The following is a 57,671-nucleotide window of genomic DNA, read 5'->3' on the forward strand; positions in this document are numbered from 1 at the left end:
ATTGTTGTTTATCATATCGGCAATCTCAAAAAGATTTAAACCTTTCATTACGTAATGATCTTTTTTGTTTTCAATTTCTTGAAGCAACCCTTTTCTAAAATTTAACTTCTCTTCCTCTTTATCAGTTAATCCTTTTATATCATTTTGCTCTTTTTCTAGTCTTTCAAGAGTACTTCTTATTTGTGCTGCTTGTGCATTAAGCACATCAAGCTCATCGCTTAGTCTTTGCGAATCTGCCTCTAAAATACTGCCAGCTATATAATTATAAAGTGGATAGGACATGCTTAGGCAAAAAGCAGCAGCACATGTCAGTATAAATTTACCGCTTTTTCTTCTTGTAAACGGATCAGGCCTAAGCAAATTTGAGAAGTTAAAATCGGCATTAAAGGCCTCTTTTTTGTAAAAATTTGCATACAAAGCCATCATATTATGGCGTTCGCTGATAGCTAAATTTTTAGAATTTATTACAGTGCTTGTATTTAATTTCGTAGCATTTGTGCCAAGCTTTGTATTTATAAATTTCTCTAAATGCTCTATTTCATAGTCGCAGTCAATATAGATATTTTTTATATTTATGCTATAGATTCTATTGACAACATTTATCGTGTCATTTACGTAAAATATATAGTCCTCAAAAACAGTATTTAGATCGTAGCTAAAGCCTTCTTCATTACTATCTAAAAGTCCTCTTGTCTTTAGGATATCTAAAAAGCTTTCTAGGCTTACTCTTTCGCCGCTTTGCTCTATAAATTTATCTTTTAGATAATTTAGTGTGTATCTTAAACCTCTTGATGTAAGGTATTCTCCATTTACATAAATGCTTATAAATGCTTCATCGGCCCTAAATGTCAAAAAACAATCACTCTGAGTGCTAGGAAGTAAGCCTTTTTTATATATAGCACTATATAAAAGCGGTTCTACAACGACATAATCTATAAAAGGTACTCTTTTAGAAATATTTTTAAAAATTTTATTTATCGTTTCATTTGTAGCAATAAAAACATTAAAAATTCTATCTTCTTTTTCAACATTGCTTTCAAAATAAACTATTTTATAGTCAATCGCAGGATCAAGAGAGAGCTCTTCGTAAATTTTGATCGAGATATTATTTTCAATATCCTCATCATCTATTGTTCTTGAGATGTTTATGGTAGCTGTTATTATATCTTTGTACTCGATATAAGATATAAAAAAGTCTCGCTTTAGAATATTCTTTGAAAGACTTAGTGTATCAACATTGCTATTAGAAAATCTAAAACCTTCATATTCATAAGGATCTAGAGTAACGATTGGATTATCGTTAATCTTTCTAAGCTTTAACATAAAAATTTACCTCATAATGCTCTAATTGGGCCGTATTTTAATATTTTTGAAATAAAAAATCAACATCCAATTATTTTATTAAGGCTCTTTTCTTCTTTACTCCAGCCTTTTTTAACGATTACATCGAGTTTCAAAAAGACCTTTGATCCGGTTAAATTTTGTATTAACTTTCTTGCAAAAATTCCTATTCGTTTTATCGTTTCACCATTCTTACCGATGATCATACTTTTGTGAATTTCACGCTCAGTGATGATACTTGCATAAATTTCAGTAATACCTGGTTTTTCTTTGACGCTTTTTATGATCGCATCGCTAAGATATGGGATCTCATCGCTTAAATTTTCATATATCGCTTCTAGTATAAATTCTCTATAAATTTCCTTCTCATTTGTCGGCGTGAGAAATTCTGGATCGTAAAAATACTCATGCTCTGGCAAAAGCTTGCAAATTTCATCAAGAAGCGGCTTTTTATAGGTAGGCTGCTTGGTGCTAAAAGTAAGCAGAGCTGCAAATTTATCTTGAAATTTTTGGTACTGAGTGATCTTTTCTAAAACTTTTGCGTTTGAGCTTTCATCAACTTTAGTCAGAACTAAAATATGTGGTTTTTCAGGATTTAGTGCTAGAAATTTCTCATAGTCCTCTGTGTCATCATGAATGGGCGCTAAAAATACGATGAGATCGCAGTCTCCCATCGATTTTATAGCTTGGTTTATTAACAGTTGATTTATCGCCTTGTTACTCTCGTGAAGCCCTGGCGTGTCGGTGAAGATGATCTGATCTTCACCGTTCATCACGATGCCATTTATCTTCCTGCGAGTTGCGTTTTGCTTGTGCGAAACAATGGCGATCTTTTCGTTTAACAAGGCATTTAAAAACGAGCTTTTGCCAGCATTTGTGCGTCCTATGATGCTAACAAAGCCTGATTTCAAAGTATGTACCTCGCTAGATCTTGATCTTCGATCACGTCTTTTAGACGCTCTTTTACGAGCTCTTTTGTCACATTTATCTTCTCGCCACTCTTTTCGCTAGCTTCAAAGCTAATATCTTCTATAACGCGCTCGATCACCGTATGAAGGCGTCTAGCACCGATATCTTCCATCTTTTCATTTGCGGCGTGGGCGATCCTGGCTATCTCTTTTATTGCTTCATCGTCAAATTCTAGTTCAACATTTTCGGTTGAGAGTAGGGCAATGTATTGTTTTAAAAGCGAATTTTTTGGCTGAGTTAAAATTTGATAAAGCGCGTCCTCATCAAGGCTATCAAGCTCGACTCTTAGTGGAAAACGGCCTTGAAGCTCAGGGATGAGATCGCTTGGTTTGCTTATATGAAAGGCGCCAGCAGCGATAAATAAAATATGATCTGTCTTTAAATTTCCAAATTTGGTATTTACATTTGAACCCTCAACTATCGGCAACAAGTCTCTTTGCACGCCTTCTTTGCTAGGATCTTGCCTGTTTGAGCTACCCGAACCAACAGCCACTTTATCTATCTCATCTATAAAGATGATGCCTTGGTTTTCAGCTCTTTTTATTGCCTCTGTTTTTATGCTCTCAATGTCTAAAATTTTATCATTTGCTTCGCTTTGAAGGGCTTTTTTAGCGTCTTTTACCTTCATCTCTTTTTTGATGTTTTTACCGCCGATGCCAATTATCTTTATAAAGCTCTCTTGCATCTGCGCCATATCAGGTGGCACATTTGAGCCCGCCTCAAGTGGGTTTTGCTGTACTTCTATCTCGATGCTTAGCTCGTCAAGCTCGCCGTTTCTTAGCCTATTTAGCATTTTTTCATAGCTCTTTGCATACTCTGCTTGCTTCTCTTCACTAGCACCCTTTGGAAGCGGTGGCAATAGCTTTGAGACGATCTTTTCTTCGATATAGGCATTTATCTTATCTTGATTTTTCTCGCTTTGCTCGTTTTTTACGAGGTTGTATGATGCCATAGCAAGGTCTCTAACCATGCTCTCAACATCACGACCGACAAAACCAACTTCAGTGTATTTGCTAGCTTCTACCTTGATAAAAGGCAGTCCCATCATCTTTGAAAGACGCCTTGCGATCTCGGTTTTACCAACGCCAGTTGAGCCAATCATCAAGATATTTTTTGGCATGATGTCATCTTGCAGGCTCTTTTCAAGCTTCATACGGCGATATCTGTTGCGAAGTGCGATTGCTATGATCTTTTTGGCGTCCTTTTGACCGATCACATAGTCATCTAAAAATTTAACAATTTCTCTTGGTGTTAAGTTCATTTTTTCTCTTATTCTAAAACATAAGTTTTGATGTTTGTATTTGTATAGATGCAAATTTCGCCAGCGATCTTAAGGCTCTCTTTGACTAGCTCTTCTTCGTCGATATCGGCAAATTTATCTAAGGCACGTGCCGCTGAGAGAGCGTAGTTGCCACCGCTTCCGATAGCTGCTATCTTGCCATCTTCTGGTTCTACAACATCCCCAGTGCCACTAAGTAAGAAAATTTTATCCCTATCAAGTACAAGCATCATCGCTTCAAGCTTTCTTAGATACTTGTCTTTGCGCCATTCTTTGCTAAATTCTATAACCGCCTTTAGCAAATCGCCCTTTGTATGCTCCAAATTTTTCTCAAACATATCAAAGAGATTAAACGCATCAGCAGTGCTGCCAGCAAAGCCAGCTAGGACTTTGCCGTTGTGAATTTTGCGAATTTTCACGGCGTTGCCTTTTAAAACGGTATTGCCAAAGCTTACCTGTCCGTCGCCGCCGATGACTGATTTGTTTTTGCCTTTGTAGGCTAAGATGGTTGTCGCATGAAACATCTACTCTCCTTGCACATCAACCTTCAAGCTCGCATTTATCGAGTGTCCAAGCTTTACATGAACGTCATAAAGGCCGACTGCTTTTAGATGCGTATCCATATCGATCGCTTTTTTCTCGACAACTAAATGATGTGTTTTTTCAAGCTCTGCTGCGATCTCCTCTTTCGAGACTGAACCAAAGAGTGAGCCATTTGCACCAAGAGTTTTTTTGATGACGACTGTCACTTTTTCAAGCTCTTCTTTGAGTTTTTCTAAATTTGCGATCTCGTATTTTAGCTCTTCAGCCTTTCTTTTTTGAGCTGCTTCATATTGGCGAAGAACGTCTGGAGTAGCTGCTTTTGCAAAGCCTTTGCCGATTAAGAAATTATTGCCATAGCCATCTTTTACCTCTTTTATCTCGCCAGCTTTACCAAGTGCTTTTACATCTTTTATTAATAATACTTTCATTTTTGTCCTTTTTAAATTTTATTTTTAGTCAAATTTTCGCCCGTTTTTGCGTGCGATTATAAAGCGAAGTGCATTTAGTTTAATAAATCCTTCTGCGTCTTTTTGGTCATAAACGCTGTCTTCTTCAAACGTGCAGTATGCTTCGCTAAATAGATTATCATCTTTGCTGTTTCTGCCAAGGATGATCACATTACCTTTATAAAGCTCAACTTTTACAGAGCCATTTACGTGTTCTTGGCTTTTGTCGATGAGAGCTTGGAGCATATTTCGCTCAGGTGACCACCAGTAGCCGTTGTAAACTAGCTCGGCGTATTTTGGCATGATCTCATCTTTTAAGTGGGCAGCACAGCGGTCAAGCGTGATACTTTCGATCGCTCTGTGAGCTTTTAGCATTATTGTGCCACCTGGAGTTTCGTAGCAGCCGCGGCTCTTCATACCAACTGAGCGGTTTTCTACAATGTCAAGTCTGCCGATGCCGTGTTTTGCCCCAAGGCGGTTTAGTTCGGTTAAAATTTCAGCTGGGCTCATTTTTTTGCCATTTATACTAACCGGATCGCCTTTTTCATAGCCGATCTCGATGATTTCGCTCTTATCTGGGGCATTTTTAGGGTCAACGCTCCATCTCCACATATCATCTTCTGGTGCGTGGCTCGGGTCTTCAAGTACTAGGCCTTCATAGCTTATGTGAAGTAAATTTGCGTCCATTGAGTATGGGCTCTTGCCTGGTTTTTTGGTGATATCTATGCCGTTTTTCTCAGCGTATGCCAAAAGTTTTTCACGGCTATTTAGATCCCACTCGCGCCATGGGGCGATGATAGTTAGGTTGTCGCCGAGTGCGTAGTATCCAAGCTCAAAGCGAACTTGGTCGTTGCCTTTGCCTGTTGCTCCATGGCTCACACCATCAGCGCCAACAAGTCTTGCGATCTCGCTTTGGCGTTTTGCTATTAGTGGGCGCGCTATCGAAGTGCCAAGTAGATACTCGCCCTCGTAGACTGCGTTTGCTCTAAACATAGGAAATACATAATCGCGTACAAATTCTTCTCTTAAATCTTCTATAAAAATATTTTCAGGCTTTACACCAAGTGCTAAGGCTTTTTTGCGTGCAGGCTCTAGCTCTTCGCCTTGGCCAATGTCAGCTGTAAATGTGACTACTTCGCAGTTATATTCATCTTGAAGCCATTTTAAAATGATACTTGTATCAAGTCCGCCAGAGTATGCTAAAACCACTTTTTTTACGTCTTTTTTCATAGCTCTTCCTTTTGTTAAAATGGTCGTATTTTAGCCTAAATTGATTAATTTTTAATAAACTAATTTAATAAATAATGCAAGTTTTTTTCTTAGAAATTTTTATAAAAAAGATTAGTATTTAGAATTATGATAATTAATATTGTTTTAAAAGATACTTTGTTAAATTTCAAACTTTTTCAAATTAAATTTTTAAAAGGATAGTCGTGAGAAAAACAAAATTTATTGCCATTTGCCTTAGCGCTTGCGTGGCAAATTCGCTCTTTGGAGCAGAGCATAAAGACAATAACGAAACAAGGCTTGATGGCGTTGTAGTAAGTGCTAGTGGCTTTTCGCAGCAGATTAAAGAAGCTCCCGCAAGCATAAGCGTGATAGGTGGTGATGAGCTAACAAAAGATAGCTTTACATCACTTCACTCAATCGCTCAAAAGGTGCCAGGCGTAAATGTCGTTGGCGGAGAGGACGGAGCAGCTAGTGGTATCTCGATACGTGGCATGGAGAAGTCTCAAACGCTAGTTTTAATTGATGGTAAAAGAGTAAATTCAAGCAGCGCAAATCCAAAGGGCGGAGCAGGGGATATGAACTCAAATTTCATCCCACCAGCTGAAGCAATCGAGCGTATAGAGGTTATCCGTGGTCCTATGAGCTCGCTTTATGGTAGTGATGCGGTTGGTGGCGTGATAAATATCATCACTAAAAAGGATTTTTCAAAATTTAGTGGCAACGTCAGCATCTCAACCACGATAAACACTCACAAAGGCATTGGCGATGGCAGGCAAGGCGACTTTTATCTAAATTTACCTCTTTATAAAGATCTTTTTGCACTTCAGCTTTGGGGATATAAAAAGCTAAGAGATGAAGATGGCTACATCGGTGGCTATCAAAAGAGCGATAAGAGAAATTTAAGTGCAAAGCTTTGGATCACGCCAGATGAACATAATAAATTTTTTATCCTTGGCTCAAACGAAAGGCATGATTATTCAAAAACGGTTGGCAAATCAGCCGATCCAGACCCAAGAAAAAGACCATTAGATAATTATGACTACGAGAAAAAGAGCTATGGCGTGGGCTATCTTGGTGAATTTGATAGCCTAAATGCCGATATCAGCTACATTTATGATCAGACGCAAAGAACGAGCCTTTTTGATAAATTCATACCTGCAAAAGCTAAAAATTACAACTTTAATTCAAAATTTACAACCTTTCTTGGTGCTCACGCACTAACTTTTGGCTATGACTTTAGCAAACAAAATGTCGGCACGACCTTCATCGTCTCAAACGCCTCAAAAAATGGCTTAAAAGATCCAAGGACCTACTCGATGAGCGAGCATGCGGGATTTATCGAAGATGAGTGGCAAATTTTAGATGAGAAGCTCTTTTTAACGCTTGGCTCAAGGCTCACGCACAACGAATTTTTTGGCAACCACCTCTCGCCAAGAGCTTACCTAGTCTATAATGCCACAGATACGCTAAGCTTAAAAGGTGGCGTAGCAACTGGCTATAAAACGCCAAATGTCAATCAAATCTCCCCAGAAGTAGGCACTATTCAAAATGCTTGGAGAATAGTTGATTTTGGAAACAAAGATCTAAAGCCAGAAAAAAGTATAACTTACGAAGTTGGTGCATATTATGACAATCAGGCTGATTTTAGAGGCTCGGTAACGCTTTTTAGAAATGAGTTTAAAGATAAGATCCTAGACACTGATGGCAGTAATGTCAATAAAATTCCTGCCTTTGGCACTTGCGCAGGTGCACCACACATTAATTGTCCTGGCTGGGGAACTTACTTTAACATAGAAGGTGCAACTGTTTGGGGCGTGGAGTTAAGCGGAGACTATGACGTTCTTTCAAATCTAAATCTAAGCTCAAACTACACCTATAATAAGTCAAAGATAAAAACTGGCAACCCAACGATAAATACGCCAAGAGGCCCTATGAAATTTAGTGAGACAAATCTTGGTAGACTTGATGCAAAAAGCCTTACCGCAACGCCAGAGCACGCACTTCACGCCACGTTTACTTATAAGCCTGTAAAAAGCGTTAAAACATTTTTTGGCGCAAACTATGAGAGCAAGCTAACAAGCGTGAAATTTGGCCCTGGTAACAAAGTGAGTGAAAATGACAACAATTTACTCACATTTGATACAGGTGTAAGCTGGGATGCAAATAAACACCTAACACTTAGCCTAAATGCCTACAATATCTTTGATAAAGTAAGATACGATGAGGCGCTAGCAGACGACGGCAACTACTACTGGTATCCGCAAGAGGGTAGGAGATTTTGGTTTAAGGTCGCTGCAAAATGGTAAGAGCGTTTAAATTTTTGCTTTTTACACTTGGAGTGACACAGACTTTGCACGCAGGACCCAGCCAAACACCTGAGCCACTTAGCCAAAAAGCTGCTAGTAAATTTGAAATTTCAACCTTTAAAATGAGCGCAAATGATGAAATTTATAAAATTTTCACAGCCAAGCTAAAGGGGCAAAATGAGTTTAAAAACGTGCTTTTCTTGCTTGATGCAAACGCCCAGTTCAACATGATATTAAATGAATTTGATGGTAAGGCTGCACCGCTAATAATAGGCATAGGATATGACACAGACAAAAGCTACGAGGTAGAAAAACGCACAAGAGATCTCACGCCAAAAGCAAAGGGCGAGGAATTTGACAAAGGTGGCGGCGCAGATGCGTTTTACTATTTTTTGACAAGAAATTTAGTACCGCTAATCGATGAGAAATTTAACGTACAAGGTAGCCAAAAAAGCCTTTATGGTCACTCTTTTGGTGGCCTTTTTACGCTTTATGCCATGCTTAAAAATGAGGGCATCTTTTCAAATTTCTTTATCGCTTCGCCATCTCTTTGGTGGGGTGAATCTGAAATTTTAAAGCAAAATGTGAGCGAGGGTAAATTTAAAGAGAAACTAAAGGCTAAATTTGTCTTTCTCAGCGTTGGCGAGCTTGAAAAGAGAAAGGGCAAAACCGACAAACCTGGCATTTTAAAAACAAGCGATCTAGCCCAAATTTTAAAACAAAGTGGCGTAAATTCTCACTTTGAGTTTTACAAAGGGCAAACCCATGGCAGCGTCATACCTCTAAATTTAAAAGAGCTTTTAAAATATCTAAAGGATTAAAAATTTAAGGCTATTTTTGTTAAAATCCGCCGCATGAGAGTAGATAAATTTTTAAACGTAGTAAATATCACCAAAAGGCGTGCCGTTAGCGAAGATATGTGCAAAAGCGGTGTTGTGAGCATCAACGGCGTGCAGGCAAAAGCGGCAAAAGATGTTAAGGTTGGCGATGTGGTTAGCATCAAATTTCTAACGCGCGAGGCGAGATACGAGGTGCTAGCGATCCCAACTACAAAAAGCATACCAAAAAGCGCTCAAAACGAATATGTAAAAGAGCTTTGATGGTTTTTGAGCTTTTAGAAAATGAGCTTGATGAGCTTGTGCGAGTGCTTCCAAGAAGTGGCGTGGTGCTACTAAGTGGCGATCTAGCAAGTGGCAAAACGACGCTTGTAAAGGCGATCATCAAGGCTCATGGCATAGATGAGAGCGTGACGTCGCCGACATTTTCTTTGATGCAAATTTATGGTAAAGATATCTACCACTACGACATTTATCAGATCGGTTTTGACGGGATGGCAAAAAATGGCCTTTTTGAAAATTTATTTGAAGAGGGGCTTCATCTAGTAGAGTGGGGCGATGAAAATTTAGAAAAAGCTCTAAAGAAAAACGGCGAGAGCTATACGATGATAAAAATTTCTCCTAGCAAAAATGGCAGAAAATACGAGGTTATAAGTGCATAAACTAGAAGTAAAAGATCTAAAAAAGACGATTAAAAAAACTGAGATCATAAAAGGGATATCTTTAGAGGTAAATAGTGGCGAAGTAGTAGGGCTTCTTGGGCCAAATGGTGCTGGAAAGACGACTACTTTTTATATGATTTGCGGACTCATCTCTCCAACTAGCGGGGATGTCTTTTTGGATGATCAAAATATCACAAGTGTCCCACTTCACAAAAGGGCGCACCTTGGCATCGGTTATTTGCCGCAAGAATCAAGCATATTTAAAGAGCTAAGCGTAGAAGAAAATTTACTTCTTGGAGCTGAAATTTTAGACCAAAATACGGAAGAGATCTCTAAAAAAGTAAATGAGATGCTAAATATGTTAAACATTGAGCCTATTCGCCTAAGAAAGGGCGTTAGTCTAAGTGGTGGCGAGCGCAGACGCTGTGAGATCGCTAGAAGTCTCATCATAAAGCCAAAATTTTTACTGCTTGATGAGCCATTTGCAGGCGTCGATCCTATCGCAGTTAGCGATATCCAAAGCATCGTTAGAGACCTTAAAAAGCTAGGCATCGGCGTTTTGATAACTGACCACAACGTCCGTGAGACACTAGCCATTTGCGACAGAGCCTACGTCATCAAAGATGGCTCGCTACTAGCAAGCGGCAGTGCGAGCGAAGTAGCAAACAACAAGCTCGTTAGAACGCACTATCTTGGCGAAGAATTTAAGCTACTTGAGTAGATGATGCTAAGGCAAAAGCAAACTTTAGCTCCAAAGATCAAACTAAACCAAACGCTGCGAAGCTGGCTTCCCATCCTTCAAAGCGGGCTTGATGAGCTAAAAGAGACGCTTGAGCCTTTTATAAAAGACAACCCATTTGCTACGATCGAACATAAAAATTTAGAAAAAAGCGAAAAAAAGCGAAATTTTTTTGAGCAAGTCAGTAAAAATTCAGTAAGTGAGAGCATCGAGGCTTTAAGCATTTATAAAGAAAGCCTCTATGAAAAGCTTATTAGTCAGATAAATCCACCACTTTTTCCCACGCAAAAGTCTCAAGATATCGCATATAAGATTATTGAGTGTTTAGATGACGAGGGTTATTTTTCCTATGATGATGAAAATTTTGCTGATTTTTGCGAGAGCGAAGTGGAGCGGGTTAGGGCGAGATTTGCCTACCTTGAGCCATGTGGAGTGGGCGCAAAGGATGTGAAAGAGAGCTTTTTGTTTCAGCTAAACGAAGCAGAGGCAAGTGATGAGATCATAGAGTGCGCGGAAAAGATCATCTTAAATTTTGAAAATATAGAAAAGCTTAGAAAGCTTAAATTTTACGACGATGCGCTAAAGATCATAAAAAAATTTAAAAATCCACCAGCTATTGAGTATCTAGAAGAGGCTAGTCAAAAAGTACCTGACATCTTCGTGCTAAGCACTAGTAGTGGTATAAGCGTGCAGATAAATGACGACTATTATCCAGAAATTTCGATTGACACCGAAGGATTAGACGAGAAAGAGGTCTTTGTAAGCTCACGCATAAAAGAGGCAAGCGAGCTCATAGATGCCCTTGAAATGAGAAAATCAACGCTTTATAAAATAGGGCTCATGATAGTTGAGTATCAGTACGACTACTTCTTGGGCGGCGATATAAAGCCTATGAAGCTAAAAGACCTAGCAGACGAGCTTGGGCGCAACCCATCAACCATATCAAGAGCGATCGCGAATAAATATCTAAGCTGCGCAAGAGGTACGGTCGCACTTAAAAATTTCTTTTCAACTGGCTTTGACGAGGAGACTTCAAACGCTGCAATAAAAGAATTTTTACTAGAGCTCATTAAAGGTGAAGACCATAAAAAGCCACTTTCTGATCTAAAAATTCAAGAACTAATCCAAGCTAAATTTAACATCCAAATCGTTCGCCGAACCATTACAAAATACCGCAAAATTCTAAACATCGGCAGCTCTAGCCAGCGAAAAAGAGTCTATCAGATAAACGGCTAACTACCACTCATTTACAGCAAAAAGTATGGCCTTACGCATCTGCGTAAAAAGCTCGTTACTAAGCTCTTCGTACTCTTTGCCATGTTTTTTATATTGTGCCATGCCCGCTGCATCGTCGTTCCAAGAGCCCATACCACCAAAGACATCAGCCAAGCTTGCCGCAGCAAAAAGAGCTAAATTTTTCTTTGGCATAAGCGGTGCATTAAATATCTTTTGATCATCATTGCTTGAAGATCTAAGTGATTTTAATGCCCTGCGAAAACACTCACCAAAATTCTCACACTCTATCTCATCTGCAAAGGTCGCTATCTTAGTAAGTATGGCCATAAAAGCCTCTGTGTTGTCGCTAAAATTTTCTAAATTTACATCTTTTTCAAGGCCAAATTCTTTATATATTATGTCCCAGCCTCTTTGATTTTTGTTGTATTTCCAGTAGGGTACGAAGCAGCTCATGTGCTCTTTAAAAATGCAGATGATCGATTTTTTGGTAGAGTTTGAAAAGCTAAGCAATAAACGTTCATCTGATGAGCCAGTTAAATTTGCAGTGAGTCTTACATCGCTTAATCCAAGTTTTAATGCGTGCTCAAACCACTCATTTACGCCATTTGCCCTATGGCCTGAGAGAAAGTGAAAATTTATACTATTTTCGTAGTTAGTGCCATTATATAGGATAGGAGAATTTGACTTTATGGCCTGCTTTATGGCAACAATAATGGCGCATATATTAAACATTTCACCATTCATCTTTGCTCCCTTTAATAGCCCTTGTGGCAAGCCGTGCTCTAGCCAACCATCACAAAATTTTCTTGATTTTTAAAGTATGGTTTTAGGCTCTCATAAGCAGATTGAATATTTTTAAATTTCTTTGCGTATTCTTCTTGTATGAGAGGATTTTTGTTGGCATGCCTATCTGGGTGATAGATATTTACGAGCGAAAGGTAACTTTGTCTGATGGTTTCAAAGTCATCATTTTTTTTGCAACCCAAAATCCCAAAATTTTCCTCAAGCAAATTTGCAAGCACAGAAAATCTACTTACAAATTTAGATGAGCTTTTTATTTTTATGCCTTGTTTAAAGGCTTTGTAGTCTTTTTCATCATAGATAAAATTTACGCTAAATTTTGGGTAGCTTCTTTTGTAGAGTAGTTTGTTTAATGTGTTTATGTCGTTGTCATTTGAGATGGTGATGTTTAAAAAATCATCATTTTTGCTAAAAGCAACATTGCTTTTTACTAAACTCTCGCTGATGTAGCTAGCAAAATCTCTGCAAAGTGTATCTTTTAGTTCAAATTTGGCTTCATTTTTTACAAAATTTACATTTAGGCTAATGACTGGAGTTAGGGTATTTTTTTGAACAAAGCCAAGCTTTATGGTTTTATAGTTTGCAAAACGAATATCGAGCTTATCATCACTTTGCTTTTCATAAAGTTTTTTTATAAATTTTAAAAAGCACTTGCGTTGTGGGATCTCGCTCTCTTCGTAAAACGAAATAACCTTATTTTTATTAGATAAAATTTTTGTAAAATTTCTGCTTATCATATCTCTAAGCTCACGAAACAAAGCGTCATTATCAGTTAAAATGCTTAGAGATTCTAATGTTTGCGTAACTTTCATTGCCTACTCCACATAAAATATTACATGTTTTAGCAATAAGCATTCCAAATTTATATTTTTCTTATATCTTGGCCTTTAATGTACTCTGCAAATTCGTTTTTTAGTTTATTTTCTTTATACGAGATCGCCTCTTCTTTTGTATGAGAAACGGCTTCTTTTTGAGTTTTTTTGATCTCACCTTGCTCTTTAGTAAGTTCTTTTTTTATCTCTTTTAAACTATCGAAAAAATCATTCATTTTTGCTCCTTTTGTTTTTATCGGATTTTACTAAAACAGTTATAAAATTAAAATGAATACAATTTTTCTTTAAGGAAAGTTTAGCTAATATCTCGACTTAACTTTCTTGTGCGCTCGTAGCTCAGCTGGATAGAGCATTTGATTGCGGTTCAAAAGGTCAGAGATTCGAATTCTCTCGGGCGCACCATCTTTTTAATTCTTAATGACAAACTTCATGATTTTTATAGTAAAATAAGCAAAAAAATTAAAAGAGAAAAAATGGATTTTCAAAATATTCAAAAACAAATTTCGGTACTAAAAGAAAGTTTGACAGCATTAGAAGAAAATAGTGAGCATGAGATCGGCTTGGCAGTTGGGGTTGTTGAGTTTAATAAAAACGCTGATGAACTTAAAAAAAAGCTTACAAATTTAAAAGGTGAAAGCGATTTTTTTAAAAGTGTCTTTAATACAGAGGATTATTATGAAAATATTAGTACTTATTTGGAACAGATAAAGAGAAGCTTAAATTATAAAATTGAGAAAAATGGTGTGAGCTTTAAGGCAAATGAAAATTTACAAGAAAGCTATGTTGCCATTTTAAATATAATAGAAATTTTGGTAGCAGAGTATCAAATACAAAACAAAAATAAAGCGAAAAATCTCTTTTCTAGGACAACAGACACTACTCAAATAAAATCAATACTTGCGGAGCTAAATACTCTACAAGAGCGCATACATAATGTTTTGCATATTCATTCTAGGATAGTTTCAAATGTTATTTTGCAAAATTTTAAGATAATTTATACGTTCTTTTATAATTGTATTAAGGCTGCAAAGCAACGCAAAGATGAACTTTTACTGGTAGAGATCGCGGGTATAACTGATAAGATAATAACTATGATAAAACCAGTCTTTAGTGCAAAAATTTTAAATACAAATGAGCTTATTTATCACTACTTAATCTTTGAGCTAAAAGAACTAAAAGCTTGTGCGATAGACGAGGAGCTAGTTTAAAATTTTATCAATTATCTCTTTTGCTCCATTTGGCAAAAGGATCTCTTTTAGAGCTTTGCTGCTTTTGTTTAGATCAAAATTTTCTATCATTCTTATAACTTCGTTTTTATCTAAAATCTCGCCATCTTGGAGGCAAATCTCCGCTATGCCTTTATCTTTTAGAAATTTTGCATTGTAATATTGGTGATTACCAGCAGCATAAGGAAATGGTATAAAGATAGATGGTAGGGCATTTGCGCAAAGCTCCCAAAGTGAGCTAGCTCCTGCCCTTGAGATAGCAAGATCGGCCTCGCTCATCTTCTTCTCTACCTCTTTACTAAATTCAAAAATTTCTAGATTTGTTTCATTAAAACCAAGTTCATCATATCTTTTTTTAAGTTCATCAAAACCATTTTTGCCACATTGATGAATTATCTTTATGCCTTTTTCTTTAAGATATGGAGCTAAATTTATAGCTAGCTCGTTTATCGCTTTTGCACCTTGTGAGCCACCTAAAAACAAAATGGTCTTTAGCTCATTTCTCATCCTCGCACTATCAAAAAATTTCTTTGCAACGGGATAAGGGTAGGGCGAAATTTCATCATAAGAGCTAAAAAAGCCTTTTGCGTAGGGTTTTAAAATTTTATTTAATTTGCCCATTACGGCATTTTGTTCGTGGATAAAAAGTGGTATTTTTGAGATGATAGCTGCGATAGCTGCTGGTGCTGCTGAGTAGCCACCAACACTAATGACTGTTTTAACGCTATTTTCTTTAAAAATTTTCTTGCATTTTAGAGCTAGGCTTATGATGTTTACTAGAGATTTTAGTTTTGCTAAACCTCTTTTATTTACCACGCCGCTACTTGGTAGAAAAAATTTTTGTAAAAATTTCTCATCATTTTCAAACCAAAATTTATCTTGACCGCTAGTTGAGCCGATAAATATAGGCTTTATGTCTCGTTCATTTAGCTCCTCACAAAAGCTTCTTGCGATCGCTAAATGCCCACCAGTGCCTCCACCGCAAATAACTATCATAGTTTTGCCCTTTTACTAACCATCAAAACCATGCCGATACCGATACAAATTGCAAGCACAGAGCTACCACCGTAACTAAGAAATGGCACAGCAATACCCTTAATAGGCGTGATCGATGTAATGCCATAGCTATTCATTAAAAATGAAAACGATAAGATAAGTCCTACACCAAGCGTAAATAGATGATAGACCTTATTTTCGCTTCTAGCTGAAATTCTAAAAATTCTATAAAGTAGCGTTATAAATATAGCTACGATACACAAAATACCAAACACACCGACCTCTTCAGCGATACCAGCTAATACAAAGTCAGTATGGACCTCACTTAAAAAGCCGAGCTTAAAGATACCAGCGCCAAGCCCTTCGCCGAAAAATTCGCCATGCTTTATAGCGTTTAATGAGTGAGAAATTTGATATGGCTCTGGTGCATCAGCCACTCTTAATACATCTGCAACGCTGTCAGGCAAGAAAGAAAGCACCATATTTTGTATCGTGCCCCACCATGACTTTATACGTAAAATTCTATGCTCAGAGCTGATTATCGCTACTGTCATAACAAAAGCGGCCCCTAAGATACCGATACTAAAAAGTCTTGCACTTGCTCCTGCGAAAAGCGCCATCGTCACAAATGTAAGTGCTAGCACGACCACTTGACCAAGGTCATTTTGCATAACAGCGATAAGAAAGATAGCAACACCAAAAAGAATAATATAAGGCATGAGTATCTTAATCTCATCTAGCAAGGTCCTTTTGCCCTCACTAAATTTTCTAGTAAAACTCCAAGCCAAGAAGTAGACAAAACCGATTTTAAAAAACTCAACTGGAGCTAGTGAAAAACCAGGTAGCCTGATCCAACGCCTAGCACCACCAGCGTCAGTCACCATTGAAGCTGGCAATGCATGCATTAGCCCCATGGCGATACCGCAAGATATAAGAAGGCCAAACCCTATCCAAACAAGCGTCTTTTCAGGATTGAGCCTAGAGAGCCACCACATAATGAAAATTCCGATACAACCAACAATAAACTGGCGGATAAAAAAGTGAAACTCGTCGTAATTAAAAAATAAAACCGTAAAAACTGGCAAAGATAGTGAAAAAATAATGCTTATAGCGATCAAAGTCGAACAAAGATAGAAAATAATCTTATCAACTGCCAAAATTTAGCTCCAAGTTTAAAAAGTACTAAAGTATAATAAAAAACGGCTTACAAAGATATTATTTGCTATAATTGCAAGCTTTAAGGAAGGGCATGAAGATAGGTATATTTGACTCAGGACTTGGTGGACTAAGCGTCTTAAACGAAGCTTTAAGTAAGCTTAGCGAGCATGAATTTTTATATTACGCAGATGTAAAAAATGTCCCATATGGACAAAAGAGTAGGGATGAGATATTAAAATTTAGCTTTGATGCGGTTAAATTTCTCATAGAAAATGGCTCAAACGCTGTTGTAGTAGCTTGTAACACAGCAACAAGCGTGGCAATAAAAGATATTAGAGCAAAGTTAAGTGTGCCAATCATCGGCATGGAGCCAGCCATAAAAAAGGCTCATGACTTAAGCTATAATGATGCCTTAAAAACGCTTGTCATAGCCACTCCAGTCACCGTAAATGGTGCAAAGCTAAAAGAGCTGATCATAAATTTACACGCAAAAGATAAGACTGAGCTGCTCGCTCTACCTCGCCTTGTAAATTTTGCTGAAAATGGAGAATTTGACACCGAGAATGTGAAATCATATCTAAAAGAAGAGTTAGCCAAATTTGATCTAAGCAAATTTGGGTTTTTAGTGCTTGGCTGCACACACTTTAACTATTTTAAAGATAGCCTAAGAGAAATTTTGCCGTCAAATATAAGCATAATTGATGGCAATGAAGGGACAATAAATCGCCTTATAAGTGAGCTTGGACTAAAAATTTCTACTTTAGATCAAGCCCCAAAAGTTAGATTTTTCTATTCTGGTGATGAAGTATTCAGTAAATTTGAGCTAGATAAAATTTCAAGAAATTTAACTCATCTAAAAAAGATGAGGGCAATCTGCTAGGTTAAATTTAACTAAATATCACAAGTGAAAATTTAGAAAAATACACTAAATTTTACGTATTTTTATATGTATTTAGGCTTTTCTTTGCCTTATTATATAAACCACACTTATTACAGCAACTACAGCTAAAAGAGAGATCGTGATCAATAAAAGTGTCTGTTTGCTAGGATTTGAACCTAGAAAATAGCCAACTCCAAGCAAAACAGCACACCAAATCCCAGCTCCAAGCGTGGTAAATAGGCAAAATCTAAAAATGTTCATCTTAGCAAGTCCGGCTGGTAGGCTTATGTATTGACGAATGCCGGGAATCAGACGTGAGTTAAATGTAGAAATTTCGCCGTGTTTATTGAAAAATGCCTCAAATTTATCCATTTTTTCATGAGTAATTCCCACAAATTTGCCGTATTTTAAAAAGATCTCACGTCCAAAAAAATAGCAAAGATAATAGTTAAAAATAGCTCCAAGCAGGCTTCCAAGCGTACCTGCAAGAAAGGCCAAAATTAAACTCATTTCACCTTTATGTACCAAATAGCCAGCAGGTATCATCGCGACCTCGCTTGGAAATGGAAAAAACGAGCTTTCTAAAAACATCATCACAAATATGCCAGCATAACCCCAACTACTTACGCTCGCAACTATAAAATCAATAACATCATGCAGCATTTAAATTCCTGAAAAATTTTAAAGTGAGCCATTTTAGCAAAGCATAGCTTAAGCTTTTTGACAAAAATAAAGAGAGTTAAAACAAGATGAAAGTAGAAACAAAATAGGGCGAAAGCTCGCCCCATTTTTAAAATGCAGGTATGACTTCGCCTTTATAGCGAGTAATGATGAAATTTTTAGTATCAGGGCTAAGTACCGCATCAATCAAAGCTTTGATTTTAGGGTTATTTTCGTTGCCAGCCTTTGTGACGATGATGTTAGCGTAAGGACTGTTGGCGTCTTCAAGTAAAAGCGCGTCTTTTGCCACGCTTATACCAAGATCAAGGACGAAATTTGTACTAATGGCAGCGATATCGACATCATCAAGCGTTCTTGGTATCTGAGCACCCTCAAGCTCTACAAACTGTAAATTTTTAGAATTTTTAGTTATGTCATTTATAGTTGCAACTTTTACGTTTTTATCGATCTCAATAAGACCAGCCTTTTCTAAAATTCTAAGCGCTCTATTGCCATTTGACGGATCATAAGCGATCGCCACTTTTGCGCCATCTTTTAGATCTTTTATATTTTTTATCTTTTTAGAGTAAAAGCCAAGTGGCTCGACATGAACATTTGCAACGCTTACAAGATGCAAGCCTCTAGCCTTGTTTTGCTCTTCAAGATATGGTAAATGCTGAAAGAAATTTGCATCCAAACTGCCATCTTCTGTTGCGACATTTGGGATAGAGTAGTCTGAAATTTCAGAGATAACAAGGTCATAGCCTTTATCTTTTAGCTTTGGCTTTACAAATTCTAAAATTTCAGCGTGTGGTACTGGTGAGACGCCGACTACGATAGTGTGGTCCTTGTCGGCTGCGTGAAGGCTTAGAGCAACTAAAGATGCGGTTAAAAGTTTGATAAATTTCATTGTTTTTCCTTTTTTATTTGGTTTAAGCGACGCTAAAAAGGTAAAAGCTTCCACGTCGCTTATTTAAAATTTTAATTAAAATGCTGGAAGAATAGCGCCGTTGTATTTGATCTCGATAAATTTCTTAACTTCTGATGAGTTTATAGCCTTATCAAGAGCCTTTATTTTAGGGCTATTTTCATTGCCAGACTTTACTACAACATAGTTTACATATGGGCTATTTTTGCTTTCAAGTACAAGTGCATCTCTTACCGGATTGAGATTAGCATTTAGAGCGTAGTTTGTGTTAATAACTGCGATAGTAACGTCATCAAGTGTTCTTGGTACTTGAGCAGCCTCGATCTCTTCAAATTTAAGCTTTTTAGGGTTATCAACTATATCAAGCGGAGTTTTTAGTGGATTGTCTTTTAGCTTAATAAGTCCAGCATTTGCAAGGATATCTAAAGCACGGCTTTCATTTGTCGGATCATTTGGGATAGATACGGTCGAACCATCTTTTAGATCTTTGATGTCTTTTATCTTTTTAGAATAAACTCCCATTGGCTCAAGATGAACGCCAACTGTTTTTATAAGATGAGTGCCTTTGTTTTTGTTAAATTCGTCCAAATATGGAAGGTGTTGAAAGAAATTTGCATCTAAATCGCCATCTTCTGTTGCAAGATTTGGCGTGGTGTAGTCGTTAAATTCTTTAATCTCAAGCGTATAGCCATCTTTTGCCAAAATAGGCTTTACCACCTCTAAAATTTCAGCGTGTGGGATAGGTGTAGCACCAACGATTATTGTTTTTGATTTATCAGCTGCATTTGCACTTACACTAAGACCAAGAGCAACTAAAGAGGTAAGAAGTAGTTTTTTCATTTATTATCCTTTTTTAAAATTTGCCAAGCACCAAAAAAGGATAAATTTAAGCTAGAGGGTTAAATTTCTTTTTAAGCGCTTAAGCTAGTTCTAAGCACTTAAAAAGAAATTTTGTGCTTAGAGATTAGTCTTTCGACAACGAGTTTTTTAATAGGCGGCACATGTGGCACATATCTGATTTCATCTTTTATCCTTTCAGCTAAAAATTAATTCGGGCAATTTTAAGGAAAAAAGCTTAAAATCAGATAAAAACAAAGGCCTATTTTTTAGAAACTTTATATAAGTAGTTACCTAAAACTTGAAAAATTTGAACCATAATGATAAGAATAACCACGGTGTAAAGCATGATATCTGGGCGAAATCTTTGATATCCGTAGTTTATAGCGACAGATCCTAGTCCACCACCGCCAACCGCACCAGCCATCGCTGAAAAGCCGATATTTACAATAAGCGTTAGCGTAAATGCCGAGATAATGCCAGGAAGTGCTTCTACAAACATGACGCGAAATATGATCTGAAATTTCGAGCTTCCAAAGCTTTGAGCAGCTTCAATTATGCCTTTATCAACCTCTTTTAGTGCATTTTCAATGAGCCTTGCTACAAACGGAGCCGCGCCAATAGTTAGCGGAACGATCGCAGCCGTAGTACCGATACTTGTGCCTACGATCATTTTTGTAACTGGAAAGAGCACAATAATGAGGATAATAAATGGAAAGCTTCTAAGCACGTTTATAACGATATCAAGCACGAAATAAAGCTGCTTGTTTGGCTTTAGTCCGTCTTTGTCTGAAAGGATGAGCAAAACCGCAGGTATGAGGCCTATAGCAAAGGCGAGTAGGGTGGAGACTATGCTCATATATAGCGTTTCGCCGATAGCTGGCAAAAGTATTCTAGAAAAAACATCTGGAAATTTAGAAAAGTCAATACCAAACATCAAGCAACCTCCCATAAAACGCCACTTTGCTTGATGTAGTTAAGCACGTTTTCTTTATCTTTTTCATCTATGTTTATGACAAGCGAGCCAAGAACATTTTCGTTTAGCTTCTCAAGCTTACCCCAGACTATGTTAAAGTCGATATTTAGGCTTCTAGCCATATGTGTGATCACGCTATTTTGAGCCACTTCTTTTGGGAAAAATAGCCTGATATTCGTGCCGGTACTTGGCAGAATTTCAACCTCACCCAAAAACTCTTTCATCTTCTCATCTGGCTTTAAAAATAGCTCTTCAATGCTTCCAGAACCTATGATCTTGCCGCCTTCAAGCAGTATCGCACGTTTTGCGATAGATTTTACAACCTCCATCTCGTGCGTGACGATTACGACGCTGATATCTAGCTCTTTGTTTATTTTTTCAAGCAGCTCTAAAATTTGATTTGTCGTGTTTGGATCAAGAGCTGAAGTCGCTTCGTCGCTTAGTAAAATTTTAGGATTTAAAGCAAGCGCTCTAGCGATCGCGACACGCTGTTTTTGACCACCGCTTAGCTCGCTTGGATAGCTTTTTGCCTTGCTTTCAAGGCCGACTAAATTTAAAAGCTCTCTCACTCTTTTTTCGGTTTCATCGCTTTTATAACCCCAAAATTTAAGCGGAGTAGCAACGTTTTCAAAGACATTTTTTCTAGCCATTAATGCAAAATGCTGAAATATCATCCCAACATCTCGCCTTAAATGTCTCTGCTGCGTCTCGTCTAAATTTTTTATCTCTTTATCAAAGACTTTTAAGCTGCCACCTTGATAGCTTTCAAGCCCGTTTATGCACCTTAAAAGCGTTGATTTACCAGCACCGCTATGTCCCACGATAGCAAAAATTTCACCCTTTTTAACCTCTAAATTTATATCAAAAAGGATTTGCGTATCACCATAAAACTTGCTTAATTTCTCTATTTTTATCACTATTTTTCTCCAAGAGCTTCTAATTCTTCACATACTTTTTTAAATTTAGCCTCAGCGCTTTGCAAAGCCTCTTTGTTTGTCTCTATAACTTCTTTTGGTGCGTTTGCCACGAAATTTTGATTATTTAACATACCTGAGAGCTTAGCTATCTCTTTTTCAAGCTTTGTCTTTTGAGACTTGAGCCTTGTGATGATACCGCTCATATCAAGCCCTTCAAGTGGGACAAATGCCTCTAAATTTTCGCTCACATCTCTTATTGAATTTTCTATTTTCTCACCTACAAAGCCGATCTCTTCGCATTTTGCAAGCAGCTTGATATACTCTTTGACCTCGTCAAGATCGATTTTTTCATTAAATTTAACAAAGGCTTTTGCGATCTTTGAGTTGCCAAGATCGATGGTCGCTTTTGCACGGCGAATAGCCACGATCGCTTCGATAACTAGCTCAAATTTCTTTTCAACCTCTAAATTTCGCTCTTTTATCTCTGGATAGCTCGTAACCATTATTGATTTTGCATTTTCAAGCTGTGTGCCGCTAAGCTCTTGAAATAGATACTCTGAAAGAAACGGCATGAAAGGATTTAGTAGTTTCATCGCCTCTTTAAATATACTTCCAAGCTCTTTTACGCTCGCTTTATCAGCCTTGCTTAGCTCAATACCCCAGTCGCAAAACTCGTCCCAAAGGAATTTATAAAGTGTGTTTGCTGCGTCATTAAAGCGGTAGGCGTCGATGTTTTCGCGCACCTCTCTCACGCACTCGTTAAAGCGGCTATTCATATAAATTCCAAGCTTTGTTTGAAGCTTGATATCCTCTAAATTTGGAAATTTACTCTCATTTAGCATGAGGTATTTGCTCGCATTATAAAGCTTGTTAGTGAAATTTCTTACCTGCTTCATCTTGGCGTCACTTAGCTTGATGTCGCGTCCTTGAACTGCTAGAAGCGTTAGCGTAAAGCGCAAGATATCGGCGCTATACTCATTTATACTATCAAGCGGATCGATGACGTTGCCAAGGCTTTTGCTCATCTTTCTGCCAAACTCATCTTTTACAAGCGCGTGTAGATAAATGTCGTCAAATGGCAACTTACCAAGGGCATTTTCACCCTGAAACATCATCCTAGCAACCCAGAAAAATAATATATCAAAGCCAGTTATGAGAAGGTTGTTTGGATAAAACTCAGCAAGGTCTCCTTCAAACCATTTTTCATTTTTTAGCTCATTTTCATTGCCCCAGCCAAGCGTGCTAAATGGCCAAAGACCAGAGCTAAACCACGTATCTAGCACGTCTGGGTCTTGGTGGATGTTTTTACTTTTACACTTTTTGCACTCGCACGGCTCACCCTCGTCAGCCCACATATGACCGCAATCATCGCAGTAAAATACTGGAATTTGATGTCCCCACCAAAGCTGACGTGAGATACACCAGTCTCTTAGTTCTCTCATCCATGCGTTAAAGCTGTTTATCCAGTGCGGTGGATAAAATTTAGCAAGACCCTCTGAGACCTTTTGTATCGCCTCATCTGCGATCTCTTTTTTGACAAACCACTGCTTTGAGATGTATGGCTCGACGACGTTTTTGCAGCGATAGCAGTATCCTACTTGGTTTTCATAGTCCTCGATCTTTTCGACATTGCCAAGTTTTTCAAGATCGGCCACGACGATATCTCTAGCCTCAAGCCTTTCAAGACCTGCAAATTTATCGCACTTGTCGTTTAAAATGCCCTTTTCATCAAATACGGTAATAAACTCAAGGTCGTGCCTTTTGCCAACCTCGTAGTCATTTTGATCATGCGCAGGTGTGACCTTAACAAGGCCTGTTCCAAACTCCATATCGACATGCTCATCTGCGATGATCTCGATCTCTCTATTTATGATAGGTAGCACCACTTTTTTGCCGATTAAATTTTTATAGCGCTCGTCGTTTGGATTTACCATTACAGCGGTGTCGCCAAAATATGTTTCTGGTCTAGTCGTAGCCACAACAACAAATTCGCTTGGCTTGTCTGCAAAGTAGTATCTCAAATGATAAAGCTTGCCTTTATTTTCTTTGTGCTCGACCTCGATGTCAGAGAGTGCGCCATCGTGTGTACACCAGTTTATCATGTAGTTTTTCTGAACGATCAGTCCTTTGTCGTATAAATTTACAAAGGCTTTTTTTACAGCTTTTCTTAGGCCCTCATCCATGGTAAATCTCTGGCGAGACCAAGCCGGAGTGATGCCAAGCTTGCGCATCTGATGGACGATCATGCCGCCGCTTTTCTCCTTCCACTCCCACACTTTTTCTACAAATTTTTCACGTCCGAGATCTTCTTTTTTGACGCCTTGTGCTAGGAGCTGCTTTTCAACGACGTTTTGAGTAGCGATGCCGGCGTGGTCAAGTCCTGGCTGCCAAAGTGTCTTGTAGCCGTCCATCCTCTTGTAACGAGTCATGATATCTTGAAGTGTGAAGGTTAGGGCGTGTCCGATGTGAAGCGAGCCAGTCACGTTTGGAGGTGGCATCATAATGCAAAATTTACGTCCATCTTTTTGGATATCTTTATTTGCGTCTATCTCAAAGTATCCGCGTTCTTCCCAAATTTTATAAAATTTATCTTCTATCTCTTTTGCATTGTAAAATTCTGCCACTTTTGTATCCTCTTTCGTTTAAAAAATGCTTAATGTTATCTAAAATTTGTTTAAAAAAATCTTTGCAAAAGTAGGGAAATATGGGCTTGGGGCGATTAAACGCCCCGGAGTTTAAATGGCTATTTGACGTTAAAGCTTCGCTGAGCTAGGTCGTAGTCGTTTTGCCTTTCGTTATACATATTTTCAGTTGTGACTGCGCCAAGTGAGCATTTGCCGCCAAGTCTTACACGATAAGGTGTGTAAAGCACAGCCTCTCTCTTATCACTATCTAATGTATAAAAACTCAAAACGCGATCATCTTTTATGCTCTGATATTCAAGCTCAATGCTATCTTTAAGACTCTTATTAAAGCCACTTAAATTTTCATTTATTGGCTCAAAGCAGCTACTTACGATCTCGTTTATTACACCATTTTTAACCATAGCTTTAGAATTTATCACTATTTTTGAATAGACAACATCATTTACTCTTAGGCTGTTTAGATCGATCTCTTTTCCTTTTTCATCGACAAACGTTCTATAAACATCAAGCTCTTTTGGCTCTATTTTATGCTTAATCTCAAGTGGCACATAAGCGTAGCTTAAGATGGAGGCATATAGCTTGTTTTCACCAAGTGGAGTGATGGTAAAATTTCCATCTTTTGCTGTAAATGATACGCTTAAAAGGCCGTCAAATTCTTTACTTTCGCCGTTGTAGCTAAGTTTAAATTTATTATTTTTCTCGCCAACATCTTTGCCAAAGTAGGCATTTAGCGCTCTAAGTGTAAAAGCGCGCTCTTGCGTTGAGCTAAGCTCATTTAAATTTGTGATCAAGAAATTTGCAAGATCATCTGAGTAGTCGTTTTTCTCAAAATATTTTGCGTGCAGATACAAGATAAATGCATTGTCTCTCATCTTTGAGCCAAAGCTAGAATAATCCCTGCTGTAATCAGCCGCTTGAGCTTTTTTAATATCTTTTAGCGCTACCTTTGCTTCATCATTTAAGCCGTTTAGCTTTAGAGCCGCTGCCATTAGATATTTATTAAGTGCGGTCGTATTGTAAGCTTTGTGGTCATAAATTTTATTTAGCAGCGACTTGTCAGCCATATTTGCACGAGCACTTACATATAGAGAGTAGAGCGCTTCAAGGTCACTATTTACATATTTTGCCATTGAATTTACAGCACTTTGTTTTACTCTTTTGCCTACCTCATATCCAGCCTCTTCAAGATCAAGCAGTACATCAGTTGCATAGATCGAAGCAAATGCATTTGTACTACCTAAATCGCTCCAGTAGCCAAAGCTACCATCTGGTTTTTGCATCTTAATTAGCTCACTCATACCGCTTGCAATAAATCTCTTTTGATCATTTTTTTCAAGCTCATCTTTTGGCTTTAAATTTAAAAGCGCAAGCAGTCTTGAGCTCCTTTGCTCCGCACATCCGTAAGGGTACTCGACTAAATTTTTAGAAGCTGCTAATAGCACGCTTGAGACCGAGCTTGACGCATCTATACTAACATTGTGAAAGCCTTTTGGAAGTGAGATCATGCTCTCTTTGTCAAAGACGCTACTTTTTGTATAGGTGCTAATCGTATAAGGATTAACCACATCAAGTAAATTTTGAGCTGTTTTTGAGCTGTTTTTGTCACTTATTGTTATATTGTATTCGCCAGCTCCAGCTTCAAGAGCTGAAATTTTAAATGTAAAGGCTTTATTTTCAAGCGGCTTTAAATTCGCATTTTCTTTTGTTTTGATGTTTAAATTTTTACTGCTAGCCACTTTTATGGTTAAATTTTTATCCTCATTTGTTGTGTTTATAAGCCTTAAGTTGGTATTTAGCTCATCACCTTTTAGCAGATAAACTAACGCACTTGGCTTAATAATCACATCATCTTTTACTAAAATTTCTTTATTTACAGCGTTCATACTATTTTCATTATTGGCCACGACATCTACTCTAATGGCAGAGTTAAAGCCATTTGGCGTTTTAAACTCGTATGAAATTTCACCATTATCGTCAGCTTGAAGGCTTACTAAATTTGCATATGTTTTTATCTTTTTGCTATCGACTGGGCTAGCATGTTTTGCCATTTTTGCCTCCATGGCAAGTGCCGCCATATCGCCACCAAAGCTTAAAGTTTTACCCTCGACCTTATAGTTTGTGAGCATATTATAAATGTCATAGTCAAAAACGCCATCTGGTAAAATTTTGTCAAAAAATTTAAGTGGATCAGCTGGCTTTTGTGACGTTATATCAAGCACGCCAACATCTGTGATAAATAAATTCACATAAGCTTTTGGCTTTGTTTTTAGTGAAATTTTTATGTTTTCATCGCTTTTTGCCGTATTTGGCGCATCAAGACTTAGATCAAGTATCCTTGATGACTTATCAGCCTTAGCATATACCTTACCGTAAGTCCTAAACGGAGTTAATCCACCATCTGTCATGCGGTAGATATTTGCACTCACATAAAGTCCACTAAAATCAAAGTCAAGTTTAAATTTCACATTTGCTGAGTTGTTTTTTATCTTAACGACCTTGTAAGCTTTCACGCCACCATCTTCAAGTGTAACAAGGGCGATACCTTCTTTTATAGCTGAGCTTATATCAGCACTTAGTTCATCGCCTTTTTTGTAGATATTTTTATTTAGTTTGATTTGAGATTTACTAAGCTCTTTTGTAGGCGCTAAAGTCGAGTAGTTGTAGCCACTTACGTCCATATCAAGGCTTGTGCTTGCTCCACTTACTAGATTTGTAGCGATGATCACATATGAGCCACTTTGTGTAAATTTATAGCTAAACTCGCCATTGTCTTTATAAAAATTATCCACATCTTCTAGCGTTTGAAACCACTTTATATAGCCATTTGCATCTCTTTGATATTGCCAAGTAACACGTTTTATATCAAATTTTAAATTTGATTTTACGGCCTTTTGACTTGACATATCTACCACAACCGTTCTTATTTTTACATCTTCGTTTGGCTCAGCAAATGTCGTGCTTGCTGCGATACCGACCATATCCTTGTAAGGATAGAGAGTAAAGCTTTTTGTATCGCTTACGTTTTTGCCATCATCATTTACATTGAAATTTATCACGCCTGTTATGATAGAAGAGGCATTTTTAGTGCTAAAGCTAAGATCTATCATTTGGCTTGATTTGCCATCTTTTGAAAGAGTGAGATCATTTTCAAAAGATGGATAAGCACTTGGTTTTAGCGTATTATTTTTAAATTTATAATCTTTAAACTCACTATTTTTATATTCATCATCAAAAAAGCTCACCTGCATGCTACCATCAAGCTCGCTAGCAGCGCCACCAAAGAGATAGTTGCTGGCTAGATTGGCTCTAACAAGCTCATTTGCGAAAAATTTATCTCTCTCAAGCGTTATCTCATTTTTTATCCTATTTGGCATAAAACTCTCAACAAAAAATGGCACATTTGAGATCACCTTGCTTGCGTAAATTACTTGCATATTAAATCTACCGCTTAGATCGCTTAGTATCTCTTTTTCAAAATTTACCATGCCAACGTCATTTGTATTTTTTGAAATTTCAGCACTACTTTTGCCTTGTGGATCGAAAAATTTTATCTTTATAGGCATATTTTTTAAAGGATTAAAATCTCTATCTCTTAGATAGATTGCACCCTTTAAACTCTCATTTGGTCTTATGATATTTGAAGCAAAAAGAACGTACGCATCGATACTCTCACTGGCATTTTGGCTCATAAATTTCGCTTCATTTAGCGCTTCGTCTTCTTTTAAAATAAGAAAATTTTGCTCTTTTCCAAGAGAGACAACCACTGAGGAGATATCTTTGTAAATATCTTTTTTATTGAATTTAAAAACGCCTATATCATTTGTCGCACCAACTGCGATCTCTTCGTTTTTCTTGCCATAAATTTTTACATTTGCATTTGGAAGCATTGTATTTTCGCCAAGACGATTTGCAAATACGAAAATTTCATCCTTGCCAAGCTTTGCATTTACGGCGATATCACTTAGATAGACTACTTTTGAGACGCTCTTATCTTTGCCGTAGTTTAAATTTATCTTATAAACGCCGTCTCCAGCTCCAGCAAAGTCAAGTTTAATTTTATTTAGCGAAATTTCATTTAATGCGCCATCAAGCTTATAACTTTTGCTTGCCACTTTTGTGCTGAAGTTGCTTAACTCTTCGTTATTGTCATTAAAATTTAAAAAATATCTAAAATTTTGATCGCTTAGCTTTTCAACGCTTACATTTAACTCAGGCAAATTTGCACTTCTGATACCGATCTCACCGACGCTTGAGATATATGGCTCATTATTTATAAAATTTGCAAATGGAGTGAAATTGCCAGCTACTACTTCGTAGCTACTTTCTTCTCTTACTACATTTCTATCATCGCCAAAACCGGGCTTAATGGTGATTTCATAACTATTTTGTGGCTTAAAATCGTCACTTGTAATATCAATGTAGTAATAATACTCGCTAAGCTCTGAGTTTTCTTCATAGTTGTCACTATATTTAACGTCACTAATGCTAAAGTTTTTTACACCTTTAATGTTTATAAACTTCTTTAAGTTAATGTCGTCATCAAGCCAATTTTTTAGATAAATTCTAAAGCCCAAGATACCATTATCAAGGCTCACTGGATAAATTTCTGGTATCTCAAGACTCTTTGCATTATCATTTATATTTACGCTTTCTTCGCTTATTTCATCGGCAAAATTTACTATCGTTTCACCTGAAAGCGTTGCGCCAAATTTGCTCTCAAATTTTTCACCAAAATCAAAAACTGGATTGCTTAAATTTTTATCAAGATTAAGCTCAAAGCTATTGTTAGAAAGCTCAATTGCTTTAAATTTCGCATCTTTTACAGCAATATTTTTGATAGCTTCAATATTTACTTCATCATTAAATTTAAGTATATATTTGCTATCGCTTATTTTTTCTATCTTTGTTAGTTCAAATTCTTTCGTAGCAAAACTAGCAGTGCTTCCATTTTCAAGCTTGCAGCTATAATCCAAACCAGCATGCATATCTTTTGTAAAAAGTAGCAAGCTTTGACTATTAAATCTAACCGTACCATTAATGCTGGTTGGCACAAAAGTAGCTTTTTATCGCTTAGCATACCAACAAAATTTTTATCTACTTTATCTTCTAGTCCAAACTCTACGCTTAGGGGCGATTTTATCTGTGCTGTACCATTTAGGCTCAAAGCATATAAATTTGTCATTCCCAAAAGTGCTAGAAGCGCTACTTTTTGCCACATTTTATCTCCTTATTTTTATTGTTATTTCACTTTGATTTGAGTTTTGATCAAGGCATTTTATGCTGTGCTCGCCAAGAGTTAGATCAAACTTTTTTTCGCTTGCATTTTCTATCTTAGAAAAGTTCAAATCATCTATTTTTAGGTAAATTTCATCGCCTAAAAACGCGTAGCATTTTACCATAACTTGTGTGATATTTTCATCTGTCACTATCTCTTCATTGTCATATGGATAGGCAAAAACTGGCTTTTTATCTTTAAAAATTTCAGCGCAAGGACTTTTTTGTATCTCATCTTTATCCAAAAGCTCATTTTTAATCAAAAAATCAAGCTCTTCGCCTCTTAAACTTTCGCATTTATCCTTTAAATCTACACCCTTTATTCTATCATCAAGTGCCATTTTTTTACACTTTTCATAGTTAAAGGCATCAAGGCAGGTTGGCAGCTTTTCTATGCCATCTGGCTCACTCATAAATCTTAACTTCTCTTTTTGAGCGATTATCTTAAACATATCAAAAAGGCTCTTTGATACGTCATTTAGTCCTGTTAGTTTATCAGTTTTACTGGCATTAAAATTTCCAATCCAAATAGCAATCGTGTAATTTTCATCAACGCCTATGGCGTAAAGATCGCGCGAGTTTGCGCTTGTACCAGTTTTAAAGGCTATTTTAGGCGTATTTTGGGCATACTGCCAAGCATTTTTTAGATACGATCTTGAGGCTTCGCTTAGCATTTTAGCGGTCAAATAGGCACTTTGAGGCGAGATGAGAGTTACATTTTTCTCTTCATTTTTGTAGTTTTTGCCAGCAAACTCAAGCGGCCTATAAATGCCGTCATTTGCATAAATAGTATAAAGATGCGCAAGATCAAGCAGGCTCATTTCAGCACTTCCAAGCGTTATAGAAGCTCCATAATATTCCTTATTTTCATCTACTAAATTTACCTTTTCAAGTAGTTCGTAAAGCGAATTGTCTTTTAGTTTTAAGTTTAAATTTATAACTGGGATATTTAGGCTGAAATTTAGAGCATCTTTTGCGCTTACGATACCTAAAAAATCATTACTAAAATTCTTTGGAGCATACTCTTTTATATAAATTTGCGTGTCTATTAACTGCGAATTTGGCGTTATAAGCCCACTATCAAGCGCAAGTGAGTAGATAAAAGGCTTTAGCGTACTGCCGGTGTTTCGCTTCATATTTATGGCTGAATTTTTGCCATCACGTGCGCGCTCATCGTGTGAGCCGATGAAGGCAACAACACTCATTTTTTTATTATCAATGACTACGGCAGCGGCATTGTTTGCATTTTTAGCCTTTAGCGAAAACATCGCATCTTTTAAAATTTTGAGCATATCTTTTTGTAAATTTAGATCCAAGCTCGCCTTTGAAATTTGGTTTTTAAAAGCGACATTTGCGTAGTCACCTGCGTTTACTACGGCTCTTATTCTTACATTTTTAAATGGCTCAGCCTGCGCTCTTTTAAACGCACTAAGATCAATCAACTTTGCTTTATAAAGCATCTTTATGACTCTGTTTTTTAGAGCATTTATGTTTGAAACGCGATCAAGTCTATTTTTATTTGGATTTTTAGGTATTGTGCTTAAAAGTGCAGCCTGAGCGTAGCTAAGCTCGTTTAGCTCTTTGCCAAAATAAAAAAAGCTAGCCGCCTTTGCGCCCTCGATATTGCCACCATATGGGGCTAAATTTAGATAAAAATTTAAAATTTCATCCTTGCTAAAGTGAAACTCAAGCTGAAATGCTCTAAAAATTTCTCTTATCTTATTTTTATAGCTTCGATCACTTGGCTCAAGCATCCTGGCTACTTGCATTGTGATAGTGCTCGCGCCTATACGGTTGTCGCTTCTTAGGTTGTGAAAAAATGCTCTAAAAATGGAAGCAAAATTTACGCCAAAATGGTAGTAAAAGTATCTATCCTCAAAGAGAACGACGCTTTGTTTTAGCGAGTTTGGAAAATTTTGCTCGTGAAATCTCCAAATTCCATCGCTACTAAGCTTCATATTTATGATCTCGCCATTTTTATCAAGTAAAATTTTGGCTTCGTCTTTTTTGAGTGCGTCTAAATTTAGTGGATAAATTTGATCAAGTATCAAAAAAATAGCAACCATTAAAGCCAAAAATAGGGCAAGAAATTTTAGAAATTTAAACTTTTTCATCGGCGTGATTATAGCTGTTAAAGTTTAAGTAGCTATAATTAGACCTTTTTAAAAAAGAGGAAACAATGCCCTTATCTAGGTTAAACAAAGAACAATACACCGCTGCAACTGCGCCATTTGGACACAATCTCATCATCGCTTCAGCTGGCACTGGCAAGACTAGCACGATTGTCGCTCGCATAGCACATCTTTTAAATTTAGGCGTAAAGCCTGAGAAAATTTTGCTTCTAACATTTACCAACAAAGCAGCTAGCGAGATGATAGAGCGTTTAAATAGGTATTTTGACAAGCAAATCACCTCCAAAATCACCGCAGGCACCTTTCACTCGGTCTCATTTTCGCTTTTAAAAAGCCTTGATAAAGGCGTCACGTTAAAGCAGCCAAGCGAGCTAAAGACGCTTTTAAAAAGTCTTGTTGAGAGACGAAAATTTTACCATTTAAGCGACGTCAAACCTTATGGCGGAGCGTATTTGTACGATCTTTACTCGCTATTTCAAAACAGCGAGCAAGGCACAACTTTTGGCAAATGGATAAGTACAAAGAGCGAAGAGCAGGGCGTTTATGCTGAAATTTATGAAGACGTGCTAGAGGAGTTTGAAACTGAAAAGGCTAAATTTTCTTACGCTGATTTTAACGACCTTCTCATAAAAATGCGCGACGAGCTAAAAAAAGGGGCAAATTTAGCTTATGATGAAATTTTGATCGACGAGTATCAAGATACAAACACGCTTCAAGGCAGCCTCATAGACGCATTTGCGACAAAGAGCCTCTTTTGTGTGGGCGATTTTGACCAGAGCATTTACGCATTTAACGGCGCAAATATCGAGATAATAGGCTCATTTAAAGATCGCTTCCCAAACGCAAATATCTACGCTTTAAATGTAAACTACCGCTCAAGCTCAAGCATACTTGCCCTTGCAAATAAGGTCATCAACAACAACCCAAGGCTTTATGAAAAACACCTAACAGTTAGCCGCGAGGGAAATTTCAAGCCTCCAAGGCTGCTTGTCTATAACGAGCTTTTTGATCAGTATCAAAACATCGCTGATATCATCTCGCTTTCGCCATTTAATAGGGAAAACATCGCTATCATCTTTAGAAATAACTCATCAGCTGACGGCATTGAGGTGGCACTCAAAGAGCGAGGCATCAGCTCAAAGCGAAAGGGTGGGGTGAGTTTTTTTGAGAGCCGTGAGATCAAGGCACTCATCGACATCATGGGAATTTATGTTAATCCAAAAGATATAATGGCATTTATCCACATCTGCGAATACGCAAAGGGCGTTGGTAGCGCAGTTAGCAAAGAGATTTTTGATACGCTACTTAAGCTTGGGCATGGAAATTTGATAAAAGGGATAGTTGATCCAGACGAGAGCGTAAATATCTCATCAAATAAAAGGCGAAACTATCAGCTGGGACTTTTTGACGATCTTGACGAATTTGCCGAGATTTCAAGGTTTTCTAAGCTTGGCTTTAGCGATAAATTCCTAGGCCATCCGGTGCTAAAGCTACAAAAGCTGAGTGAGAGTGGGGCGCAGTTTTTATATGAAATTTACAACTTTTTAAAAGGCATGAGAAATATCTCAAAGCCAGCCACGATGATAAATGAGATAAAAACTAGCAAAATTTACTCGTTAATCGTCGAAAACATCAGCACAAAAAGGGCAACTTTAAAAAATGGTAACGTCGATCTAGCTCTAAAAGAAGAGGTTAAAGAGCGCATAATGGCAAAGAGCGTGGTGCTAAGCGAGCTAGCTAAAAAATATCAAGATATCAGTAAATTTTACAACTTCTTAGCCCTTGGTAGCAACGAGATGAGCGAAGGGCAGGGCGTTAGCTTGCTTAGCGTGCATGCGAGCAAGGGGCTTGAGTTTGACCAAGTTTTCATAGTAGATCTCGCGCAAAACCGCTTTCCAAATTTAAAGCTAATGAGCATGGGCGGCAGCTTAGAGGAGGAGAGGCGACTCTTTTACGTAGCAGTAACTAGGGCAAAAGACGAGCTATATCTTAGCTACGCAAAATACGACAAGATAAAGAAGGTGACCTACCAGCCAAGTAGGTTTTTGATAGAGGCTGGCATGGCAAAAGAGGAAGCTTAAAGAGTGTTTACTCTTGTGAAGTAGAATTTACCAATTTTTTACAAAGAGAAGTGATGAAAAAATCTAAAATTTTAATAATCCTGCTTATTTTAGGCGTCGGTGGATATTTTGTCTATGATAATTTTTTTAAGATAAAAGATGAAAAGGTGGAATTTATCACCAAAAAGGCAAAAAGGGGCTCATTTAGCAAAAAGGTCGATGCGACTGGAGAAATTTTTGCTACTGAGCTAGTTGATGTGGGCGCGCAGGTGAGCGGCCAGATAAAAAAACTCTATGTTAAGCTTGGAGATCAGGTCAAAAAGGGCGATATGATCGCAAGTATCGATAGCTCGACCCAGCAAAACAGCATAGACAATAAAGAGGCTCAACTAGCTATCTACAAAGCTCAGCTTGAAAGCGCAAAAGTGGCTTTAAACATTGCAAAAACGCAGTTTGATAGAGAAAAAGCACTTTTTGCCAAAAACGCCACTTCAAAACAAGAATTTGAAAGTGCAAAAAATACTTATAGCACAAATAGCGCCAAGATAAAGGAGCTCGAGGCTCAGATAAAGCAGACAAATATCGAGCTAAGTACGGCTAAGATAAATTTAGGCTACACAAAGATCACCGCTCCAAGAGATGGCATAATAGTAAGCGTGCAGGTCGAAGAGGGACAAACCGTAAATGCTAATCAAACTACGCCAACTATCGTAAAGATCGCAGATCTAAGCTATGTTAAGATGAAGATGCAAATAGCTGAGGGTGACATCACAAAGATAAAGGTTGGCACACCAGTTGAATACTCGATCCTCTCTGAGCCAACGAAAAAATTTCAAACAACGGTTAGTTCGATCGACCCTGGCTTAACGACATTAAGCGATGGTAGCTACGGCTCTAGCAGTAGTAGCAAATCTACAAGTTCAAGCACTTCAAGCAACTCAGCTGTTTATTATTATGCTCAAAGCATAGTTGAAAATAAAGATAAAATTTTAAGAATAGGCATGACAACACAAAATGAGCTTTTAATAGCAAATGTAAAGGACGCTATCATCGTACCAAGCATCGGCATTAAAAGAGATGAAAACGGCACATTTGTCTATATTTTAAAAGACGGCAAAGCGGTAAAAACATCGGTAAAAACTGGTATAAAAGATAACCTCGATACGCAGATCATTAGCGGTGTGAACGAGGGCGACGAGATCATCACATCACAAGGCTCAGCGAGCGAGATAGCCAAGATGATCGAAAAAGAAAATAAGAAGTTTTAAGTGATAAGTCTAAAAAATATCACAAAAAGCTTTAAGCTTGGCGATAATGAGATAGAGATCTTGCATGGTATAAATTTAGAGATAAGAAAGGGTGAATTTATAGCCATTATCGGTCAGTCTGGCTCTGGTAAATCAACTCTGATGAACATCCTTGGCTGCTTAGATAGCCCAAGTGGCGGGCAGTACCTGCTAGATGGCAAAGATATATCAAAATTTGATAGCGACGCACTTGCTAAGCTTAGACGAGATAAATTTGGCTTTATATTTCAAAGATATAACCTTCTTAGCACGATGAACGCCCTTGAAAACGTTGCACTTCCTAGCATTTATGCAGGGGCAAATAAGAGCGACCGAGAGAAAAGAGGAATGGAGATTTTAGACTCTCTTGGCCTTAGCGAAAAGGCTAAAAATTTACCAAATAAACTCTCAGGCGGACAACAGCAAAGAGTCTCCATAGCAAGAGCGCTGATGAATGGCGGCGAGATCATCTTGGCTGATGAGCCAACGGGCGCACTTGATAGCAAAAGTGGGCTAAGAGTGATGGAAATTTTAGTGGATCTTTACAAAAAAGGCCACACCATCATCATCGTCACGCACGACCCAAAGATCGCCGAGTATGCTAGTCGTGTGATCGAGATAAAAGATGGCAACATCGTAAACGATAACGTAAAAAATAGTGAAATTTTTGAGGCCAAAAAGCAAAGCCAACCAGAAAAGAGCAAATTTACCTACTATAAAGATCAGCTAATTGAAAGCTTTAAAATGTCGGTAAATGCGATGCTAGCTCACAAACTAAGATCGCTCTTAACCATGCTTGGTATTATCATTGGCATCACGGCGGTCATTAGCGTCGTAGCTCTTGGCAAAGGCTCACAGGAGCAAATTTTAGCTGGCATCAGAAAGATCGGCACAAATACGATCGACATAATGCCAGGAAAAGGCTTTGGCGATATGCTCTCAGGCAGGGTAAAAACGCTCTCTATAAGTGATGCGAATATGCTCTCAAAGCAGTCATTTCTGGACTCAGTCACTCCAAATACAAGTACTTCAGGCATACTAACGTATGAAAATATCTCCTTAACAGCGACACTAAAGGGTGGTGGAGTAGGGAGCTTTGACGTAAATGGATTAAAGCTAGAAAAGGGAAGAATTTACGATGAGGACGAGGTTTTAAACTCAGATTCTGTCACGCTAATAGATCAAAACACCAAAAATAGCATATTTAAAAACGAAGATCCTATCGGTAAGATTATTCTTTTTAACAAAAAGCCACTTCGCATTATAGGCGTTTTGCAAAAAGATGAGTTTAAAGTCGGTGATGCTAGCTCACTTAAAATTTATGCTCCATACACGACTGTGATAAACAAGATAACGGGAGATAAATTTATTAGCTCAATAACTGTAAAAGTAAATGAGAGCGTAAATGCTCAGATCGCAGAAAAGAGCCTAACCGATCTTTTAACGATAAAACACGGTAAAAAAGACTTCTTTACAAGAAATTCTGATAGCATCAAGCAGACTATCGAAGAGACGATCTCGACGATGCGCCTTCTAATATCAAGTATCGCCGTCGTCTCGCTCGTAGTTGGTGGCATAGGCGTGATGAATATCATGCTAGTCTCAGTCACTGAGCGCACCAAAGAGATAGGCATAAAAATGGCGATCGGAGCTAGGCAGAGCAACATTTTGCAGCAGTTTTTGATAGAGGCGGTGCTACTTTGCTTAATTGGCGGAGCTATTGGTATAGCCTTTTCTTACGCGATCGGCTACATCTTTAACAACTTTTTAGATGGCTTTAGCATGATCTTTTCAAATGGCTCGATCGTGCTTGCGCTTGTTACGTCGATGGCTATTGGTATCATCTTTGGCTACATGCCAGCTAAAAATGCCTCAAAACTAAATCCAATAGATGCGCTTTCAAGGGAGTAATATGAAATTTCTAAGCTTAGCTTTAGTGTTTGTTTTAAGCGGATGCGCTGTTAAAAATACAGATGAAAACTATAAACAAATTTTACTTGAAGATAATGCCAGTGGCGAGCTAAATTTAAACACATCTTGGTGGAAGCAGTATCAGCAAAGCTATCTTGATGAGCTTGTAGAACTTGCGCTTAAAAATAACACCGATCTTGCAAAAGCAGCGATAAATGTAAATAAAGCACTCGCTCAAGCTGGAATTTTGGAGGCAAATCTCATCCCAAGCTTTAACGCTGGCATTGAGGTATCAAGTAACAAAAATATAAAAGAGGGTGGTGCTTCTAGCAGAAGTTTTGGTTCAAGCATAGGGCTTAGCTACGAGCTTAACCTTTGGCAAAAGCTAGCAAATAGCAAAGATGCAGCAATGTTTGAGGCAGATGCTACTAAATTTGATCTAGAAGCTAGCAAGCTAAGCGTCATAAACTCCGTGGCAGACGCCTATTTTCAAATCTTATATCTAAATGAGAGCATTAAAACTTATGAGCAAATTTTAGAAATTTACAATGAACTAAATGAGATAGTCGGGCTTAAATTTGAGCTTGGCAAAGAGGAGGCGCTAAGCCTAAAACAGATAAACTCGCAGCTTTTAAGCGCTCAAAATAAGATAGAAAGCGCCAAAAAGGAGCTTGTGACCGCCAAAGAAACGCTTAGAAATTTGCTAAATGAGAGGCCAGAATTTGAGCTTAAATTTGAAGGCCTCACACTAAGTCCTGTTAAAAAAGTGGGCGTTGATCTAGATGTGCCAACAAGCGCCATAGCAAACCGCCCTGATCTAAGAGCGGCCATTTACCGCATAGAAGAGGGCATCTTAAACTACAAAGCGAGCCAAAAAGAGTTTTATCCAAGCATCACGCTAGGAGCCAGCCTTAAAAGCAGCACCGACAAAAAAGAGGAAGCCTTTAGCCTTAAATTTCTAAATGGCAACATAGCTCTGAATTTACCATTTTTAAACTATCACAAGTTAAAGTCAAATTTAAAGGTTAGTGAGGCAAATTTCGAGCTTGCAAAGCTAAACTACATAAGCACTCTAAAGAGCGCATTAAACGAGATAGACGCATTTTACAAAGGCTACCTAAACGACGAAGCGCTACTTGCTAACTACCAAGAACAGATAAAAAACTACGAGGAAATTTCAAAAATTTACGAGATAAAATACTCTTATGGCAAGGTTGAGTTAAAGCAGTTTTTAGAAGCCAAAAATAGCGAGTTAGAAGCCAAAATAGGGCTACTAAAGGCAAAATATATTCTCTTACAAGACGAGCTAAATATCTATAAAGCCATGGCTGGTAAATTTAATAGATAAAATTTATGAGCTCGGCTTGGGACTACAAGGCAAATGCGTACAGCAAAAACGGCAAATTTAGCACCAAATTTGAAGGTTGAAGATCATCATAGGCGTTTCCAGCTTATAGCGAGGGCATTATCTAAATTTAAAAGACACTCAAAATTTTTAGCTTTTTTTGAATGGACTGCAGATAAAATGCAGATCATAAAGGTACTTCGTCTAGCCGATATGAGCATAAAAACTGATAACAAGCGCAAACACGTGTAAGATTACCTTATCAGATTTTAGAAAAACACTCGCCCACCATTTTCAAAATAGAGTAGATCAAATTTTAAGTTATGTATAAGATAAATACAAATTTTACAATTTTCAAAAAGTATAAAATTTAACTCATTTTCTTACAAATATTTTTACACCAAATTTAATGGATAAATTATAATCATACAAAAGATAAAATCCAAAATAAGCCTATAAATCAATATTTAAATTCATCTAAAAGAAAAAATAAGAAAATTAAAATAACAATTTGAAAATTATAGTTTTCAATACAAATATATAAAAAAACTTGTATTTTACCTTTTAACATATTCATATTAAAATGAAAGTCATATTTGATTTTTCGAAAACTTACACACATTTAAAAGTAAGTTTTCGTTTTATAAGATTATGGATTTTAAGCCAAAAGCTCTTTTGCGATCATACTTATGCGTTTTGCTTCAGCACTTGCTCCGATCTCATCTTTTGCCATTTTCATTACAGCGCCTAAATTTCTACCAACTCCTTCAATAATCTTTTTTATTTTTTCTTTAAGCTCTTCATCGCTTAGTTGTGCTGGCAAATATGCCTTAATAAGCTCAATCTCTCCCTGCTCTTTTTTAGCCAAATCCTCTCTAGCACCTTTTATATAAAGCTCAACCGAGTCAGCCCTCTTTTTGATCTCCTTTTGAAGTAGCGGAAGTACCACTTCATCAGTCATTTCGATCCTTTGATCGACTTCGACCTGCTTAAGTGCTGCATTTAGCGTTCTTAAAGTATCTCTTTTAAACTCATCTTTTGCCTTCATAGCCTCTTTTATATCAGCTAAAATTTGCTCTCTTATACTCATTTCCTCTCCTTTAAATTTTTGAAATATTAACTAAAAATTTGTGATAATTTCTTGAAATTTTCCTTGCAGATAGGCCACCCCAACACCCTCTCTAAGCCCATCGTCAATAACTAAAAATTTTACTTCTTGCTTACTTAAAAGCTCCTCTAAAAGCAAGGTTCCAGCGATGAGTGGATACTTTCTGTTTCTTCCAACCGCCAAATCTGCACTCTTATCATCCATCTTCAAAAGCTCATTTACAAACCAAGCAAGATCGTCATTTTTAAGCTCATATCCGCTTACTTTTTTCGGATCATAGTTCTCATAGTTAAGTCCAAGTCGTAGCGCTGTGATAGTAGTTGGTACGCCAGAAGTCAGCACGATAAATCTATTTTTTAAGCTATTTAAAAATTCTCTTGCATCTTTTGTATAAATTTTTGCATTTTCTTGCATTAAATCAAGCGTTTTAAATTTTTCAAAAAATGTAATAATGCCAAATTTAAAACTCATAAAATTTCCATCTTCACCGATCTCTGAGCTTGCTCCACCGATGTCAATGATACTAAAATTTTTACTGATTCCAAGCTTTCTAAAAGCATTTTGAACACCCAAAAATGTAAGCTTTGCTTCAGCTTCGCCGCTTATTAGATGAAAATTTATACCAAATTTTTCTCTTATCTCGCTAAAAATTTCCTCACTATTTGACGCCACCCTAAAAGCCTCAGTTGCAACTGCTACGCATGTAAATTTATCAAAGTCAAATTTACTTTTAGCCTCCGATATCGCTTTAAAGAGCCTATTTTTGGACTCATCTGCTATCTTGCCACTTTCATTTAGCCCTCTAGCAGCTCCTACTATCTTTTCATAAATTTGCTCATTACTAAAGCCATTTTGTTTTTTTTTGACAAGTGCTACGCGAAATGTGTTTGAACCAAGATCGATCGCTATAACCAAAATTTATCCTTAAAATTTTTTGTAGATTCTAACATATGATAATTTAGTATCATTTAAAGTTGAAAAATTCTAAAAACTTTAATATTTTTCAAGATATAATCCCTATCAAAAACCTTATAAGGGGGCTTGATTGCTTCGAGATAACTTATTGGCATTTGTTATTTTTGCAATTTGTAGCGTTGGATTTTTCGTTTGGGGCTATCAGTACATCCCGACAAATAACTACTTTTTATTCTTGATCGCCGGCATGTTTGGTCTTTTTATGGCGTTTAATATCGGCGGAAATGACGTTGCAAACAGCTTTGGCACAAGTGTTGGCGCTAAGACTCTTACGCTTAAGCAAGCTCTCATCATCGCCGCTATTTTTGAACTTAGTGGTGCGATATTTGCAGGATCAGAGGTTACAAATACGATTAGAAATGAGATCGTGAAATTTCCAAGCGACCTAAATCCGATGAAATTTGTCATCATTATGATCTCAGCCCTTCTTAGCTCAGGCCTTTGGCTATTTTACGCATCCAAAAAAGGTCTACCAGTCTCGACCACTCACTCGATCGTTGGCGGCATCGTTGGCGCGGGACTTGCTATGGGCTTTATGATAAAAGATCCAGAACCATTTAGCATGGTCTCATGGGGTGAGATTGGCAGGATTGCCGTTAGTTGGGTCATTTCGCCACTGCTTGGCGGCGTGATGTCTTACATAATATTTGGCTACGTAAAAAGTAAGATTATTGAGCCAACACATGAACTTAAAATGAATCTAAAAGCTCTAAAAGCTGAGCGAAAAGCTTATAAAGAAAGCTTCATAAAAGCACTAAAAACAAAGCCGGCCGAGGAGCAAATAGCCACTCTTTCAAAGATCGCAGTTATCGATGAGGACGAGATCGAAACAACTGAATACAGCGAGTACCGCTCAAAAATTCGCATCATGAAAGATGGTGAAAAAGAGATAGATACTTTTAAAGCTATGAAAAAGCACATCCCGATCATTGCTGGATTTGCCGCGATGGTGATCTCGTCAATGATGCTTTTTAAAGGGCTTGAGCATATAAATTTAGCCTTTAGCATCATCCAAACCGTCTGGATCATCTTCGTCATCGGTGCTCTAGCGTATCTTGCAAGCCTTGCTATTATAAACGTCATGAGCAAAAACGATAGCGAAAAGAGCATCAATAGAATTTTTTCATGGTTTCAAATTTTTACTGCCTCGTCTTTTGCGTTTTCACACGGCGCAAATGACATCGCAAATGCAGTTGGACCATTTGCAGCCGTGCTTGATGTGCTAAAGACTGGCTCTATAAACGAAAGCTCACCCATACCAAGCATCGCAATGGTAACCTTTGGAATTTCGCTTGTCGTTGGACTTTGGTTTTTAGGCAAAGAGGTGATCACCACTATCGGCTCAAAACTAGCTGAAATTTTACCTACAACTGGCTTTAGCGCCGAGCTTGCCTCAAGTATCGTCATACTTCTAGCCACAAAGCTTGGCATACCAGTTAGCTCGACGCATATCCTAATAGGCGCAGTTTTAGGTATCGGTATCGTAAATAAAAATGCAAACTGGAAAATGGTAAGACCAATCATACTAGCTTGGCTCATTACGCTTCCAGCAGCTGCTATCTCATCAGCTATATTTTATTTTGCCCTTGCTAAATTTTTAGGCGTTTAGGCATATTTTTGGATTGCAAAATCGCCCTATTTCTAGATATTTTTTGTATAAATTTATATGAAAGCTTGGCAAGTTGATCCAACCTGCCAAGTAAATTTGAAGTTATTTTTTCTTAATAATGATCTTCTCGCTATCGCTATCAATGGTGATCTCATCGCCACTTTCAAGCTCATCTTTTAAGATCATATCAGCGATCTTGTCTTCAACTAGCTCATAAAGCGCTCTTCTAAGAGGTCTTGCGCCATAAACTATGTCAAAGCCAGCTTTTGCAATAAATTTCTTAGCCTCTTCGCTTAAAACTGCCTTGATACCGCGGTTGTGAAGAGTTTTTTCAAGCTCTTTAAACATGATCTCTACGATAGATATTAAGCCTTGCTCATTTAGAGGATTAAAGATGATGGTATCATCAAGCCTATTTAAAAACTCAGGTTTAAAGTAGTTTTTAAGCTCATTTTTAACAGCTACATCGCGGTCTTCGCCCTTTAGCTCCATTATAAAATTTGAAGCGATGTTTGAAGTTAAAATAATGATAGTGTTTTTAAAATCAACCGTTACGCCTTTGTTATCAGTCGCACGCCCGTCATCTAAAATTCCCAAAAGTATGTTAAATACATCTTTGTGAGCCTTTTCAACCTCGTCAAAAAGTATGACCGAGTAAGGTCTTCTGCGAACTGCTTCTGTTAGCTGACCGCCTTCATCGTAGCCTACATATCCTGGAGGCGCACCAAGAAGCCTGCTCACGCTATGTTTTTCCATATATTCGCTCATATCAAAGCGGATGAGCGCCTTTTCATCATCAAATAAAAATTTAGCCAAAGCCTTAGCAGACTGAGTTTTACCAACCCCTGTTGGACCAAGAAATAAAAACGAACCAATCGGTCTTTGACCCTCATTTAGTCCAGCTTTGTTTCTCTTAACAGCACGTGCGAGTGCGTGTAGTGCGTCATCTTGACCGACAACGCTCTCTCTTAGATGCTCTTCGATGCGCAGATACTTCTCTTTTTCGCTTGTTAGCATCTTCTTGACTGAAATTCCAGTCCATTTGCTCAAAATTTCAGCTACAAGCTCTTCATCGACTTGATTTTTAAGAAGCACACCCTCTTTTTTCATGCTCTCCCATTTTTCTTCAAGCTCGTGTTTGTGCTTTTTAGCGTCAGCTATCTTGCCGTATTCTATCTCGGCAGCCTTTTGAAGATCACCATTTCTTTTTGCTATTTCAGCTTGTGATTTTAGGCTATCGATCTCTTTTGTTGCTTTTGAAATTCCGCCAAAAACGGCCTTTTCGTTTTCAAATTTAGTATCAAGCGCTAGCTTTTTCTCGTTTAGGTCAGCTATCTCTTTTTCGATCTCGCCAAGTCTTTCTTTATTTTTATCCGCATCCTCCATCTTTAGAGCTTCTTTTTCTACTTGAAGCGTTACGATCTCGCGTTTTATCTTTGAAAGCTCATATGGTTCGCTTTCTATTTGCATCTTAAGCTCAGCTGCTGCCTCATCTATAAGATCTATCGCCTTATCTGGCAAGAAGCGGTTTGCGATGTAGCGGTCACTTAGCCTTGCAGCGGCAACTAGTGCACTATCTGTTATCGTGATACCATGGTGAACTTCAAGACGCTCTTTTATACCACGTAAAATTTGAAGCGCCTCATTTACACTTGGCTCTTTAACGTCTATTGGTTGAAAACGCCTTTGAAGTGCTGCATCTTTTTCAAAGTATTTTCTATACTCTTTTAATGTCGTAGCACCAACAGCGTGAAGCTCACCACGTGCAAGAGCTGGTTTTAGGATATTTGCAGCGTCCATTCCGCCCTCGCTCGCACCAGCTCCAACGATGGTGTGAATTTCATCTATAAAAAGTATGATATTGCCAGCTTTTTTAACCTCGTCAATGACAGCTTTTAGCCTATCTTCAAACTCGCCTCTATACTTTGCGCCAGCTACAACTGCGCTCATATCAAGCGCGATGACACGCTTGTTTGCAAGGCTTGTTGGTACATCACGAGCCACTATCTTTTGAGCCAAGCCCTCAACGATGGCAGTTTTACCAACGCCTGGCTCACCAAGCAAGATAGGGTTGTTTTTGCTCTTTCTTATTAAAATTTGCATCATCCTAGTGATCTCTTCATCACGGCCGATGACTGGATCAAGCTCTTTATTTAACGCTTTTTGCGTTAGATCGATACCAAATTTCTCTAAGCTATCAAGAGTATCATCACCAGTTTGGCTATCTATCTTTTTGCCGCCTCTTATGCTCTCAAGGTTCTTTTTGATCTCTAAGATATCGCAAAATTTGCTTAAAATTTGTTTGATCTCACTAAGCTCAAGAGCAGAGATGATCCATGTATCAACAGCTATGTAGCTATCGCCCATACTTACCATCAAAGCTTTTGCGTTTTCAAGCGAATTTATAAGCTCTCTTGAAACCGAAACGTTATCTTTTGTGACATTTGAGCTATTTGGAAGTGAAGAAATTTTACTTTTTACTTCAAGCTCGACAGCGTCTTTACTTACATTCATTTTATTAAACACTTGGTTTAAAATAGAATTACTATCTGCAAGTAAAGCCCAAAAAATATGAAGCGGAACAACTTGTGGGTTTTTAGAAAATATCGCTAAGCTAATACCTTTTTCAAGAGTTTCTTGCATCTGAGCTGTTAAATTTTCTGTTATATCAGCCATTAAATCTCCTTGGATTGTTTTATATGAGTAGCATTATATAACTTTAGTCTTATATTGTCAAGTATTAATATAATATTTATCACTTAATATATTTAGTTGCTAAAATTTAACATTATAAATTTGTGCTACAAACAAACAAAAAGGCAAAAATACGAGCTCAAATTTATGCTTTTTTTAGCCAAAAGCTAATAAAATTGAACCAAAAATCATAGGAGAAATTTTGAATAAATTTAGTAGATTTTTTGCACTAAAAATTACAGGTGCTTTGCTTATCTCAAGCGTAGCAGTGAATGCACTTTTTGCAAAGAGTGAAGACGAAGCAAGTGCGAAGCTTGAAGCACTTTCAAAGCTTACAAAAACAATTTCAACCGTTGAAAAATACTATGTTGATGATATTAAATTTAAAGAGATCATCGATAAAGCCATTGCTGGTTTAATGCAAAATTTAGATGCCCACTCAAGTTTTTTAAATGAAAAAGCCTACAAAGATATGCAGGTGCAAACAAGTGGAGAATTTGGTGGCCTTGGCATAACAGTTGGCATGAAAGATAGCGCACTAACCGTTATCTCACCGATAGAAGATACCCCAGCTGATAAAGCAGGTATAAAATCAGGCGACATTATCTTAAGGATAGATGGGAACTCAACTATCGGTACAACGATAGATGAAGCTGTAAATAAAATGCGCGGCAAGCCAAAAACTCCAATAACTATCACAATTTTGCGAAAAGGTGAGCAAAAACCATTTGATGTAAAGATTATAAGAGATCTAATAAAGGTTGAGTCTGTCTATGCAAAAATGATAGAAAATGACAACATTCTTTACGTGCGTGTTACAAATTTTGACAAAAATGTTGTTACAAAGGTAAAAGAAGCAATCAAAGAATATCCAAAAGCAAGTGGCATCATACTCGATCTTAGAAACAACCCTGGCGGACTTTTAAATCAAGCTGTTGATCTAGTGGATCTTTTCGTAGATAATGGCGTCATCGTCTCTCAAAAAGGTCGTGACGCATCTGAAAATGTAGAGTATAAAGCAAGTGCTAGTAAAACTCTTTCAAAACTACCACTTGTTGCACTAGTAAATGGTGGAAGTGCTAGTGCTAGCGAGATCGTAAGTGGCTCACTTCAAGATCATAAACGTGCTGTAATAATCGGTGAAAATACCTTTGGAAAAGGAAGCGTTCAAGTAATCCTACCAATAGACGATACCGAAGCATTAAGGCTAACCATCGCAAGATATTACTTACCAAGTGGCAGAACTATCCAAGCAGTTGGCGTAACACCTGATGTAGTCGTGCATCCTGGTAAAGTGCCACAAAGCGACGATAGTGCGTTTAGCATCAAAGAAAGTGAGCTAAAAGCACATCTAAAAAGCGAGCTAAACAAGATAAATCCTACAAGTGAGGGCAATAAAACTGAAGCAAAAGATGATAAAAAGATAATCGCACAAAAAAAAGTTGATGAAGATATTCAATTAAAAACGGCAATTGACACGATCAAAATTTTAAAAATAAAACAATAAATTAGAAGGAGATCTCCATGCAAAAAAGAGAGCTTATTTACGAGGGAAAAGGTAAAAAAATGTATGCCACAGACGATGCAAATCTGCTTGTGGCTGAATTTAAAGACGATCTAACAGCATTTGATGCTCAAAAAAGAGGCAACGAAGCTGGTAAAGGCGCGTTAAATAATAAAATTTCAACACAGCTTTTTAAGCTTTTGGAGAGTAAAGGCATCGTGACTGACTTAGTTGAGACTATCAGCGACACTGAGCAAGTAGTCAAAAAATGCGAGATTATTCCTCTTGAAGTTGTTGTTAGAAACATTGCAACTGGCTCACTTAGCAAAAGACTTGGCATAAAAGAAGGCACAGTTTTACCTTTTACTCTTGTTGAGTTTTACTACAAAAATGATGATTTGCACGATCCATTAGTAACCGATGAGCACTGCATCATCATGGGTCTAGTAAAAAGCGAAAAAGATCTTCAAACTCTAAGACACACAGCAAGAGAGATCAACTCTATCTTATTTAAATTCTTTGCAGAGAGAAATTTAAAACTAGTTGATTTCAAAGTCGAATTTGGTATCGACAAAGACGGCAACATCATATTAGCTGACGAGATAAGCCCTGATAGTTGCAGATTTTGGGATGCAACAACAAACGAAAAACTTGACAAAGATAGATTTAGACAAGACCTTGGTAGCGTAAAAGTAGCTTACGAAGAAGTTTTAAGAAGAATTCTTTCTTAAGGACAAAGATGAAAGCTGTCGTAAATATAGCATTAAGAAGTGGGGTCTTAGACCCTGCTGGTAAGGCAGTGGAGCATGCGCTAAATTCGCTTGGATTTAGCGGTGTTTCAAATGTCAGGATAGGCAAACAAATCGTTTTAGACATCGATGAGAGCGATAAAAACAAAGCAAAAGAGCAGCTAAAAGTGATGTGTGAAGAGCTTCTAGCAAACACCGTCATCGAAGACTACGAGATCATGCTATGAAAGTAGTGATCATACTTTTTCCCGGCACAAACTGCGAAGAAGACACAGCTCACGCATTTAAATTACTTGGATGCCAAACACAGATCATTTGGCACAAAGAAGATAAGATTGATGCTGATCTAGTCGTACTTCCAGGCGGTTTTAGCTATGGAGATTATCTAAGAACAGCTGCGATAGCTAAATTTAGCCCAGCGATGCAGGCTGTAAAAGAGCATGCAAAAAAAGGCGGCTATATCTTAGGAATTTGCAATGGTTTTCAGATGCTGCTTGAGCTTGGGCTCTTAAAGGGTGCAATGAGAAGAAATGAAAATTTAAATTTCGTTTCAAAATATCACCACCTAAAGGTAATCTCAAATAACAATAAATTCTTAGTAAATTTAGCCAAAAACGAAGTAGTAAATATCCCTATCGCTCATGGCGAGGGCAACTATTATACTGATGAAAACACTCTAAAAAGCCTTTACGACAACGATCAAGTACTACTAAAATACTGTGATGCTAAAGGCAACGAAATAAATCCTAATGGCTCGGTCGACAATATAGCTGGAATCTGCGATGAAGGCAAAAGAATATTTGGCCTCATGCCTCATCCTGAGCGTGCTTGTGAGAAAATTTTAGGTACAGATGATGGTATGAAGATGCTAAAAGGTCTAGTTTGGTAAAACATTTTCTTTTTATCTCCCTACTCATACTAAATTTATTTGCTGCAAATACCGATGAAGTAAGCGTTTTTGACATGATGGACGAAGCTAGGGAGGATAAATTTGTAAATAGCCCTACTTCAAATCCAAAAACTCAAAAACCGCCAAAAGAACAAGATTTTTCAAGAAAATTTGTATCACCACAGCCAGAGCGTATCACTCCAGAGCAGATGCGAAACATCGTGCCAACAAACGAGCCAGATATTAGCGTCCCGGACAATCAAGTATATGACAAGATCAAAGTAAAAGAGCTTCTTTTAAAAGCCACAAATGTACCAAAAAATGTTGTTATAGGAGAAATTTTTAGTGTTGAGATAGTGGCTGATACACAAAACGACTTTGAGTTTGAGTTTGAGACACAGCTTGATGAAACAAATATAAAATGGCTAAATAAGAAAAATTTTCAATGGGTAAAAAGTGAAGACAACAAATATGTAGGTACTTTTTATCTTGAGGCAACAAGCATTGATGCAAAGACTTTAAAAGTTAGCTTAACCCTAAAAAGAAATGGCGAAAACTATCAAAGCTCAAGTATAAATATCTTTTTACCAAAGCTAAAAGAGCTTAGAAGTGACGAAAACTACAACCATATCGTCGCTGACAACCTTGAGGTAAAGAAATTTAAGACAACAAAATTTGATGATATAAATAACATCATGGTCGTTGAAATTTACGGCAACAATGTCGATCTAAGCGCCTTTAATATTGAAAATAAAACGATATTAAAGCAAGGCGTAGATACGATAAATGGCGACTTTAACTCACAAAGTGCATATTATTTTGCAGTATTTAAGCCAAATAAAAAATCGCTTGACTTTAACTACTACAACCTAAAAAAGGCTAAATTTGAAAGTTTTTCTTTACCGGTGAGTGTTGAAGATGACGATGTCAGCACACAGATCGGACTAAACCCAAAACAAAGTGAATTTAGCACCTATAAAGATGTCATGATCTACTCTTGCGTGGTAATTTTTATATTATTAGCTATTTGGCGCAGAAGGCTTAGCTACTTTTTCGTAGCAACCATTTTTATAGCACTTGGAATTTATACCTACAACCCTTTTGGTAAGGCTGTTCTAAAACCAGATATTAGCGTTTCGATCTTGCCTACAAAAAACTCAACCATCTTTTACACATCCCGTAAAAATGAAAATGTAGAAATTTTAGATACAAAAGGTGACTACTCAAAAATTTTATTTGCTGATGGTAAGATTGGCTGGGTAAAAAAGGATAATCTTGTCAAAAATTAGAGCTTTATTTTTTGCTATTGAGTTTGTTATCAGCGTTGTTCTAGTCGTCTTTTTTATGTGGCTATTTAATGACAAAAATAGAGCCATAAGAAAATTTTGGGGAAGATCGCAAAGGTTTTTTGGTGGATATAAACTTGAAGTGATAGGCAATTTTAGTGATGAAGCAAATATCTTGCTCATAAACCACCAAAGTATGCTTGATATCATTGTCATCGAAGAGCTACACCCAAAAAATGTCTGCTGGATCGCAAAGGCACAGATCGGTAAAATTCCTATAATTGGTAAAATTTTAAGCTTGCCAAAAATGATAGCGGTTGAGCGTGAAAATAAACACTCACTTATAAAGCTTTTAAGCGAAGCAAAAGATAGGGTTGAAAATGGTCGCGTTTTAGCCATATTTCCCGAAGGAACTAGATCTCAAACTAATAAGCTTTTACCTTTTAAGGGCGGTGCAAAACTATTAGTTGAAAAGCTAAATTTAAAAGTTCAGCCTATCGTTATTGTAGGAAGCGATGCGATGAAAGTAAAAGAATTTAGCTTTAAAAAAGCAGACATCAAGCTCTTTTGTCTTGATATAGTCGATACTTCAAAAGACAACTGGCTAGAGGCGACTAGAGAGAGTATGCAAAAAGTCCTAGACGAAAATAGAAAATAAATTTGGCTTTGCAAATTTACAAAGCCCCTCCTGCTCTATATCATTATCTATAAAAATTTGACTTTATACTAGAAATTTTTATCAATAAATTTAAAAAGGTCTAGCGGGAGCTAGACCTAAACATATTAGCTTAAGAGGTAAGCTTTCAAGTCCTAAAGACACTAAGTTTTGAATTTAATGCATCTGTCATCTTGTTTAGATGTTCTGCTGCTGAAGCTATCTCTTCGACACTTCTAGCATTTTCAGATGAAATTTGGTTGATATTTGAGATGCCTTCCATGATTTCATTTACATTTTTGCCAGTTGCGATGTAGTCTTGCATAGTCTTATCAGACATTGCTATGGCGTTATTCATTGTCTCACTCATAACATTTATAGTTTTTTCAACGTCGCTTGCCACGTGAGTTAGCTCTTGGACCTGTTTAGAGTTGATACCCATTTGCTCACTGCTATCATTGATCGCTTGGACGATGACATTGATAGTTGCATTTATCTCAGTTAAACTCTTTTGAGTCCTCTCAGCTAGCTGTCTAACTTCATCAGCAACAACGGCAAAGCCGCGTCCATGCTCACCTGCTCTTGCAGCCTCAATAGCGGCATTAAGTGCAAGTAAATTTGTCTGATCAGCTATATCATTGATAACAATAAGGACTGATTTTACCTGCTCGGCATCACGGCTAAGCTGATCGATCTTATCAGCCATTTGATTTTCTACATTAGCAGAGTCAATAATCTGCGCTGATAGCGATCTTATAGCTTCAGTTGCCGTTTTTATATGTGTGCTAGCCTTTTGAAGGTCATCTTTGCCAGCTTGAGCTACTGCTAAAGATTCTTTCATATTTTCTTGCATTACTTTACATCTTTGATTTGTCTCTTCCACTATTTCGGTTGATTTTTCTACACGTTTGCCTGTCTGAAGAGATGTAGAACTAAGCTCATTTGCAACGGAGCTATTTTCACTTGAAAGGTGCTTTGTATCACTTATTAATATTCTTATTCTTTCAATAAAATCATTTATATCTCTACTTATTTTAGCTATCTCATCTTTACCATAAATAGGAATTTTAATTGTAAAATCAGATGTTATCGCATTTAAATTTGCTCCTAGTCTATCGATAGGATTTGCAACCATCTTCTTAAGCAAGAACATCGAAACAGCTATCAAAAGTAAGGTAACTATGATGCTTGCTATGATGAAATTTTTACTAACTACTTTTAGTGGTGTTAAAAAATCATCAGTAACAGCTGAACCTAAAACCATCCAGTCTAGTTTATCAAATGACTCAAAAGCAACTATGCAGTCAACCCCATCAATTATAATAGGCTCAATACCCTTTCCTTTTTTAACAATATTATCCATAGTAGTTTTTAATTCGCTATTTAGCTCTTGATCTGCCTTAGTTGGATGGAAGTCAAATTTACCAGTTTTAGTATTGTAAAGAGAAAAATATCCATGCTTACCAAGTTTCATCTCAGAAAAAGTCTTTTTCATATTGTTTAATCCCTCGGTAGGATCATAACCAACAAATAAAATTCCTATTACCTCGTTATTTTCAATAATAGGATCATAAATACTCATATAGTTGCGTCCAAATAAATTTACAACGCCTATATACCTCTCTTTATTCATGATATTTTTATAGGCTTGACCGTTTTTGTCAATCATCGTACCAACAGCTCTGCTACCATCAGCCTTCGTCACCGATGTACTAACTCTTAAAAAATTATCACCCGATTTTGCAAAAATGGTTGAAATTCCACCTTTTGTAGCTTTATTAAATTTATCCAGAATATCGTAGTTGTTGTTTAAAATACCATTTTGAGATATTAGATCTATCGCCTCGTATTTGTCAGTCTTACTCATCTGGTGATTAGTTGAAATTTTTCCAATCATCTCTTTAAAAACACTCATTATTAGTTCTGAGCTACTTACATTATCTTTTTCAAATAATTTAACCGTATTCATAGCAAGCTCTACATTTTGTTCTACTGTCGTGAGCACACCATCTTTTATCTCACGCTCTAAAATATTTGATGTATATACGACAAAACATGTCATAGATACCGCCAAAACCACAGCAATCGTTGCTGAAACTTTTACCAAAATGCTTCGTAAATTCATTTTGTCTCCTTTTTCTAAAAATTTTCGCCTTGATTATAGCACCATTTTAAATAAACTTTATACAAGAATGCATAATTAATAATAATTAATAAATTATCATTATTATTTTATTCATAAACTATAACTTTTTTGAAATCATTTTAAAAAATTAATTTAAAAACCTTGATAGTAATACTATCAAGGTTAAGTATATTTTTATCACTTTGTGTTATAATCTGCCAAAAATTTTAAAATAAGGAAAAGAAAAATGGCAGATAAATTTGAATTTCAAACCGAGGTCAATGACCTTTTAAATTTAATGATCCACTCTCTTTACTCAAATAAAGAGATATTTTTAAGAGAGCTCATCTCAAACTCAAATGACGCTCTTGACAAGCTAAACTACTTATGCTTGACCGATGAAAAATATAAAAACTTAAGCTACACTCCGAGGATCGACATCAAAGTAGATGAGAAAGCTAAGACTTTAACCATCAGCGACAATGGTATCGGCATGGATAAGGACGAGCTCATCGCAAATTTAGGTACCATCGCAAGAAGTGGCACAAAAGGTTTTATGAAAAATTTAAGCGGCGATGCAAAAAAGGATAGCTCGCTGATCGGTCAGTTTGGTGTTGGCTTTTACTCAGCATTTATGGTGGCAAACAAGATCGAGGTCATAAGCAAACGAGCACTTAGCGACAAAGCCTATAAATGGACATCTGATGCAAAAAGCTATGAGATCGAAGATGCTAAAAAAGATAGCTTTGGAACGGACATCATCTTGCACTTAAACGATGATGAGTTTGCAAATTCTTGGCGTATCGAAGAGATAGTCAAGAAGTATTCAAATCACATTCCTTATCCTATATTTATGGATAAACAAAGCTATGTCGCTCCAAAAGAAGGCGAAAAAGAGGGCACTTATGAGACTAAAAACGAGCAAATAAACAAGGCAAATGCGCTTTGGAGGCTAAATAAAGCTAGCCTTAAAGAGCAAGATTATAACGACTTTTATAAGCAAATTTCTCACGACAGTAGCGATCCACTCCTTTATATCCACACAAAGGCTGAGGGCAAGATCGAGTACTCAACTCTATTTTATGTGCCAAGCACCGAGCCATTTGATCTATTTAGAGTCGATTATCAAAGTGGCGTAAAGCTTTATGTAAAAAGAGTTTTCATCACAGATGATGCAAAAGAGCTTTTGCCACCATGTCTTAGATTTATCAAAGGTGTGATCGATGTTGAGGACTTGCCACTAAATGTTAGCCGTGAAATTTTACAAGAAAATGCGATCATGAGAAGCGTCAAAGAGCAAAGCGTGAAGAAAATTTTAAGCGAGCTTGCAAAGCTAAAAGATAACGACCGCGAAAAATACATAAAATTTTACAAACTATTTGGTAAGGTCTTAAAAGAAGGTCTTTATGGATTCAGTGCTGAAAAAGAGCAAATTTTGGATCTTTGTCTATTTAAAAGCTCAAAAAGAGATGGTTTAATTAGCCTAAAAGAGTACAAAGAAGCAATGAAAGATGATCAAAAGTCGATCTACTACATCAGTGGTAATAATGAAAATATGCTAAGAAATTCGCCGCTTCTTGAGAGCTTTAAGAAAAACGACATCGAAGTGCTTATTATGGATGAAGAGATCGATACGATCGTTATGCCAATGGTCAATGAATTTGACAAAACACCTCTAAAATCAGTCTCACACGCTGATATAAATGACGAGATCAAAAGCAATGAGAAGGTCGATGAGAGCAAGGTTGCAAATACGCTTGTTAAAATGAAAGAAATTTTAAAAGATGAAGTTAAAGACGTAAAACTTAGCTCAAGACTCTCAAGCTCAGCTGCTGTGCTAATTTATGATAAAAACGATCCTGATTACGCTATGCAAGAGATGCTAAAACAAATGGGACAAGGTGCAAATGCTCCAAAGGTTAAGCCGATCTTAGAGATCAATGCTGACCATGAAATTTTTGCAAAACTAGAAAAAAACGAGGCTATGATTTACGACATCGCACCTTTACTTCTTGATATGGCAAGGTTAAATGAAGGCATGAGCCTAGAAAATCCAGCTAAATTTTCAGAGCTACTAACGAAAGTTATGCTAAAAGCTATCTAAATTTATAAAGCCCGAAAGAAATTTTGGGCTTTACTCTACATGTACAAATTAAAAATTTCTATAATAGATCGACCTGTACACCATCTTGGATCTCAAGAAAAACAGTGTGTCTTGTGTTTATTGTATTTCCATTGATGGTTTCTTGGCGATTAAATGTCGCTTTATAGACTTGATTTACTGCGTCACCCTCACTTGTAACATCTACTTTGTTATACATGTCACCGACAACACTATGTTTTCTATTTAGCATAGCAACATCAGCTTTTGTAGCTTTTACAAAGTCATGCGTGAGTTGCACTAAGTCTTTACCGTCGCCTATGACTTTTAGCACTGTATTTACACTCTCACTAGCCGCACTATTACTTGCATCCCTTGTGTTTCTGCTATCAATAATATCAAAGACACCATCTGGACTAAATTTTATAGATACTGCTTGATCAGCACTACCTAGCTGGATCTTTTCAAAGTTATTTATCTTTTTAACGTTATCTAAATTTGAAAAATCCACATCATCAACGACTATCAGAGTATCCACGCCACCTCTACCATCTATCGCCCTACCCTTACTATAAACAAAGGCATCATCTAGGTTACCACCTTTTATATCGCCCTCTTGTCTTAGGTATACTGGGTCGCCAAAATTTGACTCGCCGTATTTACTAGCATCACTTAGCTCGTAAGAATTTGTAGTCCCTATCTTTTTTAGATGTCCATTTTGAATAAGTGCTTCAACATAATTATTACTAAAAAGATGCGTGCCGCTACCTTGTGCTCCAACTAGCATAGATGAAGGATATGGATCTTGGGAGCCATAAGTATTTGCCACACTTTTTGGAAGCATATATAAAGATAAGTTCATCTCACCGGTTCCGTCCATATACTCCATGTCAAATTTATAAAAACCAGCTTTATCAAATGTAAAATCCCTACTCCACCACTGGCCATTTTTACCATATGATGCTTCTGTTGATGGGTTTATATAAGTTGTTGCGCTTCCAAATTTTTGTGTCGTTCCATTTATAGTAAGCTCTGCATAGTTATGTAAGTCTGCTGCTCTCACAGAATATATTCCAGGTGCGCTTACATATATCCAGCCATTCATCTTCATAACAAGATCAGATCCAACAGGATTTGACTCGCCAAGGGTATAGTTGCCGGGTCTACCTTTTAAAACTCCATTTGCAAAGCCTATATTATCACCAGTGCCAGCAGCAGTATCGACGCCATTTCTAAATTTCTTTGGTGCATATGGATTAGACGCATCATATAAGGCACTATCTCCATGTCTACCAACTCTAGCTAGGTCCTCCGCATGCATATTTCCTTGATTAGACAAAGTCTTATAGTGCGTTCCTGAAGCAAACTGCACAACATCGTAGGTGGTAGAGGCACTTGGAGAATAAATTTCCATATAGTCTTTATAAATAGGCTTGCCGCCTTGCGTACTATAAACACCAGAATTGTTACCAACTCTAGCTCTCCATGACGGATCTACGTAGTTATAAAACCACATATCAGCATCAAGACCGCTGTTGCCAATAAATGTAACAGTACTAATAGATACGTTTCCTGCGGCGTCAGAATTTTTTATCATAAAATTTGCCCCAGTGCTATTGGCTGATAGGGCAAAATTTTCAGAATAGCTATGTGTATTATCAAGAGACGAGCTTTTGTGAACAGAATTTAGTAAATCATAAAGATCAACTTTATTTATGGTATTTTTATTAAGAGTGTTGTTGCCATTTGAGTCGGTTCCGATACTGCCTGAAATATCTACACTAGTAACATTAGATGTGGCATTTGGTGTGCCTATCGCATCTGGAGTAGCATCAAGATCGACTCGAACCAAGAGATCATCATCTTTTGTTTCATCGCTTTTTAAAACAGTCGCTCTAATATTTGAGTATCTTTCATTTAGCTTTATCCCAAGTGCTTCAAAGTCCATATTTACACGCTTGTCCACACCTACAACTAGATCTATATAGTTTTGTCCGTTTGGTAAAATTTTAGCATTACCAAGATCATCTTCAAGAGCCAAGCGAAGTTTTGTTCCAGGAGCACGGTCTACACCAAAGACTATATTTGGCTGCTCATCGTTAGTAAGCGAAATATTGTACTCTTTTATAGTTTTGCTATCATTATCAAAGTTATTTTTTTGAATAACTTTTTCATTGTCTCCTGCTCTTAGGTATTTTGCGATATTTATAACTCCTCCATCTATCTGCGTAGCAAGCTTTACATCATCAATGTACTCTAAAATTCCAAAGTCAAATAATCTACCACGGATACCATCAGTCGTTGTAGCCTCGCCAGGTGTTGTAATAGTCGCTCTAACCGGCGTAGAATGATCCATAGAAATAGGAACGTCTGGTATGCTAAATTTACCACCAGCTATTGGAAGTGGTGCTGAGCCATCACTTGGCACGGCTGTTAGCCCGTCATCGCTTATTGTATACCTAACGGTTGTAGTCACAGATGGTATGGTAGGAGTCGAGATCGTGACGTTTATATTGCTTCCTGGTTTTGTATTGTTAGGCAGGTAAATATCAAGATCACTTTGGGTTGACGGCGAGCCTGAAGGAGTTGTGATACTATCTATTAGCCCATCACCATCATTATCCCTTGCAAACTGCACCTTTATGCTATTATCTAGAGTTATCTTATCTGTGACGGGGGCCGCTTTGTTGCCAGCTTTGTCAGTAAATGTATTTGTAAAATTTGTAGTAAGCCCATAAAGTCTTGTGGTGGTCTCTATCGTACCATTATTTACGCTAATAGGCACGCCATCATCTCTTGTCGCACTATATACACCAGATGCGTTTTGAGAAATTTTAATAGTAATCTTATCTGTTTTGCCGTCGCTTCCTGCGATACCTATCTCAAATTTATCACCATCTCTTGTATCATTTGGAATTTTTATCTTTATAGATGTTTTTACGCCATCAGGACTAAAACCACTCTCCTTACTAGTTAGAATGCCGTCTTTATCGCCATCTTTTGCAAACTGTACATGTGGGGATTTAATAGGTGCAACTGTATCGCTTGAAATTTCACTCACGCTTGAAGCTTTTGGGGTGCCAGTCGTGCCATCAATGATCGTCGTACTTAGCCTTTTTATGCTTGGATCGCTCGAGTTTGTTGGATCAGTGATTGTGATCTTGCCATTTTCGATAGGAATGATCTCTGTACCACCATCAAGTGTAGCACTAAGTCCGTCAGGTGCGATAGTATATGTCTTTGTCACACTTGTTGGCGTGCTAGCTGGATCATCAACTTTTATACGGATCTTATCGCCAACTACGGCATTGTTTGGTATATAAATATCTATCGATAAGGCCGTACCACCACTTTTTGTAAGCTCCGCTAAATTTATAATCCCATCTTTATTATCATCAAGAGTAAAAACAGCGATTAGATCGTTGTTGTTTGCTATGGTTATGGTTTCAGTTGCACCTGGATTGCCCGACTTGCTTATCATTTGAATATTTACATTTGTTGGAGTTGAAGATGAAATTTTAACC

At 37.3% G+C, this 57,671-nt stretch carries 45 protein-coding genes, 1 tRNA gene and 2 pseudogenes (2 of these 48 only partly in view); 22 read left to right on the plus strand and 26 right to left on the minus strand.

All coding sequences use genetic code 11. From position 1 onward, the window contains the following. The 6 genes in view from CCON33237_RS04750 to CCON33237_RS04775 are tightly spaced (at most 59 nt apart) and all read right to left on the minus strand, a layout consistent with a single transcriptional unit that may run on beyond the window. On the minus strand, positions 1-1,323 hold the 5' portion of the coding sequence (locus CCON33237_RS04750; RefSeq protein WP_054196620.1) for a hypothetical protein. Its footprint begins 198 nt before the window's first position; 1,323 of the gene's 1,521 nt are visible here — the first part of the coding sequence; the start codon lies at positions 1,321-1,323; the stop codon falls past the left edge of the window. A gap of 59 nt (positions 1,324-1,382) precedes the next feature. Further along, positions 1,383-2,252, minus strand: a complete 870-nt coding sequence (gene era, locus CCON33237_RS04755) for a GTPase Era (protein ID WP_054196621.1) — start codon at positions 2,250-2,252, stop codon at positions 1,383-1,385. Next, a complete protein-coding gene (hslU, locus tag CCON33237_RS04760; protein WP_054196622.1) occupies positions 2,249-3,571 on the minus strand; it encodes an HslU--HslV peptidase ATPase subunit in 1,323 nt (440 codons plus the stop codon). The genes era and hslU overlap by 4 nt, the downstream gene beginning before the upstream one ends. Positions 3,572-3,579: 8 nt before the next feature. Next, positions 3,580-4,113 carry an ATP-dependent protease subunit HslV gene (gene hslV, locus CCON33237_RS04765; RefSeq protein ID WP_021084582.1) on the minus strand — a complete coding sequence of 178 codons (534 nt, stop codon included), beginning with the start codon at positions 4,111-4,113 and terminating at the stop codon, positions 3,580-3,582. After that, positions 4,114-4,560, minus strand: a complete 447-nt coding sequence (rplI, locus tag CCON33237_RS04770) for a 50S ribosomal protein L9 (RefSeq protein ID WP_054196623.1) — start codon at positions 4,558-4,560, stop codon at positions 4,114-4,116. A 24-nt stretch (positions 4,561-4,584) separates the two neighbouring features. After that, positions 4,585-5,808 carry an argininosuccinate synthase gene (locus tag CCON33237_RS04775; protein ID WP_054196624.1) on the minus strand — a complete coding sequence of 408 codons (1,224 nt, stop codon included), beginning with the start codon at positions 5,806-5,808 and terminating at the stop codon, positions 4,585-4,587. 203 nt (positions 5,809-6,011) lie between these two features. Between CCON33237_RS04775 and CCON33237_RS09450 the strand changes: the two genes are divergently transcribed. The 6 genes from CCON33237_RS09450 to CCON33237_RS04810 are packed head-to-tail and all read left to right on the plus strand — an operon-like array spanning position 6,012 to position 11,587. Then, positions 6,012-8,114 carry a TonB-dependent receptor domain-containing protein gene (locus CCON33237_RS09450; RefSeq protein ID WP_081004434.1) on the plus strand — a complete coding sequence of 701 codons (2,103 nt, stop codon included), beginning with the start codon at positions 6,012-6,014 and terminating at the stop codon, positions 8,112-8,114. Beyond that, complete coding sequence (locus CCON33237_RS04790) at positions 8,108-8,935, plus strand: alpha/beta hydrolase (protein WP_054196625.1); 828 nt, start codon at positions 8,108-8,110, stop codon at positions 8,933-8,935. The genes CCON33237_RS09450 and CCON33237_RS04790 overlap by 7 nt, the downstream gene beginning before the upstream one ends. Positions 8,936-8,968: 33 nt before the next feature. Further along, entirely contained in the window at positions 8,969-9,214 is a 246-nt protein-coding gene (locus CCON33237_RS04795; protein ID WP_054196626.1) for an RNA-binding S4 domain-containing protein, read from the plus strand. Next, positions 9,214-9,612 (plus strand): tRNA (adenosine(37)-N6)-threonylcarbamoyltransferase complex ATPase subunit type 1 TsaE, encoded by a 399-nt coding sequence (gene tsaE / locus CCON33237_RS04800; protein ID WP_054196627.1) that lies wholly within the window; start codon positions 9,214-9,216, stop codon positions 9,610-9,612. Before CCON33237_RS04795 ends, tsaE begins: the two co-directional genes overlap by 1 nt. After that, positions 9,605-10,333, plus strand: coding sequence for an LPS export ABC transporter ATP-binding protein (lptB, locus tag CCON33237_RS04805; RefSeq protein WP_054196628.1), 729 nt, complete (start codon positions 9,605-9,607; stop codon positions 10,331-10,333). Before tsaE ends, lptB begins: the two co-directional genes overlap by 8 nt. 3 nt (positions 10,334-10,336) lie before the next feature. Beyond that, positions 10,337-11,587: an RNA polymerase factor sigma-54 gene (locus CCON33237_RS04810; RefSeq protein ID WP_054197401.1), complete on the plus strand. Its 1,251-nt coding sequence runs from the start codon at positions 10,337-10,339 to the stop codon at positions 11,585-11,587. On the opposite strand, the gene CCON33237_RS04815 is transcribed toward CCON33237_RS04810, so the two are convergent. From CCON33237_RS04815 to CCON33237_RS04825, 3 genes are read right to left on the minus strand one after another with little or no spacing between them, the layout of a single operon-like run. After that, on the minus strand, positions 11,588-12,331 hold the full coding sequence (locus CCON33237_RS04815; RefSeq protein ID WP_054196629.1) for a hypothetical protein: 744 nt from the start codon (positions 12,329-12,331) through the stop codon (positions 11,588-11,590). A 38-nt stretch (positions 12,332-12,369) separates the two neighbouring features. Continuing rightward, a complete protein-coding gene (locus CCON33237_RS04820) occupies positions 12,370-13,200 on the minus strand; it encodes an adenylosuccinate lyase (protein WP_054196630.1) in 831 nt (276 codons plus the stop codon). Between the two features lie 50 nt (positions 13,201-13,250). Beyond that, entirely contained in the window at positions 13,251-13,436 is a 186-nt protein-coding gene (locus CCON33237_RS04825; protein ID WP_054196631.1) for a hypothetical protein, read from the minus strand. 110 nt (positions 13,437-13,546) lie between these two features. Here CCON33237_RS04825 and CCON33237_RS04830 point away from each other — a divergent pair. Both CCON33237_RS04830 and CCON33237_RS04835 read left to right on the plus strand, forming a co-directional pair. Then, positions 13,547-13,623: transfer RNA gene (locus CCON33237_RS04830), tRNA-Arg, on the plus strand. A 71-nt stretch (positions 13,624-13,694) separates the two neighbouring features. Beyond that, on the plus strand, positions 13,695-14,429 hold the full coding sequence (locus tag CCON33237_RS04835) for a hypothetical protein (RefSeq protein ID WP_054197402.1): 735 nt from the start codon (positions 13,695-13,697) through the stop codon (positions 14,427-14,429). Here CCON33237_RS04835 and murG read toward each other — a convergent pair. Both murG and CCON33237_RS04845 read right to left on the minus strand, forming a co-directional pair. Next, on the minus strand, positions 14,421-15,443 hold the full coding sequence (gene murG, locus CCON33237_RS04840; protein WP_054196632.1) for an undecaprenyldiphospho-muramoylpentapeptide beta-N-acetylglucosaminyltransferase: 1,023 nt from the start codon (positions 15,441-15,443) through the stop codon (positions 14,421-14,423). The genes CCON33237_RS04835 and murG overlap by 9 nt on opposite strands. Further along, the gene (locus CCON33237_RS04845) at positions 15,440-16,600 is read right to left on the minus strand and encodes an FtsW/RodA/SpoVE family cell cycle protein (RefSeq protein WP_021091312.1); all 1,161 of its coding nucleotides are present in this window, start codon (positions 16,598-16,600) and stop codon (positions 15,440-15,442) included. Before CCON33237_RS04845 ends, murG begins: the two co-directional genes overlap by 4 nt. A gap of 92 nt (positions 16,601-16,692) precedes the next feature. On the opposite strand from CCON33237_RS04845, the gene murI reads away from it, so the two are divergent. Further along, the gene (gene murI / locus CCON33237_RS04850; protein ID WP_054196633.1) at positions 16,693-17,481 is read left to right on the plus strand and encodes a glutamate racemase; all 789 of its coding nucleotides are present in this window, start codon (positions 16,693-16,695) and stop codon (positions 17,479-17,481) included. Between the two features lie 72 nt (positions 17,482-17,553). Here murI and CCON33237_RS04855 read toward each other — a convergent pair whose 3' ends face one another. From CCON33237_RS04855 to pbpC, 9 genes are all read right to left on the minus strand, one after another. Beyond that, positions 17,554-18,144 (minus strand): DedA family protein, encoded by a 591-nt coding sequence (locus CCON33237_RS04855; protein ID WP_054196634.1) that lies wholly within the window; start codon positions 18,142-18,144, stop codon positions 17,554-17,556. A gap of 127 nt (positions 18,145-18,271) precedes the next feature. Next, positions 18,272-19,051 (minus strand): MetQ/NlpA family ABC transporter substrate-binding protein, encoded by a 780-nt coding sequence (locus CCON33237_RS04860; protein WP_054196635.1) that lies wholly within the window; start codon positions 19,049-19,051, stop codon positions 18,272-18,274. Between the two features lie 75 nt (positions 19,052-19,126). Next, positions 19,127-19,909 (minus strand): MetQ/NlpA family ABC transporter substrate-binding protein, encoded by a 783-nt coding sequence (locus tag CCON33237_RS04865; protein ID WP_054196636.1) that lies wholly within the window; start codon positions 19,907-19,909, stop codon positions 19,127-19,129. 259 nt (positions 19,910-20,168) lie between these two features. After that, positions 20,169-20,843 (minus strand): methionine ABC transporter permease, encoded by a 675-nt coding sequence (locus CCON33237_RS04870; RefSeq protein WP_054196637.1) that lies wholly within the window; start codon positions 20,841-20,843, stop codon positions 20,169-20,171. Further along, the gene (locus CCON33237_RS04875) at positions 20,843-21,799 is read right to left on the minus strand and encodes a methionine ABC transporter ATP-binding protein (RefSeq protein WP_054196638.1); all 957 of its coding nucleotides are present in this window, start codon (positions 21,797-21,799) and stop codon (positions 20,843-20,845) included. The genes CCON33237_RS04870 and CCON33237_RS04875 overlap by 1 nt, the downstream gene beginning before the upstream one ends. Further along, complete coding sequence (locus tag CCON33237_RS04880; RefSeq protein WP_054196639.1) at positions 21,799-24,423, minus strand: valine--tRNA ligase; 2,625 nt, start codon at positions 24,421-24,423, stop codon at positions 21,799-21,801. The genes CCON33237_RS04875 and CCON33237_RS04880 overlap by 1 nt, the downstream gene beginning before the upstream one ends. 119 nt (positions 24,424-24,542) lie before the next feature. Beyond that, positions 24,543-29,429 carry an alpha-2-macroglobulin family protein gene (locus CCON33237_RS04885; RefSeq protein ID WP_236842004.1) on the minus strand — a complete coding sequence of 1,629 codons (4,887 nt, stop codon included), beginning with the start codon at positions 29,427-29,429 and terminating at the stop codon, positions 24,543-24,545. Further along, a complete protein-coding gene (locus CCON33237_RS09865; protein ID WP_236842005.1) occupies positions 29,351-29,662 on the minus strand; it encodes a hypothetical protein in 312 nt (103 codons plus the stop codon). The genes CCON33237_RS04885 and CCON33237_RS09865 overlap by 79 nt, the downstream gene beginning before the upstream one ends. 1 nt (position 29,663) lies before the next feature. Further along, positions 29,664-31,832 (minus strand): penicillin-binding protein 1C, encoded by a 2,169-nt coding sequence (gene pbpC, locus CCON33237_RS04890; RefSeq protein WP_054196640.1) that lies wholly within the window; start codon positions 31,830-31,832, stop codon positions 29,664-29,666. A 65-nt stretch (positions 31,833-31,897) separates the two neighbouring features. Here pbpC and CCON33237_RS04895 point away from each other — a divergent pair, with 65 nt between their 5' ends. The 5 genes from CCON33237_RS04895 to CCON33237_RS04915 are packed head-to-tail and all read left to right on the plus strand — an operon-like array spanning position 31,898 to position 38,704. Then, complete coding sequence (locus CCON33237_RS04895) at positions 31,898-33,931, plus strand: ATP-dependent helicase (RefSeq protein ID WP_054196641.1); 2,034 nt, start codon at positions 31,898-31,900, stop codon at positions 33,929-33,931. Positions 33,932-33,984: 53 nt separating this feature from the next. After that, complete coding sequence (locus CCON33237_RS04900; protein WP_054196642.1) at positions 33,985-35,178, plus strand: efflux RND transporter periplasmic adaptor subunit; 1,194 nt, start codon at positions 33,985-33,987, stop codon at positions 35,176-35,178. After that, positions 35,179-37,107: a MacB family efflux pump subunit gene (locus CCON33237_RS04905; protein WP_054196643.1), complete on the plus strand. Its 1,929-nt coding sequence runs from the start codon at positions 35,179-35,181 to the stop codon at positions 37,105-37,107. Position 37,108: 1 nt separating this feature from the next. Further along, the gene (locus tag CCON33237_RS04910) at positions 37,109-38,455 is read left to right on the plus strand and encodes a TolC family protein (RefSeq protein ID WP_054196644.1); all 1,347 of its coding nucleotides are present in this window, start codon (positions 37,109-37,111) and stop codon (positions 38,453-38,455) included. Positions 38,456-38,488: 33 nt separating this feature from the next. After that, positions 38,489-38,704, plus strand: coding sequence for a hypothetical protein (locus CCON33237_RS04915; RefSeq protein WP_054196645.1), 216 nt, complete (start codon positions 38,489-38,491; stop codon positions 38,702-38,704). A 406-nt stretch (positions 38,705-39,110) separates the two neighbouring features. Here CCON33237_RS04915 and CCON33237_RS04920 read toward each other — a convergent pair whose 3' ends face one another. Together CCON33237_RS04920 and CCON33237_RS04925 are read right to left on the minus strand one after the other, a co-directional pair. Then, positions 39,111-39,542, minus strand: a complete 432-nt coding sequence (locus tag CCON33237_RS04920) for a GatB/YqeY domain-containing protein (protein WP_054196646.1) — start codon at positions 39,540-39,542, stop codon at positions 39,111-39,113. 30 nt (positions 39,543-39,572) lie between these two features. After that, entirely contained in the window at positions 39,573-40,475 is a 903-nt protein-coding gene (locus CCON33237_RS04925) for a Ppx/GppA phosphatase family protein (protein ID WP_054196647.1), read from the minus strand. A 130-nt stretch (positions 40,476-40,605) separates the two neighbouring features. On the opposite strand from CCON33237_RS04925, the gene CCON33237_RS04930 reads away from it, so the two are divergent. Continuing rightward, a complete protein-coding gene (locus CCON33237_RS04930) occupies positions 40,606-42,144 on the plus strand; it encodes an inorganic phosphate transporter (protein ID WP_054196648.1) in 1,539 nt (512 codons plus the stop codon). A gap of 102 nt (positions 42,145-42,246) precedes the next feature. On the opposite strand, the gene CCON33237_RS04935 is transcribed toward CCON33237_RS04930, so the two are convergent. Then, positions 42,247-44,820: an ATP-dependent Clp protease ATP-binding subunit gene (locus tag CCON33237_RS04935; protein ID WP_054196649.1), complete on the minus strand. Its 2,574-nt coding sequence runs from the start codon at positions 44,818-44,820 to the stop codon at positions 42,247-42,249. A gap of 208 nt (positions 44,821-45,028) precedes the next feature. Between CCON33237_RS04935 and CCON33237_RS04940 the strand changes: the two genes are divergently transcribed. The 6 genes from CCON33237_RS04940 to CCON33237_RS04965 are packed head-to-tail and all read left to right on the plus strand — an operon-like array spanning position 45,029 to position 49,924. Then, positions 45,029-46,345 carry a S41 family peptidase gene (locus CCON33237_RS04940; RefSeq protein WP_390622043.1) on the plus strand — a complete coding sequence of 439 codons (1,317 nt, stop codon included), beginning with the start codon at positions 45,029-45,031 and terminating at the stop codon, positions 46,343-46,345. Between the two features lie 17 nt (positions 46,346-46,362). After that, positions 46,363-47,073, plus strand: coding sequence for a phosphoribosylaminoimidazolesuccinocarboxamide synthase (gene purC / locus CCON33237_RS04945; RefSeq protein WP_054196651.1), 711 nt, complete (start codon positions 46,363-46,365; stop codon positions 47,071-47,073). 8 nt (positions 47,074-47,081) lie between these two features. After that, complete coding sequence (gene purS, locus CCON33237_RS04950; protein WP_054196652.1) at positions 47,082-47,318, plus strand: phosphoribosylformylglycinamidine synthase subunit PurS; 237 nt, start codon at positions 47,082-47,084, stop codon at positions 47,316-47,318. Further along, positions 47,315-47,980, plus strand: coding sequence for a phosphoribosylformylglycinamidine synthase I (gene purQ, locus CCON33237_RS04955; RefSeq protein WP_054196653.1), 666 nt, complete (start codon positions 47,315-47,317; stop codon positions 47,978-47,980). The genes purS and purQ overlap by 4 nt, the downstream gene beginning before the upstream one ends. Then, the gene (locus CCON33237_RS04960; protein ID WP_054196654.1) at positions 47,974-49,269 is read left to right on the plus strand and encodes an SH3 domain-containing protein; all 1,296 of its coding nucleotides are present in this window, start codon (positions 47,974-47,976) and stop codon (positions 49,267-49,269) included. The genes purQ and CCON33237_RS04960 overlap by 7 nt, the downstream gene beginning before the upstream one ends. Further along, complete coding sequence (locus CCON33237_RS04965) at positions 49,250-49,924, plus strand: lysophospholipid acyltransferase family protein (RefSeq protein ID WP_054196655.1); 675 nt, start codon at positions 49,250-49,252, stop codon at positions 49,922-49,924. The genes CCON33237_RS04960 and CCON33237_RS04965 overlap by 20 nt, the downstream gene beginning before the upstream one ends. A 145-nt stretch (positions 49,925-50,069) precedes the next feature. On the opposite strand, the pseudogene CCON33237_RS10105 reads toward CCON33237_RS04965, so the two are convergent. Both CCON33237_RS10105 and CCON33237_RS10110 read right to left on the minus strand, forming a co-directional pair. Further along, positions 50,070-51,122: pseudogene (locus CCON33237_RS10105) on the minus strand (methyl-accepting chemotaxis protein); the annotation flags it as partial. Between the two features lie 27 nt (positions 51,123-51,149). Further along, positions 51,150-52,046: pseudogene (locus CCON33237_RS10110) on the minus strand (Cache 3/Cache 2 fusion domain-containing protein); the annotation flags it as partial. A gap of 247 nt (positions 52,047-52,293) precedes the next feature. Between CCON33237_RS10110 and htpG the strand changes: the two are divergent. Further along, positions 52,294-54,150: a molecular chaperone HtpG gene (gene htpG / locus CCON33237_RS04975; RefSeq protein WP_054196656.1), complete on the plus strand. Its 1,857-nt coding sequence runs from the start codon at positions 52,294-52,296 to the stop codon at positions 54,148-54,150. 58 nt (positions 54,151-54,208) lie between these two features. Here the strand turns inward: htpG and CCON33237_RS04980 are convergent, their stop codons facing one another. Further along, positions 54,209-57,671, minus strand: the 3' portion of a protein-coding gene (locus CCON33237_RS04980; protein WP_054196657.1) for a hypothetical protein. 1,241 nt of this gene lie beyond the right edge of the window; only the last 3,463 of its 4,704 coding nucleotides appear in the window; its start codon lies beyond the right edge, outside the window; its stop codon occupies positions 54,209-54,211.

It is taken from the genome of Campylobacter concisus (assembly GCF_001298465.1).
Lineage (GTDB): Bacteria > Campylobacterota > Campylobacteria > Campylobacterales > Campylobacteraceae > Campylobacter_A > Campylobacter_A concisus.

Bases quoted from the DNA above. Each gene is read 5' to 3' on its own strand.
- purQ (WP_054196653.1), top strand. From the start codon at position 47,315: ATGAAAGTAGTGATCATACTTTTTCCCGGCACAAACTGCGAAGAAGAC.
- CCON33237_RS04885 (WP_236842004.1), bottom strand. From the start codon at position 29,429: ATGCATGCTGGTTTGGATTATAGCTGCAAGCTTGAAAATGGAAGCACT.
- CCON33237_RS04820 (WP_054196630.1), bottom strand. From the start codon at position 13,200: ATGAAAGTTACGCAAACATTAGAATCTCTAAGCATTTTAACTGATAAT.
- tsaE (WP_054196627.1), top strand. From the start codon at position 9,214: ATGGTTTTTGAGCTTTTAGAAAATGAGCTTGATGAGCTTGTGCGAGTG.
- purS (WP_054196652.1), top strand. From the start codon at position 47,082: ATGAAAGCTGTCGTAAATATAGCATTAAGAAGTGGGGTCTTAGACCCT.
- CCON33237_RS04855 (WP_054196634.1), bottom strand. From the start codon at position 18,144: ATGCTGCATGATGTTATTGATTTTATAGTTGCGAGCGTAAGTAGTTGG.
- CCON33237_RS04815 (WP_054196629.1), bottom strand. From the start codon at position 12,331: ATGAATGGTGAAATGTTTAATATATGCGCCATTATTGTTGCCATAAAG.
- CCON33237_RS04810 (WP_054197401.1), top strand. From the start codon at position 10,337: ATGCTAAGGCAAAAGCAAACTTTAGCTCCAAAGATCAAACTAAACCAA.
- CCON33237_RS09865 (WP_236842005.1), bottom strand. From the start codon at position 29,662: ATGTGGCAAAAAGTAGCGCTTCTAGCACTTTTGGGAATGACAAATTTA.
- CCON33237_RS04865 (WP_054196636.1), bottom strand. From the start codon at position 19,909: ATGAAAAAACTACTTCTTACCTCTTTAGTTGCTCTTGGTCTTAGTGTA.
- rplI (WP_054196623.1), bottom strand. From the start codon at position 4,560: ATGAAAGTATTATTAATAAAAGATGTAAAAGCACTTGGTAAAGCTGGC.
- hslU (WP_054196622.1), bottom strand. From the start codon at position 3,571: ATGAACTTAACACCAAGAGAAATTGTTAAATTTTTAGATGACTATGTG.
- CCON33237_RS04790 (WP_054196625.1), top strand. From the start codon at position 8,108: ATGGTAAGAGCGTTTAAATTTTTGCTTTTTACACTTGGAGTGACACAG.
- hslV (WP_021084582.1), bottom strand. From the start codon at position 4,113: ATGTTTCATGCGACAACCATCTTAGCCTACAAAGGCAAAAACAAATCA.
- murI (WP_054196633.1), top strand. From the start codon at position 16,693: ATGAAGATAGGTATATTTGACTCAGGACTTGGTGGACTAAGCGTCTTA.
- CCON33237_RS04935 (WP_054196649.1), bottom strand. From the start codon at position 44,820: ATGGCTGATATAACAGAAAATTTAACAGCTCAGATGCAAGAAACTCTT.
- CCON33237_RS04825 (WP_054196631.1), bottom strand. From the start codon at position 13,436: ATGAATGATTTTTTCGATAGTTTAAAAGAGATAAAAAAAGAACTTACT.
- CCON33237_RS04775 (WP_054196624.1), bottom strand. From the start codon at position 5,808: ATGAAAAAAGACGTAAAAAAAGTGGTTTTAGCATACTCTGGCGGACTT.
- CCON33237_RS04795 (WP_054196626.1), top strand. From the start codon at position 8,969: ATGAGAGTAGATAAATTTTTAAACGTAGTAAATATCACCAAAAGGCGT.
- CCON33237_RS04860 (WP_054196635.1), bottom strand. From the start codon at position 19,051: ATGAAATTTATCAAACTTTTAACCGCATCTTTAGTTGCTCTAAGCCTT.
- htpG (WP_054196656.1), top strand. From the start codon at position 52,294: ATGGCAGATAAATTTGAATTTCAAACCGAGGTCAATGACCTTTTAAAT.
- CCON33237_RS04895 (WP_054196641.1), top strand. From the start codon at position 31,898: ATGCCCTTATCTAGGTTAAACAAAGAACAATACACCGCTGCAACTGCG.
- CCON33237_RS04835 (WP_054197402.1), top strand. From the start codon at position 13,695: ATGGATTTTCAAAATATTCAAAAACAAATTTCGGTACTAAAAGAAAGT.
- CCON33237_RS04915 (WP_054196645.1), top strand. From the start codon at position 38,489: ATGCGTACAGCAAAAACGGCAAATTTAGCACCAAATTTGAAGGTTGAA.
- pbpC (WP_054196640.1), bottom strand. From the start codon at position 31,832: ATGAAAAAGTTTAAATTTCTAAAATTTCTTGCCCTATTTTTGGCTTTA.
- CCON33237_RS04920 (WP_054196646.1), bottom strand. From the start codon at position 39,542: ATGAGTATAAGAGAGCAAATTTTAGCTGATATAAAAGAGGCTATGAAG.
- purC (WP_054196651.1), top strand. From the start codon at position 46,363: ATGCAAAAAAGAGAGCTTATTTACGAGGGAAAAGGTAAAAAAATGTAT.
- murG (WP_054196632.1), bottom strand. From the start codon at position 15,443: ATGATAGTTATTTGCGGTGGAGGCACTGGTGGGCATTTAGCGATCGCA.
- CCON33237_RS04870 (WP_054196637.1), bottom strand. From the start codon at position 20,843: ATGTTTGGTATTGACTTTTCTAAATTTCCAGATGTTTTTTCTAGAATA.
- CCON33237_RS04900 (WP_054196642.1), top strand. From the start codon at position 33,985: ATGAAAAAATCTAAAATTTTAATAATCCTGCTTATTTTAGGCGTCGGT.
- CCON33237_RS04910 (WP_054196644.1), top strand. From the start codon at position 37,109: ATGAAATTTCTAAGCTTAGCTTTAGTGTTTGTTTTAAGCGGATGCGCT.